Consider the following 57671-nt stretch of genomic DNA (forward strand, 5'->3'; position numbering starts at 1 on the left):
GTTGTCGTTTCTGTAAATCTACAAAGAAAAGGTATATCAACTCTTCAGCTTTAAGGCGGAGGTAAAAATTTAATAATGCTGCAGGTGCGTGGGGAGTGATAATGTGTGCAGCTACATTTTGAATTTCAGGGGAAATGATTTCTTCATAGAGGTAGGAGGGTTGTTGTAAGAGAGAATGATTATTGAGCAAATCCTTCAGTAATTCCCCTTCGATAGTGATCATGATGGTAGTGATGAGGGTATTGGCGGGAAAAATGACTTCCATGGGAAGGTTGGGAGATGGTAGTTGAACGGCGGGAAGGAGGCGGATGTCTCCTTTGCGGGGTTGGGTGTTATGGAAGTTGAGGGTGAGGGTATCGGGTGATTCTCCCATACGGCTTCTTCTATAAATCAGTTCTTCTTTGAGTTCGTAATGATGGAGCATCATGCGGAGGTTGGGGCCGAAGTCAAAGCCTTTCATATAACCATTGCCCAGGGAAGGAGGGAGCAAGATATGGCCTTTGGCTATGATAGTGCTGCCGGTAGCTTTCACAAAGGCGCGCATGGCGCCAATGCGCTCGGGAGAATTGAATTCGAAGATCATTATTGACTGATTAGGACTATTTTTTGGCTAAAAGTAGCTATTTTATGCGGATAGCGTTACGGAACTTTGTTTGATCAAAAACGAAATTCTATGAAGAAAATAGCCATTGTAGGTGGAGGCCCTGGAGGATTGACGCTAGCGCGTCTATTGCAGGTAAAGGGTGTCTCGTCAGTAAAAGTATATGAGAGAGATATCAATAAGGATGCGAGGGTGCAGGGTGCGACTTTAGACTTGCATGAAGAGTCTGGTCTGGCGGCATTGCGTGAGGCTGGGTTAATACCGGCGTTTATGGAGAATTATCGCCCGGGGGCTGATAAGATCAGGATATTGGATAAGGATGCGAATATCATAGTGGACGAGCATGCAGGGCAGAAAGTGGAATACAGGCCGGAGATAGACAGGGGGCCGTTGAGAAAGATCCTCCTCGAATCATTGGCTGATGATACAGTGGTATGGGATAGTCAGTTTGCAGATATGGAGAGAAGTGGTGAAGGGTGGTTACTGCAATTTAAGAATGGTACGACGGCGTATGCGGATATTGTGGTGGGTGCTGACGGAGCGAATTCTAAAATAAGGCCGTTTTTAACCCCGATAAAGCCGTTTTTCGTTGGGATGACAGCCGTAGAAGGAAGTGTGTATGATGCCTCTGAAAAAGTGCCTGAAATGGTTGAATTGGTGAAGGGAGGGAAGTTGTTCATCTTTGGAGATAGTAAAACGTTGATAGTAAGTGCGAAGGGAGATGGGACGTTGTCTTTTTATGCAGGGTTTCAATCTGCGGCGGATTGGGAGATACAAGGTAGTGTGTTGGATTGGTTTAAGTCTGCGTTCAAAGGATGGGCGCCTATATATGAAAGTTTGATCGCGAATGTGTCAGGCGGAGTGATTCCAAGGCCGCAATATTGTATGCCATTGGATCAGGATTGGGAGGCGCAGGCTAATTTGACAATGTTGGGAGATGCGGCGCATTTGATGCCTCCTTATGCAGGGGAGGGGGTGAATATGGCGATGCTGGATGCGTTGGAGTTAAGTCGTTGTTTGACGGAAGGTGAGGATATGCTTGCGGCGATTGCAAAGTATGAGAGAGAGATGAGGGAGCGGGCATCGGCTACAGCAGCGATGACGTTGGAGCAGACGGAGGTGTTGCATGGGCCGGATGCGATGCAGCATATGTTGGGGTTAGTGTCATAAGAATGTTGGCGATATTAGTGTCATAAATTGATTTTTAGAAGAAGATTGGAGATTCGCTGACTGTAGTGTCCAAAATTGGTTCTAAAGATTAGGTTAGAAATGTGCATTCAATCGATCATAATTTTATCCGTTTCAATACAAGCCCCCAGAAGCTTTCGGGATTTTCGATAGCACTTGCTAGGAAGTGGCTTGACGGAGGCTAGAAGTTTCTTGACTGAGTTAAAAAGTGCAAATGATCGGTTTTATGTAACAATAAGCGACACCGAAAAATCAGAGGTGATCAACAATGCTTTCAGAGTATACCAGGGGATAATTGATGATTGGCAGGTTGATAATGATTTCGAAATCGTGTCATCTTTTTTAGAAAATACTGATTATAAAATAGTAGCTGAAAAATTAAACAAAAACAGATCACTTATGTGGAAACGTGAGAAGAGCTTGAGGTATAAAGAATACGTTTCCTTAAAACAAGTGATATATTATTTAGGTCATAATCATCATGTGTAAATTTAATTTTGTTAACAGCAGGTTTCGCAATTTCAGAAGTCATACTCGCATTTGCATTCGCAGCCATCGCCCAGATTTATTACAAGGAAATAAAAGGGTTTGAGTTCAAGTCTATACTTAAAGGCACTTTTGAAAGACTTTTTATCGCCATAGCCCTAATCCACGACCTTCTACATGCACTGACATTATTTAGTGCGCTGAAACTTGCCAACAGGTTAAAGCATAGTGAACCAGATTCAGCCCACAACAATAAGTTCAAAGACTACTATTTAATGGGAAATCTTGCTTCTGTAATTGTAGCAATATTCTATACCCATGCATTTAAAGAATTTGATGCGATCCCTTTATTTAATACGATCTGCCCTTAGCCACCATCACGCCAATCCCCGTCATCATCACCACGCCCGCACTAAATAACCAATACACCACTGTCGGCGTACCACTCCCCCAAAAGTAAGCCATCACACACTGTGTCATCAATATCACTTCATTCGCAATCACTCCCGTAATAAATATCATCAACCCTCCCTTATTCCCCTTCACCAACTTATTCAATATCAAAAAACCTAAAATCAAAAAGCTCACAAACCCTAACACCACCAAATGCAAATACCCTATCACCACCGGTCTGAATCCGTAGGCAAACCTGCCCAATGCTGTTACCAACGTCAACACCTGCAATACAATCTTAATAATAAACGCCAGTGAAGCCAATACCCACAGCGGATGTAAATTCTTTATCACCGGCACCGCCAGTATTAAAAACACCAATGCCGCTAACTGTATCATCCCTGCCGCTCCTGCGATTGTATATATCCACCCTGCCGGATGAGACCATAACATAGACAAACAATACGCCGGGATACAGGCAATCGCCATCAAAATAACAAACACCTTACTGAAATTAGGTGCCAGGTAAATGTGAAATCGAGGTGCCGCCCAAAAGAACAATGCCATCACCGCAAAGGTGAACCAACCATTGTATTGAAAATGCAGGTAGAAGTAAATAGCATTGTTATAATAGACCATATCCCCCTTGCCAAACGCCAGCATGAACGGCCCCGCGCTGGAAATTAATAAAAATGCAATCGCCAGCCGTAAACAAGACTTTACCAAAGGAGGAAAACTGATATCTGCAATATCATTCAAATATGCAATAGCAAACCAAAAACTAAACACCACCGACAATGCTGAAAACGCAATTGACACAGGTCCATATCCCTGTATCGTAAAACTGATCAGCATACCGAAACTGGCTACCTGGTTCAGCCAGAACTGGTAAGTATATGTTTTCCTATAAGGAATCAAATAAACAAAACAGGTAAATAATATCGTCGTCACCCATCCTGAAAAGGCGAAATGAGAATGTGCGTGCAAGAGGCATTTGTAATCCAGCACTGGCAGAGGAAAAGCGGCTTTATATCTTAGTATCACTCCAAGAATGGATACTATCAGTAAATTTACTAAGGACAAATATGCCCATTTCTTAATGGTTTCAGACATACACGTTTCCTTTATTAACGAATAGATCGCATTGCTGAAAAAATCACTTCATAGATACATCACTTACGCCTCACACATATACCTTCCCCTTATTCACCAGCAAATCTCCCTTCTTATACATCCCCCTGATCGTCCTTATCACCGTCTCCACCCTCAACCCTGTCATATCCGCAATCTGCTGCCTCGTCAACGTTACCCGTAACTTTCCCTGCAATAATTCCGGTACCGTATACCGCTTCAACACGCCTCTTATCAACACGGCCGGCTCACTACATGTCATCTCTCTTGATAAAATAGACTTCTGTCTCAACCGCATCGCCAGCAAAGTAGTAAATGCATAATGTATCTCCGGATTCTCTTTCAGCAACTGAATAAACGTGGGCTTCGGCAATCGTAAAATAACACTATCACTATCAGCTACAGCCGCTGCCGGATAACCCATACCCGTAAATAGCGGCGGCTCTCCAAACGAGTCTCCTGCTACAAATATCCCCTGTATAAACTCCTTCCCATTCATGCCCGTGTTCACCATCCTGACTTCCCCGGATTCAATCTGGTAGTAAAAATGTGCTTCTTCCCCCTCGGTAAAGATAACCCGGCCTTTTTCCGCTGTTAACCGGATAGCACCCCATTTCCTCAGCAGGTCGGTGTGGATAATCATTGTGAATGATTTATTAACTATACCAAAGCTAGCCCTACCCGTCATCCGGATAAATGATTGAAAACAGTTTTCCTGATGATTAGTATCAAGACCGTTTTTATGATCTGGATCATATCCTCGCACTTTTAAGTAGCGTAATGTTGTACTCAGGTATTGTCAGAACACAATCTTTAATAAATGAAAAAGTACGTTTACATAGCAGTGCTCCTGGGGCTGACCTGGGCCTGCTCAAATAACAGCCAACCTCCCAAAGAGGAATCCCCGGCACCTGTAGTTGAAGACAATAGTCTTGCAAGTTCCAATTCTGCATCAGCATACGATTCCATCAAAGGGGCAGGGAAATTTACTAATGTAGCCCTTAGCGCCACATTAGATCAGAAAATGATTGCCGCAGGCAAAACCGTGTACGAAGTAAAATGTGCCGCCTGCCATAAGCTAACCGACGAAAAGCTGGTGGGACCCGGCTGGAAAGGTGTTACGAAGAAAAAATCCGCTGAATGGATTATGAACTTTGTCACCAACACTGATGAGATGATCGACAAAGATCCTCATGCTCAGGCTATGCTGGCAGTTTGTATGGTTCGCATGCCAAACCAGCACCTGACTGATGAGGAAACAAGAGACGTATTTGAATTTATGCGTAACAATGATTCATCTAAATAGTTATTCTATGCGGTTATGTTCAATAGCGGTGCTTATCATAGCACTCGCATCCTGTAAACCACGTAATGAAGCCGGCGCCATCAATGCAGGTGCTGCTGAAAAAGTTTACGTTGCACCGGGTAAATACGACGAGTTCTACAACTTCGTTTCCGGTGGTTTTAATGGTCAGGTGTCTGTTTATGGTATTCCTTCTGGCCGTTTGCTCAAAATTATCCCTGTATTCTCTGTAATGCCTGAAAATGGCTATGGATATAGCGAAGAAACTAAACCTATGCTGGAAACCTCTCACGGTTCTCTGCCATGGGATGACCAACACCACCTGGAACTGTCTCAGAAAGATGGTACCCCAGATGGTCGCTGGCTCTTCGCTAATGCCAACAACACTCCAAGGGTAGCACGTATCAACCTCGCTACTTTCAGAACAGAAGAGATCATCGAACTGCCTAACAGCGCCGGTAACCACTCTTCTCCTTTCTGTACTGAAAACACAGAATATGTAGTAGCGGGTACCCGCTTCAGCGTTCCTGTTGGTGACAATCAGGACGTACCTATCGCTGATTACAAGAAGTCTTTCAACGGTACCGTGAGCTTTATCAAAATTGATTCCAGCAATGGTCGCATGTCTCTGGCTTTCCAGTTGCTGACCCCTGCTATCAACTTTGACCTGAGCCATGCCGGTAAAGGACCAAGCCACGACTGGTTCTTCTTTTCCTGCTACAATGTAGAACAGGCACATACCCTGCTTGAAGTAAACGCTTCTCAGCGTGATAAAGACTTCATCATGGCGGTGAACTGGAAGAAAGCGGAAGAATTTATCCGTAATAACAAAGGTACATTGAAGAACTCCCGTTATGCACACAACGTGTATAATGAAACGACTCACAGCGCTACTTCTGCTATCGAAACCAAAGTGCTGACACTGGATCCATCTCAACTGAAAGATTTCGTGTACTTCATTCCCTGTCCTAAATCTCCACATGGTGTTGATATCGACCCAAGCGGTGAATATATCGTAGGTAGTGGTAAACTGGCGGCACTCATTCCTGTATTCTCTTTTACCAAACTGATGACGGCAATTGAGAAGAAAGATTTTGATGGCGACTACCAGGGTATCCCTGTTGTTAAATACGAATCAGCCCTGTACGGTGAAGTACAGAAACCAGGCCTTGGTCCATTGCACACTGAGTTCGACGGAAAGGGCAATGCGTATACTTCCTTCTTCGTTTCTTCCGAAGTAGTGAAATGGAGCATCAAAGACCTGAAAGTACTCGACAGAAAACCTACTTATTATTCCGTAGGGCACCTGTGTATTCCAGGCGGCGATACCAAACATCCTTTTGGCAAATACCTGATTGCATATAACAAGATCACAAAAGACCGCTATCTGCCTACAGGTCCTGAGCTGGCTCAAAGTGCACAGCTGTACGACATCTCAGGTGATAAGATGGAACTGTTGCTGGACTTCCCTACTGTAGGTGAACCTCACTATGCACAGGCACTGCCTGCTGACCTGATTAAGAATAACTCTGTGAAGTATTTCAAGATCGAGGAAAACAAACATCCTTATGTAACAAAGGGTGAAAAAGAAGCGAAGGTAGTTCGTGAAGGTAACAAAGTACATGTGTATATCACTTCTATACGTTCCCACTTTACACCTGATAACATCGAAGGTGTATGTGTTGGCGATGAAGTATATTTCCATGTTACTAACCTGGAACAGGATTGGGATATTCCACACGGCTTTGCTGTGAAAGGTGCTGCCAATGCAGAGATCCTGATCATGCCTGGCGAAACCTGTACACTGAAGTGGGTACCAGATGCAGAAGGTGTTTATCCAATATACTGTACTGACTTCTGTAGCGCGTTGCACCAGGAAATGCAGGGTTATGTAAGAGTATCTAAAGCTGGTGCAAACACACCACTCAAGTACGGTACTAACCTACCTGATAGTGCAGTAGCGAAAAACTAAACTGATCATAATGCAAAGAAAATTGTCAACCCGTTTTCGGGCAATCATTTTCATGCTTTCATTGGCGATGGTGGCAGTGCTCTATTTTCCTATCTGGAAAATAGAGCTGGCCGCTCCCCAATACCCGGAAGGCCTGACGTTGAAAATTGCTGCTAACGGATTACGCGGGGATGTGGATATCGTGAATGGATTGAACCATTACATTGGTATGCAAACATTGCACACCGAAGATTTTATAGAGTTTAAGATCTTACCTTTTATACTGGGGGGATTGGCTGTGCTTGGGTTTGTTGTATGTGCACTGAATAACAGAAAGGTATATTATGGGTGGGTGGTATTGTTCCTGCTGGTAGCGGTTGTTGCGATGGTTGATTTTTACAGATGGGAATATAACTATGGTCATCACCTGAATCCCGAAGCGCCAATCAGGGTACCGGGCATGGCATATCAGCCACCATTACTGGGTTATAAACAGTTGTTGAATTTCGGGGCGTATTCTATACCCGATGTAGGTGGATGGATCTTTATTGGAGTAGGAGCGTTGTTGGTGTTGCTCTCATTTAAATTTAAGAAAGGTTTTTTTGTAGTGGCAGGGTTGACGTTGGGATTACAGAGTTGTAGTTCAGGTCCTGCACCTATCAGGTATGGACAGGATGCTTGTGACTTCTGTAAAATGGGCTTTACAGACAAGCGTTTTGGTGCAGAGATCGTAACAAAGAAGGGGAAGGTTTTTAAGTATGACGATGTGCATTGTTTGCTGGCGGCATTAAAAGCTGGCGGACAGGAAGTAGGCGGGATCTGGTTTCTGGACTTTACTGATGGACAATGGATCAAAGCGGAAGATAGCAGGTTATTGCACAATACTGCATTTCATTCTCCAATGGGTAGTGACATTGCTGCGTTTGCAGACAGTGTGCATATGAAAGAATTTAACGGAGAATCACTCACATGGAAAGGGCTATATCGGTAATAATTTTATGGCTGTTGTCTTTGCAGGCATGGGCCGGGGTATTGACGGTGAAAGGGTCTATAAAAGAAACCTTGCAGCGGGCAGTGGCAGGTGATACTGTTGTAGTACCCGCAGGTGTTTACTACGAAAAAGGCCTGGTGATTGATAAAGCTATTTATCTGAAAGGGATCAACAAGCCGGTTCTGGATGGAGAGAATAAATATGAAGTGATATTGATACTGTCCAGTCATGTGACGGTGGATGGATTTGTGATCAGGCATTCCGGTTTTTCTGACTGGAAAGATCTGGCAGGAATCAAACTGGGCAATGTGCGGCATGTGACGATTCAAAACAATGTACTGGAAGAAACGTTCTTTGGCATTTACTGTCAGCAGTCTGATAGCTGCACCATACAAAACAATACATTGCGTTCCAATGCCAGTCAGCGTATTCAATCCGGAAATGGTATTCATTGCTGGCACTGTGATGGCATGCAACTGATAGGGAATACGGTCACGCAGCACAGAGATGGTATCTACTTTGAGTTTGTAACGAATTCACTGATCAAAGGGAATCATAGTTTTAAAAATGTGCGGTATGGTTTGCACTTTATGTTTTCGCACAATGACCACTATGAGGATAATATTTTTGATCACAACGAGGCGGGCGTATCTGTGATGTTTTCACATGGTGTGGATATGAAGCGGAATACATTCGCTGGCAATCAGGGTGGTGGTGCGTATGGAATATTGCTGAAAGAGATTACAGACAGCAAAATGGAGAAGAGCCACTTTGAAGACAATACGGTTGGGATTTATATGGAAGGTACCACGAGAGTGCAGGTGATGGACAATGTGTTTAAGGCAAATGGCTGGGCCATGAAGGTGCAGGCAAGTTGTTCTGAGAACAGAATCACCCGCAATAACTTTGTCGGCAACACATTTGATGTAGCGACGAATGGCTCACTGGTACTGAACAATTTTGATAATAATTACTGGGACAAATATGAAGGGTATGATCTGAACAGAGATGGAAAAGGAGACGTGCCTTATCACCCGGTGAGTTTGTATGCAATGGTGGCAGATAAGAACCCGGCTGTGATGATGTTGTTTCACAGTTTCATGGTGAGTTTGCTGGACCGGACGGAAAAAGTAATGCCGGGTATCACACCTGTGAACCTGGTGGATCGTGCACCGAGTATGAAACCCCTTTCATTATGATTCGTTTTACAAATATATACAAACGATTTGGCCGGCTACAGGCATTGGATAATATCAATCTCTTTTTTGAAGAAGGAAAGAGTATTGCTTTGATTGGACCAAATGGTAGTGGGAAGACCACTTTGATCAAGGGTCTGTTGGGAATGGTGGTGCCTGATAAGGGGGATATCGCTTTTAAAGGAGTTTCCGTATTAGGTAGTTGCGAATACAGGGGCAATATTGGTTATATGCCGCAGATAAGCAGTTATCCTGAGAATATGACTATTGCACAGGTGATAGAGATGATGAAGGATATCAGGCAGTATACAACGTTGGATGAAGACCTGGTACATGCCTTTAAATTGCCACAGCTGGCCAATAAGCGCATGCGGACATTATCTGGTGGTACAAGGCAGAAGGTGAGTGCTTGTCTGGCGTTTTTATTCAATCCTGAAGTGTTGGTGCTGGATGAACCTACTGCGGGATTGGACCCGGTAGCATCAGGGATTTTGCAGGACAAGATCCTGCAGGAGACAAAGAATGGTAAGCTGGTGCTAATCACCTCACATATCTTGTCGGAACTGGATGATCTGGTAGATGAGGTGGCGTATCTGCAGGATGGTAAAGTACAGTTTCATAAGCAGGTGGCAGAGTTGCAGGCGGAGACAGGGGAGCAAAAGTTAGTACGCGCAATAGCACGTATCATGGAAAATGGAGGACTATAAAAAAGGGTAATAAGCACACAGTGCATGTAATAGCACGTGTCATGGAAAATGGAGGACTATAAAAAAGGGTAATAAGCACACAGTGCATGTAATAGCATGTGTCATGGAAAATGGAGGACTATGAAAAAGATTATTAAATACGTATTACTAGACATCTTACGTAACAGGATATTGGTAAGTTATACAGTACTGCTATTGGTCGTGTCAATGTTATTACTCTGTCTTACAGACAACAGCACAAAAGCGTTACTGAGCTTATTAAATATCGTGCTGATTGTATTACCACTGGTGAGTATTATTTTTTCAACGATCTATTATTATAATGCATCGGCGTTTATAGAGTTGCTGGTTTGTCAGCCGTTGCGAAGAACGAAGATATTATTAAGTGTCTATACCGGATTGGGGTTGTCATTGCTGATTGCATTTGTAGTAGGAGTGGGGGTACCGTTAATGATCTTTGACGGGAGTATGACGGCGGTGTTGTTGATATTGGTAGGCATGGCGCTGACAGTGATCTTTTCAGCGCTGGCCATTTTAGGATCTGTGATTATGCGTGACAAGGCGAGAGGCATTGGGGTAGCGATATTGGCGTGGTTTTATTTCTCCTTGTTGTATGATGGGTTGGTGCTGTTTCTCTTGTTTCAGTTCAGCGACTATCCGTTGGAGAAACCGGCAGTCGTGATGGGAGCATTGAACCCGATAGATCTGGGTAGAATCATAGTTTTATTAAGATTGGATAGTTCTGCGATGATGGGGTATACAGGCGCGGTGTTTGCCTCATTTTTCGGAAGCGTGGGTGGTATGCTCACGGGTTTTACACTCTTGTTATTATGGATGGGGTGGCCGTTATGCTGCGCGCTGCGGCGATTTAATAGAAAAGACTTGTAATCAAATTTAACAATTTCAACATGGTAAGAAATAATGTAATCACAGTCGGAGAAATGGCTGGAAAGGACTATCGCATGGCTGATGTTTTCAGAGGTTTTGGTATCGATTTTTGTTGTGGTGGCGGTCAGACCATTGCGCAGGCTGCAACACAGGGTGGTATTACAGAAGAAGAGCTGTGGACAGCACTGGAAACGGCAGCGTTAAAGGCGAAACAGCCAGCGAGCGACTTCAGTGTATTAGCACCTCAGTTACTGGCAGAACACATTCTGAGTACACACCATAAATATGTGAAAGAAGCATTGCCAGTGATCTGGGAGTTTGCACAGAAGGTAGCAGGACATCATGGGGATACGCATCCAGAGCTGATTGATCTGAGAGCTGCTGTGCTGCGTGAAGCAGAAGATCTGCTGGATCATCTGGAAAAAGAAGAACAGATCCTGTTCCCGGCTATCAAACAAATGGCTGCTGGCGAAACAGGGCTGCCATATGTAAAAGGTGCGGTAGAAAGTATGATGAAAGAACACAGTTCATCAGGAGAATCACTGGAAGAATGGCGTAGGTTGACGAATAATTACCAGGTGCCGGAAGGTGCGTGCAATTCATACAGATTCCTCTTTGAGAAATTGCAGGAGTTCGATACAGACTTAAGACAACATATTCATTTAGAGAATAACATTTTATTTCCCAAGGCTTTGGCAATGTTGCAGGAAGCTTAAATGAGCGTTTTTTCGTTAAAGAGCTAAAGAGCTAATGAGTGACCGGGGGCTTTCCAGCCTTCGGTTTTTAATTTACATCTTTACCATTCATTTCAATCCCTTTATCCAGGTTACCATCGTAGATACATACCCATTCCTTTCATTCCATGATCTGCAAAAGGTAACTTTTGGCAATATCACTTCCAGAGAAAGGAGGCCTTACCTCCGGGTTCTGTTTCATGAGAACCTTTGGCTGTTAGTAACATGATCGGAATATGCCTCTTAAGTGCTTTAGTTTTTAAAGGTTCATTGATGTATGTATTCATAATACGTGGTGGTAAATTATGGGCATAAAGTAAGCCCATATAGGCAGAATAGTCTATAAAATGTAAGAGAAATTGGTGAAAAATTGTAGACTTTAGTATTGATTTTCAATACTTTTCCTAACAGCGTCTTCTGCTTCCTGCAAAACTACCTCTGCAGAGCGACCTGCAGGTTCGATAGGAGTGAGTACGGACCAACTCATTTTTTCGAATGTGCCCAGTGGGAAATTTCCATACCTGAAAAACTTCCAGCTACCATTAATGGCGACAGGAACGATGAGTGCCTGAGGAACTTTTTTAAGCAGGATGCTGACGCCCCCGGTCATGAAAGGCTTCATTTCGCCCTTCCGGCTACGGGTACCTTCGGGGAAGATAACGGCAGACCAGTTCTTTTCCTGCATACGGGTACCTAGCTTGAGCAGTTCACCCATAGATTGCTTTTTGTCTTTGCGGTCGATGTTGGCCGCACCACCATATTTAAGGTTAAAACTGATGCTTGGGATGCCACTGGCCAGTTCAATTTTGGAAACGAACTTGGCGTGGTACTTCCGGAGGTGCCAGATCAGTGGTGGAATATCGTACATGCTCTGGTGGTTCGCCACGAAAATAATAGGACGGTCGTTGGGCAAGGTCTGGTGATTGACAAAGCGGGCACGACAGCCCAGGATCATATAGGTACTGGATAGCAATCCGTTCAGAATATCAACAGAGGTCTTATGGGCTTTGTAGCCTCCTAATTTGAGACAGAGCCACTGGATGGGGTGGAAAATCAGCAGAAATCCACCAAAGAATAAATAATGGATGGGGGATAAGATATATCCGGGCAGTTTCTTCATTATATCAATACTTTTTTCAATAATCCGGGGACAAATTTAGGGAGAATAAGGCTAATTGCGTCTGATAATGATCAGAGATGCATTTAGATTTTTATATGTTTACCTATATTACCTATGCTTACCCAGTACGAATTGGAAGGCAATGTACAATATGCAGCGTACTTTAACAAGGATAGCAAAATTCATGCTATGCTCCGCTCGATTTAAAAGGAATAAATGAAGCGGGTATCCAAAAGATCTTATGGGCGGGCGAAAGTTTTTTTATACCTCTATAAATGTAGGTGTGTGTTTTGTATGTTGGAGAAAGTCATTGAGTATCCATTCCCTGCTTATTTTCATATAGCCTTTGGGTGTACCATCGCTGCAACCGTACCATTCTTCATTGAGTACGTCTTTGTCTATCAGTACCTGTACCTTATTTTCCTTGTCCAGCAGGGTGCCGAAAATGGTGGCGCCGCCTACCGGTGTGCCTAAGAGATTGTTCAATAATTCTACAGAAGCAAATGATACGCGGGGAATACCTACGGCGCTGCTGAAATCTTTGGTCACGAAAGGCTTGTCTGCTGTTGTGACAAAAAGATAGAAGTTCGTTTGCTGGCGGTTGCAGAGGAAGAGTGTCTTTACAATCTGCACATTGAGTTTTTCATTGATCAGTATACAGTCTTCCATGGTGATGGCTTCGTCTGTATCAACGCGTTCAAAAGGTACCTGCAGGTGTTGTAAGGTAGTATACACCAGTTCCTGTAGGGGTGTTTTGAATGCGGCCGGTGGGGCGGTCTGTATTTCGCTGATATAGAACATTGATGACTTTGTATTGATGGATCTGTCGGTTTTATTTATTCCATTTGATCAACGTATCCTTCGGCACATCGTATTCATACAACTGTCGGTTCACGGTATCAATATACACCCACTGTGCCGAAACGAACCTCGCCCCGCCTGCATCTACCACATCTTTCCCAATATTACAAATGTAATAGGTAGTCGTCTTGTTCGTCACCATCCGATCCCATATCCAGGACACACTATCTTTCCCAATGGATTTTAACAGTGCATTGTCAGAATGCTGTACATACCTTTCTACCAGCGCATCTTTCCACGGAAGGGTATCAGTGGCAACCGAAGGCGCCACAACTGCCGTAGAATCTGAACCATTAGCACCAGGCGCCGGGTCACAACCTGCAAAACCCATAGCTACTACCAGGATGTAGAAATATTTCATTGTATAGTTTGATTAATCTGATCCATTTTAACAATATCCTCGGCTAACTGAAACATCACTTTACAACTTTCATAGTTAAAAGGATACACCCCATAGATCAGGCATTTATGATCCTTTACCTCTACATTCAGGTCCTGAACACTCATGATCTTATTAAAAAACTCAATACCGATCGTTTGTTCTATCGTACCAGCGTCAGCAGCTTCAAGTATGTATTTGTGATTAAATGCCGGTACTGCCTTTACCTTGACAGAATTGGGGAGGTATAAATTGAGGAATTTATCATTTTCTGTGTTGGCTGTGATTTTAAACTCAGGCAGTAAGTGCATCAGGTCTATGCAGACGCCTGCATACCTGGATTTATCCTTTATGGCCGTGTTCCGATATTTTACAAAACTTACTTGTTGTAAAGAATTAGCGAGTTTCCAGGCGTAAGTAATTTTGAAATTATCACCGTTGCGGAAAGAAGAGAAATGAGCCAGATTGATTTCCTTCGATGACTCTTTCGTCATTGGGTAATCTTTCTTTAATTCGGCGAGTATTTCTTTTTCCAGCTTTGCTTCTTCAGCCATGTTGAGTTTTTAGTTGTTTAACCAGGTCAAATGCATAGGTAAATGGAACTTTCTAATCTTTCGATCTATATAGATGCTGAAGAATTGAAATATGGTTTCCAGATAATGTTGTGGTCTGCACCTGCATTTTCATAGTATAGATTCAGTTACAAATATAATAACTCTTACAGATTAGTGCAATTGGGGAGGTGTTTTTATTGATAATCAATAATTTATATTGATAAAGGCCCGCTTTTTAAGGACTGAGCGCTGATAATTACTGCTAATAATTCTGTATTATTTAATTGGCTGGGGAGTATATTTTTATAGGAAACCCAAACCTATAAAGCCGCATTTATGAAGTTCAAACTTTACTTTTTGTTCCTTTTATTGCCCTGTATTGTTACTGATGTATGCGCACAGTATGTAGATCTGACCTTTACCGTTAAGAACACAAGCAGTGATGGCGATGGCTCCACAGCTGTAATTGGCCAGACACTAACATATACAATTACAATGAAAAATCTCTCTACTACTACCAGCATTACTGGCGTCCGGCTAATCGCCGACATTCCTTACGGAACGAATTATAAACCTGGCACCACAAAGCAAGGTGCCGCAGTGCTGGCAGATGTAATTGGAAACTGACTTGCCAAAAGGTATATATATTGTAGAAGTACTGGCAGGTAATAAGCGCATTTACAAGCAGAAACTGGAAAAGTTATAGGTTGGCTGCATATTACCGAATCGTAGGTTCTTGTTAGCAATCTTAATTTCTTAATACCAACTCTATACAATTACTCCTGGAAACCTTATCAGGGTCAATTCTATTTCTTGTATTGGCAAGGTTGCCAAGAGTAATTGTGTCATTTATAAAATGCTGGATAAAAAACTTGCCTACATACCCTTTATCAGCCAATACATCCACCATCTCCTGAATATCCGCTTCATGCAGTAATGAAGTATGCACCGTCGTCCTCACTTCAAAAGGAATCGCTCCATTCATCAACAACTGTAACGTCGCTTCAAAGTGCTCATATAATGAAGACTTTGTGATCGCCTCATATTTATAAACAGGTGCTTTGTAATCCAGCGCAACATAATCGATCAATCCATTTTTCATCAAATCAGCCATTAAAGAAGGATTAGACCCATTCGTATCGACCTTCACCAAAAAACCCTCTTCTTTCACCTGTTCACAAAACGTCACCAACTCCTTATGCAACGTACATTCCCCACCACTCAATACCACTCCATCCAACAACCCCTTCCGCTTACGCAAAAACCGCAGCGCATCTTCATAGCTAAGCTTCCCTTTCCCAAGCACAATCCCCGGATTATAACAATACACACATCTCATATTACAGCCTGCAAACCAAAGTATGCAGGCTGTCTTATCCGGATAATCCAGTAATGTAAAAGGCGTAATACTATGAATAGGCTTATTCACAATGGATCATTTCCGTAAAATGCACTCTTTGTTTATGTTCCCCTTTTTTACCGATATTGAAACTCTCCACCGGTCTGTGATAACCCATCACACGTGTATACACCAGGCATTTCTGGCTTTCATCTTCACATATCGGACAATGCTCATGCTCACCTGAAAGGTACCCATGTTCAGGACAAATACTGAACACCGGTGTTACCGTGATGTAAGGCAGCCTAAACTGTGATAATACTTTTTTTACCAGGTTGCGACATGCTTCAGGCGTACTGATCTTCTCTCTCATGTACAAATGCAGCACGGTGCCTCCTGTATATTTACATTGCAGTTCATCCTGCAATAGCAGTGCTTCAAACGGATCGTCTGTATAGTCCACCGGGATCTGTGAACTGTTGGTATAATAGATATTACTATCCATCCCCGCCTGTATAATATCCGGGAAGCGTTTTTTATCTTCTTTCGCAAACCGGTATGTAGTACCCTCTGCTGGCGTGGCTTCCAGGTTGTATAGGTTGCCTGTTTCAGTTTGGTACTGCGTCATCTTTTTACGGATGTGTTCCAGTACATCAGCAGCCATTTCACGACCAGTTTCAGAAATAATATCATCCTGATCATTGGTGAAGTTCCTGATCATTTCATTGATACCATTCACTCCAATGGTAGAAAAGTGATTCCGAAAATGTGTGAGGTAGCGTTTTGTATACGGGAATAATCCCCTGTCGTACATATCCTGTATAAACACTCTTTTCTTTTCCAGCGTTGATTTAGCAAGGTCCAGTAAGAAATCTAATCGCTTGTACATCGCATGGTGATCCCCTTTGTACAGGTATCCCAGTCGCGCCATATTGATGGTCACTACCCCAATACTTCCTGTCATTTCTGCACTACCAAACAGCCCATTACCGCGTTTTAATAATTCACGCAGATCCAGCTGTAAGCGGCAGCACATGCTTCTCACCGCATTGGGTTTATAAGCATTCGGATTTTCTACCCGATTGCCATTGTCATCAAAGATGTATTGACTACCGATAAAATTCTGGAAGTAAGAAGACCCGATACGTGCTGTGTTTTCAAACAGCAGGTCTGTATTCTCACCATACCAGTCAAAGTCTTCCGTGATATTCACAGTAGGGATCGGGAAAGTAAACGGTTGCCCATTGGCATCGCCTTCTGTCATCACAGTATAATACGCTTTGTTGATCAGGTTCATCTCAGGTTGGAAATGAATGTAGGTCAGTTCGCTGAGTTGATCCACCCCTCTGTCTTTGGCTTTCTGTAAAATAACCGGATCAGTGATGCCATCAAAAAGATGTATATCTTTTTTGGTCGGGAACTGTAATTTCAAATCTTCCGGCACCGTCCAGTCGATAGTAATATTTGTAAACGGAGATTGTCCCCAGCGGGCAGGTACATTCAGGTTGTATACAAAGCTCCTGACTGCTTTCAGGATATCTTCATAGCGAAGATCATCTTTAAAAACATACGGGGCAAGGTAGGTGTCGAAAGAGCTGAAAGCCTGTGCGCCGGCCCATTCGCTTTGGAGAATACCGAGGAAGTTCGCCATCTGGCCCAGTGCTTCGCGAAAGTGATTCGGAGGGCGGCTTTCCACACGTCCTCTTACACCATTGAAACCCTCATTCAGTAATGCACGCAAGCTCCATCCGGCACAGTATCCTGTAAGGCAGTCGATATCATGGATGTGAACATCACCATTGCGATGTGCATAACCTTCTTCCTGGGAATATACCTTATCCAGCCAGTAGTTGGCAATGATCTTACCCGCTACATTGTTCACCAGTCCTGCGTTGGAATAAGAAGTATTCGCATTGGCATTGATGCGCCAGTCAGTCTGAGTGATGTATTCTTCAATCGTTTGTGTGGTATCCACCAGCGTAGTAGATGGCGTAAGGCCATGTACATGTTCCCGTTGTAATTTACGGGTGTGTCTGTATAGCATAAATGCCCGCATCACTTCAAAGTGACTGTGTGCAAACAATTCTTTTTCGATGATATCCTGGATCTCTTCTACTGACCACACTTCTTTGTGCAGCAGTTGAGCCGTGACCTGTTGGCAGATTGTTTCATCAGGTTTTTTATTCACACCGATGAACCCCTTTTCTATCGCATCTTTTATCTTAAACGCTTTAAAAGGTTCAAACTCACCATTTCTTTTGATAACGTAATTCATGGCTTTTAATGGGTTATTTCGGGTGCAAAATACCTGTTCGGTAGAAGAAGCGTTTTAAAACTTGTCAACAGAGGGTGCGAAAATAAATGGCATTCAACCGCCATTTTTGAGCCGGTATCTGATGAAATAACAGCCGGAGAATTAAGACAGGCAAGGTTCAATTATTAAACCATGATGGTGATCAGGGTTTTCTAACTAATTAGAATAGAGATATATAGATATCTTCAATCATTATGTTTTATTACGGAGTCATTAATTTGTTATATTAGGGAATGGCCCAACAATTGTTTATTTCATTATTTCTCTAAATGAGGCGCTGGCCGGAAAGAGGTCCGGCGTTATTGGGTATATTGTGCTATTAGCATGTTTTCAAAAATAAAATAACGTCATGAGAATCGTTTAAAACGATACATGGCTCCGTCAGGTACCCAAATAAAAAAGAGCCTGTATCTTTTCTTTTAAGTACCCCTAAAAGTGTCTGAAATTGTGGGTGCACTTCTTCTTATGATACAGGCTCTTTTAAATATTATTCTACTTCCATTTTTACACTCGTCTTCGCATTACAATCCATATCCATCTTCATTCCATTTATCTCCATATCAATCTTATACTTCGTATCTGCATCAGACTTATCCATCATCTTCTTGTCTATATCAAAAATCATCACACCTGTTCCACTACCAGTACCTGTGATCTTGTAAGGCGTATCTGTCATACTCATATCCATAGCAATATCCTGCTTCAGATCAAATATCGCTTTACTCCCTTTGATCTCCTTCAGCGTATACTTCGCATGCACTTTCATCTTCACCTGCATCTGTGCAATAGGCATTACCAGCGGTGTCTCCTGGTCAAAAGAATCTCCGATCTTCAATTCATTTTCAGGAAATTTGATTGCCGCCTGTATATTGTTGACGATGGTTTTCAAATTGGCTCTCATACCTTCATCCAGATTACCAATGATCGTATCTACCTTGATTTTGCCATCCCCTTCGGTTGTACCTTTTATCACTGCATCTGAAAACGGGTTGGTTTCCTGTGTATTTTCCTGTCCGCCAATATTGGTGGTAACGCTCATTTTATCATAGGTGATCGTCACAGGGATCTTCTTATCTGCCTGCGTGGCACCGGTTTTGGTGGTCATAAACATACCCTGGTTCATCGTCATGGTCATTGGGCTTTTCATGCCGCTGGCACTTAATTGTTCCATCATCGCTGAATCTCCGCTCATGTTCATGACCATGTTCATCTGGTTATTCATTTCGGTTTTGTAAACCTTATTAGGCGACAGTGAACCATTTAGCAAAACCTTTTTCTGAGCATTGGTACATTGCGTAAATGCGCTCAGCAGGAGTAACATGTACAATCGATAGTGTCTCATTTCTCAATTAGCTTTTTAATATTTATAGGGATGTCTATAAAGGTGCTGATAACAGGACTCGAACCTGTGTCCACCCGAATAAGGGCCGGGCGCTCTGCCGCTGAGCTATACCAACTAATTTTTCAATATTTTTCCCGAAAACCATTTCCTGCCAGCATGGGCTACATCTTCGGGGCGTAGTCTTAGTAGTAAGGAGTTGTACATAAAATCAATATCGGGCATCCTCAAAAATAATAAAAAAGAAGATGTATCAATAAAAAAATAGCCCCCAAAAAGCATATAGCTTTTTGGGGGCATATTACCTTTTGAAGATATTATTGTTTAATGATCTTCGTCGTACTCACTTCTTTTGTTCCATTCTTCACTCTTATTATATACACACCTGGAGTTAATGTAGAAATATCCAGCTGTAAATTTGCCGCATTCACTTCACGACGCATTACCTGACGGCCGTTTATATCAAACAGGCTTACTTCTGATTTCCCTTTCACACCAGCAAGGTTAATGTTCACCACACTATTGGCAGGATTTGGATATACCTGCACCTTGTCCTGATCGCTGGTAAGGTCAACGGAACGGGTGGCAGTACCCAATGCTACCCGCAGGGTGTAACAGGTAGTTGCGCTATTCGCACCATTGTAACCATATACCTGTACATAGTAAGTACCTGCACTGACTGTACGACTGATGCTTTCACTCGTCGTACCGGATGCCTGTGAAACATTCAGCTGTGTACCTGAGCTGTTATACAGTTTCAGGTCATAATCACCAGGCAATGTACCCAAAGTAATGGTAATTGTACCACTGGTAGTGATCACGAATTTATAATAATCCACGTCTCCACTTGGGCTGATCAGACCAGTGACATCTGTATTAAATGGAATGGTAGCAGCACCTGAGGTCGTGCCATTGGTAGAATTATCCAATGTATTAGCACAACCTGAAGCTGTGAGGGTCGTAAATTGTGCTGCAATATATGAACCGCTGCCACTTGTACAATTGGTTCTTACTCTCCAGTCATACAGGGAAGCCGCTGTTAAGCCACTTAAGGTAACAGAAGTAGCAGTAGTGGCAGTCGCCGCACTTGTCCAGGTAGAAGACGAATTCAGTTTATAGTCTACGCTATAACTTGTTGCACCACTTGCAGCCGTCCAGCTTACAGTAGCTCCGGTAGATGTAACAGAAGCACTTGTCAGCGCGGTAGGCACATTACAGCTATCAGTAGAGATGGTGGTAAACTGTGCAGCAGTATACGTACTGGTATCGCTGGTGCAGGTGGTTCTTACTCTGTAGTCATAAGTAGTACCCTGGGTCAAACCGGTCAGGCTTACAGAAGTAGCAGTTGTAGCAGTCGCTGCACTGATCCATGTACTGGATGAGGTAGCTTTGTAATCTACTTTGTAAGATGCCGCACCGCTTACAGCTGTCCATCCTACGGTAGCGGATGTAGTTGTCACGGAAGAGGAAGTTAACCCTGTTGGTGCAGCGCAACCCGTACCGGCAGTGATAGTGAAGTTGGTATTAGAAATATCAAAGAAGATATTGCCAACAGCTTCTACCTTTATTCTGGCAGTAGTGGTGGGGGTATTGGGAATCGTTACCACCTCACTACCATCGTTCGGCGTACTTGCAACCAGTGTGCTGAAGGTCGTACCACCATCGGTAGAGAGGGAGATCTTTACATTGGCTGTGCTCACTGGTGATGCGGTGGTGCTGGCTACATTCCAGGTGATGGTCTGGGATGAATTGCCTGCCCATGATACAGCGGTATTAGGCGCCGTTACTGCAAACGGACCTGATGTATTCGAAACGGTTACCGTTACATCCGCATAATTCGTTTGACCGACAGACACCGGTGAAGTCGAACTATAAGGTGCATTATCCCTTACAGTTAACCGGAAATGCAAAGTCCTTGACACAGAACTCAGTGCTTCCGTATTCGCACTTGCATCGCCACCGGTCAATGGTCCGGATACTAAACTACCTGCCAGGATAGTGGCCAGTTTTGGGAAGTACCTGGTAGGAGTAGTAGTGGGTGCAAAGGATATCCAGTTAGGACCAGATGCTTTACTCGCACTGGCTACGCTGCTGCTGCCTGTTTGTGAAGACGAGGCATTGTCAGTCTGTTCCCAGCAATAAGTGAGCACATCGCTGGCATTGGCATCGGTAGCAGAACCCGTCAGTGCAAATGGGGTACTGATTGGGATGGTATAACTACTACCTCCACTTACTACAGGAGTTGCGTTATTGGCAGAGATACTGGTAGTGGTTGGACAGGTCTTACTGCTAAGATTTGTCTGAATTTGTCCAATAGAAACGGCATGGAAGATATCAATTGAGTGTGGTGCCAGGTCATAGCTGGTAATACCAGCATAACCCATAATAGTAATACCGGAACCGGGTTCCACATTGACGCCGGTGCCTTCATTACCATAAGAGAAAGTATGGTTGGCACCCAGCTGGTGGCCTACTTCATGTGCTACATAATCGATATCGAAGTTATCGCCCTGTGGAATAGCGTCGGCAGGAGAGGTGAAGCCACTCCCTTTTGAAGCATCGACACAGATACAACCAATACAACCGGCATTACCACCACCACCGGATGCACCAAACAGGTGACCGATGTCATAATTGGCAGCGCCGATTACAGAGGTGAGGGTACTTTGTAACTCACTGTTCCAGGATCCGGAGGCGCCTGTGCTGGCGTTGGAATACGGATCGGTAGAGGAGTTGTAATAAAATACATTGGTCGTGGTCGAGACCAGGTTCAGGTGGAGCGCGAGGTCTTTTTCATACACGCCATTACAACGTGTCAGTGTGGCATTGACAGCGGCGAGCACCAATGCAACCTGGCTGGAACTGGTAGCACCGAAATAATTGGAGTATTCAGCGGTCACGGATTGAGCCAGGCGTAATGTTTTCAGGTCACCGGTAGAGCGGGCGGCAACGTTATTACTCAGGTCAGTAACCAGTTTTTGCTCAGGCGTTCCGCATTTCCAGGGTAATGCCTTTGGTTGCTTTTTAAACACGGAGTAGACAGTGTGATCGGAAGAATAGGGTTCGATAAATTCAGTTTCTTTTTCCACACGGAATACAGTCGTTTGTATTCCCTGTGGGGAGATGCTCAGCTTTAAGATAGCGGATTTGTCGGTGATACCTTTTCCTGAAAATGCCCTGATATCAGGAAATTTCGCTTGCAGGGCAGGTTCGAAATTGGAAGCTTCAACGATTTCGAATTGTTCAATCTGGCCGTCTGCATTGGGCAGGGAGATGATGGTTCCATGGGTGGCAGTATTGCCGACAGCTCTGAATGCCTCGGTTCGTAGGGGTGTCAGATCCAGGTCGAATAGTTTGTATTCGGCTGGAAATGCGAGGCGGGATACGGATTTGTCGGGGGTAATTCTGGCACCGTCGGTGTGGGGTCTCCAGTAGTTTTGGGCAAAAGATAGGGTACTGCATAGTAATGCAGTGACGAATAGTAGAACTTGTCTCATGCGTAGGGTTTTTTGGTCAATAATTTGCTCTATATATGAATGTAGTGCAATTCGCTGCAGCCTCGGGTGTATTGGCGGTTTGAATATGGCTGTTTTTTGAGGGGGAATTTTATTTTGGTGTATGGAGTTTTTTGTGGGGGCGGTTTTGCGGAGAGAGGTGGGTGTGGTTGGTGAGTTTTGCGAAGGAAGTTTTACGAGGTTTGCGCAGAGAGTTTTACGGATTTAGCGCAGCTCATTTTGCGAAAGGTGAGTATAAATTGCGAAGGAGGATGTATGAATTGATATTATTTGCAAAGAAAGGAGCATTCATAGCAAAGGAAGATGAATTAATTATTTCACCTTCCCACTTTTCAGCGCATCTTTATAAAACTCTTCCACCTTTGTTCTTGCCCACGGTGTTTTGCGAAGAAACCTGAGAGAAGATTGAACCGAAGGATTACTAATAAAGCAGTTGATCCTGATCTGGTACCCCAACTCATCCCACCCATAAGCATCTACCAGTTGGGTAAGCAATTTCTCAAGCGTAATGCCGTGTAGAGGATCTTTTGATTCCATTTCATATTGTTTGTGCCGCAAATATACAGCACATTATTTTTTATATCTTTGCATCATATCTAATTTTATCGCTATGGCCAACCCATATATCTCCCTGCTGCGCACTGCCTGGCATTACGCACGAAAGGAGAGGAGGAGATATGTACTGGTGTATGCCATGTTTACAGTTTCTGCTATTATTTACGCATTATACCCAATGCTGCTGGGATGGTTTATCAATAAGATCCAACAGGATACTCAGCAGGTATTACACTTCGCTTTCCTTTACGCCGCCAGTTATTTCGGCCTAAAAGTACTGGAATGGTGCTTCCACGGCCCTGCCCGTGTAATGGAACGGGACCTTGCTTTTAACCTGAGCCGTAACTTCCTCCATACCCGATATCACCAGGTACTGCACCTGCCCGTAAAATGGCACCAGGATCACCATAGTGGCGCCACCATCAATCGTATCCGTAAGGCATACGAAGCCCTGAAGACCTTCTTCGATCATGGCTTTATGTATTTAAGAGCTATTGGGAAACTGATCTTTTCTGTCATTGCCATCGTTTATTTCTCGCCATTATTTGGTACCATCGGTGTTGTGCTCGGTGCCATCACCATCTGGGTGATCTTTAAATTTGACAAGCCTTTTATTCGTACACTGGATGAGGTGAATGAAAGAGAGCATGTGGTCTCTTCGACCCTGTTCGATAGTCTTTCCAATATCATGACAGTAATTACCCTGCGTTTGGAAAAGAGCATGGAAACTGGCTTATTATCAAAAGTAGCCCTGATACTACCTCCATTTAAAAAGAACGTCCGGATCAATGAATGGAAATGGTTTGTAGCTGATATGTTGATCACCCTTATTTATTGTGTAATAGCGGTAGGATACATATTGCAAAACTGGAAACAGGGAACGGTATTTTATGTAGCTGGCCTCGTTACGCTACTGGGATATGTGAACCAATTCACCAGCGTGTTCTACGATTTTGCCTGGCAGTATACAGATATTACACAGTACAATACCTCTGTACAAACGGCCGCCAATATTGATAGCGCATTCAAACAACAACACCGCCCTGATGCACATACAGACCTGCCGCACACCTGGCAGGAGATTCAGATAAGAGACCTGAGCTTTTCTCACAGAGAAAAATACGATGCCGAACATGGACCACAAAGTCTGCATGGCCTGAACCTCCGTATACCCCGTGGTAAACGGATAGCACTGATAGGAGAAAGTGGCAGTGGTAAAAGTACGCTCTTATCCTTATTGAGAGGACTATATGAGCCGCGCCCGGGTATGCAACTGACAGTAGATGGAATGGCATACGACATGGATACGCTCAATGAAACAGTGACCCTCTTTCCACAGGAGCCTGAGATCTTTGAGAATACCATTGCTTACAATGTGACCCTGGGGCTGCCTTTCAGCGAAGCTGATATACATGCAGTATGTGAAAACGCACATTTTACAGATGTGATCAGCCAGCTGCCTATGGGCCTGGAATCGGATATCCGTGAAAAAGGGGTGAACCTATCCGGTGGACAAAAACAACGACTGGCGCTGGCCAGAGGTATACTCGCGGCACGTGAAAGTGAAGTGGTATTGCTGGATGAACCTACCAGTAGTGTAGATCCTAAGACGGAAGTCATGATTTACAATAAGCTGTTTGCGGCATTTGCAGATAAGGCTGTGATCTCTTCTATTCATCGCCTGCACCTGCTGCCACAATTTGACTATGTGTATGTGTTGCACCAGGGGCGTATTGTGGATGAAGGGACATTTGAACATCTTCGGAATAATAGTCCGATCTTTCAGGAGTTATGGAAACACCAGAAGGATACGATGGGGAAGCATTTTCAGTAAATTGAAAGAATGGTCTGCTATTGGTGCTTCGTTCCGTTGTGAGGAGTAGTAAGTTCTTTGAGTCTTCAATGGTAACATGCGGGAAGTCTTCACTTATTTTATTGCAAGCGTCTGGCTACTAAAGGGTCTGCTATGTAAAGTACTGAACCTTGTGGCTGGGTATGAAAAAATTTGGGTTCTTACTTTTTTTCTCCTTCTCCTTTTTTCTCTTCTTTTTCTTTATCTGAGTCTTCCTGGGGAGGATGTAAAATATCCAGCAGGTTAAATACATCTTCTGATTTAAGGCCAAGATTTATCATTTCCCCTATCATCTGACGCTTTACAATTGCAAGGCTTTTGGGATCTTCACTAAGTCCATCTTTTGTGTTTTCCAGTAAAGTAAAGAAGTAAGCAAGGTTCGTAGTATCCTTGTGTTCAGCATCCTCTCCTTCTTCCAAAAGGTCTAACAGCGGAACTATTTTTTCCTGTTCCAGCTTTTCGCTTTTTGTTTCCTGTTTATCGATGATTTGTTGTTGTATCCTAACCCATTCGTACAATTCAATCATTAGCGCGACGTGCAATTCCCATTCATGAGCAAAAGTGACATTCATTTGCGGTAAACTTTGTTCCAGATTTTCAGTTTTTTCGTCCTCATCTTTACTTATAATCTTCATAAATGGATATTTGTTAACGCGTAAACTAATATCCATTGAGATCATTTTTAGATAATCACCATTTTCTCTGGCGGTTTTTAATAGATTGGGAGCATCTCCAATGTTGTCTAGATAATAAGCGTTATGTTTACCTCCTTCTACATAGATGGCACCTCTTGTACTCCCCAGTACATTCAGTGATTTTTCATCTTTCTGGCTATCGTCCAGAATTATCTTGCAGGTGATTACTTCAAACGATTGCTGACCCGCATTTACCGTTGGTAGGAATGGTGCAGGGTTTACTCATTGAATAAATTTAGGATTGGGAGTAAATATATTGTAATAATTGTATTGGCATGCTGAAAATATAACTATTATGTGAGCAGGAACTTCTTCATGGAAGACAGATTCAGCCATTCATAGATGATTTAATCTTAAGGCAATATTACTTCGAAAATCTAATGAATTGCCTTCAATCATTCGGAATGCTCCCAATACAACATTCAGCTATTTGCCATAATTATAAAGCATTGCTTGAGATGGACGATACCGTTGCACTGGAAGCACTAAAACTGGCCAACAATATACTGGGCGATCCGGAAATAAAGCCCGGCTATGATCTTGCATTACAAGATCATCTGAATTTGATACGGTCATCGCTGAATTATTATGCTATTCTTAATATTCCTGATTTTACCGAAGTGCAGGATGAAATTTATGATGGACGCTTTTATGAAGTGATGCGATTTCAGCCACCGGAGGATCATGTAGAGGCATTGGCATATGTGGCAGCGGCGTATGAGGTACTGTCAGATCTGGAAAAAAAGGAAAAGTATGATGCTGAATTAAGAATAAGAGTGGGTTATCATTAATAAATGAAAATCCGGATCTATCCGGTAGCCGAATGAAGAGCGTGTATCTTATTTGATACACGCTCTTATTGTTATACATTACCTATAAATGGTGCAGTCCTGTAGTATGTTTGATCATCCAGCTGTCTCACCAGAAAGTTTCCCAGGCTGGTCGCACTGATCTTACCGGAGGGACAATCAGTGAGACTAACGGTCACGCCGGTATTATCATCAGTCAGTTCAATTAACGGCAGCCGGACCATTGTCCAGTTCAGCTGACTATTTTGCAATAATTCGTATTCAGTTTGTTTATCGCTGGTGGTGGCGGGGTAATGTTGATACATCCAATCTGTAGCCTGTGTTACCCATGGACTTTTTTCATCATTTGGGGTATTTACACTTAATCCGGTAGTCACAATATAACGTTGAATATGTGTCTGCATCACATTAGCAGTGGCTGCGCTGAATATGGGCAGGTCATTGCCCCGTTGTCCGATGGTGCTGATAAGGGCATCGGCTCCTGCTACGAGTGTTTTGACTGCTGTTAGATCTCTGGCATCTCCCTGAATTAATGTGATTCGCGGGTCGTTTATAGCGTGGTTGCGGACTAGCAATCGCACGGCGAAGTTTTGTTGAAGGAGAGCTTTTACGAGGTATTGGCCGGATTTACCGGTACCACCGATAACGGCGATAGTGGTATGTGGTTGCATGTTGATTTTTTGATAAAGGAATGTCAGCCTACTGGAGCAGTAAGCAAAAATGGCCGGAGCGGCCCAGATGGAATATGATCAACAGATGCGTTTAATAAGGTGAAGGTAAGGGGAAATACAATATAACATAACTATACTTCCATAAGGTCACTATAAGGGCATTAAAAGGGCACCTCAATATCGATTTGATATTGAAGTGACCTTTTAATGATATATTAGTATTGATATAGTGATAAAGATTCACTATATTAGCATAACTATATTTATTATTGATTTTATAACCTCAAAACTGTTTGTTATGGCTCTTGTAAAAGACAACATACTCCTCCAATGCATCCGAGGCTCCCTCGGTGATCAACTCACGATTTACGAAAGGAACGGGCAGATTATTATTGCCAAAAAGCGCGGTCCGTCGAAGAATAAGCCGACAATAAAGCAGCTGGAAGCCAGGTATAAGATGAAGATAGCGGCGGCTTATGCCCTGGCGATCCTGGAAGATCCCGACCTGAAGGCTTATTATAAGTCGCTGGCAGGGCCTGGGCAGAATGCTTATAATATGGCGGTGAAGGATGCTTATAAGTCTCCGGAAGTGCAGAATATCCGGTTTGAAGAAGAGACTGTGGTAGTGACTGCGAAGGATGAATTTAGGGTAGCAGCGGTGGAAATACGGGTGGTGGATGCTGATGGTGTGATAGTGGATAGAGGAGCCGCTGTTTTAGGCAGGAATGGCGTGGATTGGTATTATAAGGTAGCGAGTCAGCCACCGGGTGGTAAGATAATAGTGGTGGCGGTGGATTTGCCGGGGAATGAAACGGTCAGGGAAGTGAGATTGGAGTAAATGAGGGAAACATTTGTCCCTGTAATCTTAGAAAACAGAAACAAATGTTTGTGGAGGCTATCTACGTGAATGCTTATGTTGAATTAGACAGTGCTGTCTGAGTGAATGCTTGTGCATTTGACAGTTGTCTGAGTGAATATTTGTGTCGAATCAGAAAGTCATCTTCGTTAACTCTTTACCGCCGCTGCCGTCCCTTCCGGAGCTGCTTCCAGATTCGTGACCAGATTCACATGTTGTATATTTTTCTCCTTAAAAGTATCCAGTACTCTCCTTACTACCGGATAAGGTGTTTCATTATCCGCCTTGATACAATATTTCAATTGCTTGATATTACTGGTCTGAGCGGCCCTGCCGTATTCAATCCAGGTTACTAATTCATTATTGGTTGAATCAGTTGGAATCCCTTTTTCAAGCGGTGATTTTTTCCTGTCATTAGATTTTAAAGAAAGGTATTCTTTCAGATGGTTAAGATCTGTTCCTACTGATGCCCCCATTGTAAAGTTAATGATCTGCGCATCTGATAATCCCAGTTTAAACTGATCATTGATATCCTGAATTAACTTTTGCCGTTGGCCCTGACCCTGCATGTCGAAAAATACACGTCCGTTTTTATCGATACTAATTAAAATGACATCCGCATCAGGTAAGAGTGATGTATTTATAGAAGAAGGTGTAACGATTGCAACAGGTTCATCCGGTTTAAAGGTGGTCGTCATAATAAAGAAATTCAGGAGAAGGAACACCACGTCACACATCGCTGTCATATCAACTGATGTAGACTTCCTTGCTAATTTAGCTCTGGCCATAACATTGCTTTTTTCTACTGCAAGTTGCAATTTGCAGTGGTGTTAACAAATGGCCATATTGCTCCAGTATATGTCTATTTCACTCCTTGGAAGAATTAATCAGACACCAGGTTTCTATATTCACTGGGACTGATGCCGGTGGTTCTTTTAAAGAATTTACTAAAGAAGAACTGGTCACTGAATGCTAACCTTTCTGCGATTTTACTGATGGGGTCAGAGAGGTCGCTTAACATAAATTTGGCTTCTACAATGACCATTTGTGTAATGACTTCGCTGGTTGATTTACCAAAAATCTCTTTCACACATTTAGTGAGATATTTGGGAGTGACGTTTAATCTTTCAGCATAGAATTCAACATTCCTTCTTTTTTTAAAGTTAGATGTCAGCTCTGCATAGAATTTCTTTACCAGTACTTCTTTACTGTTTAACTGAATTTGTTGGGCAGCTATTTTATCATGCAATACTGAGGCAACTTCGAAAAATAATACTCTGAATAGATTAAGGAGCAGTTCACTGATAAAAGGGTGTTCTTTGGGCAATTTATTTTTGATGGCGAGAAGGTCCATAATGGCTTTAATACTGCGGACTTCCATCTGGCTGAGACCGTGTACGGGTATATGTTGTCTTGTGTAAATACCAAATCCATCCATGTATTTTTTATTCAACGCAGTTTCTGCCAAAAGCGTTGCGCTAAAATCAGCGGCTATGAAAGTGCATTTGCGCATGTCGCTTAAGAACTCAAAAATCATATTGGGGTTGCAGATGATGAGGGAATTAGCAGGAATGTCGTATTCAACAAGATTTAAGCGCATTTTCAATTTTCCACTTGTGACAAGGATAATTGTATAATGGTCTAAAAGAAATGGAATGGATATTTCCGGCTCTATTACAAGTTCGCCGTTGTTGAAAATATTGAATTCTTTGCCATGTTTAGTGCCGGCAGCAACCATGATTTCCTGTATGGTGAGTAGCCTTACTGATGTGCTTTTTTTCATGTTGCGTTAATTCCAATTGTTTGATGTCTCCATATGGCAATTAAGAGAAATCAGTTCTGTTAGATGTGATAATTTAGTCCACTTAATATAGGTGTCCCATGTATCTCCATTCCACGGGCCGAATCTGCCGCTTGCAGTATAGTATATCGTCATGTTCCTATCAGTTCAATATCTTCCTGAAATCCCAATGCCAAAAAGATAACTAAATGACTATTTGGAAGATAGTAGTGTATTCCTTAAGTGATTTTGCCATTGTGATAAGGGATGTGAAGCGTAATATTAAGCATTTTCTCTTTTAATCTATATGAGCAAGGATATTTACAAGCTTCTCAAAAGGGGCACGTACGTAAAAGCGGCGTACGCCCCATAGTTCATTCACGATTCCATATTTAATGACCAAACCAGCTTCCTGCATTTTTGTATAAGCTTCATCTACGATATCTACTCCTATTGATAAATCAGCTACAGCCGTGTTTGAACCTCCCTGTGCGGCTATGCTTAATTGGAGTTTCATTTCTGTAGGGGTACCGTATGTGACGATCCAGCCCATATCCATTATTACATCCGGGCTGGAAATGTCATGGTAGAAGTGTGTAGCGGCCGGGACATTATATAAGGGATTTTACTTCGGAATATTATTATTTGGATGGGAATGTCAGCAAGAAGCAGCATATAGGACGAATGTAAGGTTTACATTGAATGAGGCCGCAGCTGTAGGGGGGATTTTTTGGATGTGAATAATTCATTGACTTACCGTTTTTTGTTTGAATATATAGTGAAGAAGGGGTAAGTTGAGATAAAGAGTAAAGCAGGAGGGCTTTTGCTTGGCGCTAGGTGCGCGAACTAAATATTTAGTAAATAAGGTTGGTCATTCGAGGTGTAATCGTTTTTTCTAAAAAATTGCATAAAGTAATCATTTTACTGTAAATTTAGCCAAATATAATCGTTTTACCGTAAAAGATGCTTAAAATAATCGTTTTACAGTGCTAAGTATTCTTTTACCATAAACATAACTATATGGTCTCAAGCCCTGCCGGCAATCAATGGTTGAAGGAAAAGTTTAATATATCTGGGTATATATTGACCCATTGTTCCTACATTGGAAATAATGATTCAATAGAAATTACCAATAAAGGAAATATTGAGCAGGTGTATAACCGAAAGTATGCTCCCCATGAAGACACTCCAATGTCTCATTTGGAATTTTCATTAAAATATGATGATTTGAATCTTCCTTTTTTGAGAAAGGTGTTTGATAATATTGTCATAGAAGATATAGAAAGGTTTATTGAGTTATCTCCATCGAGCAAATATTCCAAAAGAATAGGTTTCTTATTTGAATTTTTAACTGGTAAACAATTAGCGATCAGGAAACCCATTAGTGGGAATTATGTGGATTTATTAGAGGATGATAGATATGTCACCGGAAATATAGTAAAGAATACGCGGTGGCGGATTAATAATAATCTTTTAGGAACGACTTCTTATTGCCCTATAATAAGAAAAACTAATAAGCTAAAGGAGTTATTGACGCAAGACATCAATGCAAAGATTGAACAGTTAAAAATTGATTTCTCGCCATCAGTTTTTCACAGAGCTATTAATTACTTATATAATAAGGAAACAAGATCTTCTTATGAAATAGAAAAGGAGCAACCAACTCCCGATAGAATGGAAAAGTTTGTGGCCTTACTAACACAAGCCGGAACAGAGGATACCGAAGTAATGCTTGATGAGCGCAGATTGACACAGCTGCAGAACGCTATTATTGATAATAGATTTGCAGCCGAAGGATTTAGAGATTTTCAGAACTATATCGGACAGTCCTTACCGGGATACCTGGATTTGATCCACTACATATGTCCACCACCAATTTTTGTTCAGTCTCTGATGGCAGGGCTTATGGATGTTTCTAACAAGACTAGTGGAATATCATCTGAAATCAGGGCTGCTGTCATTTCATTTGGTTTTGTTTTTATTCATCCATTTGAAGATGGGAATGGAAGGATACATCGATTTTTAATTCATGATGTATTAGTGCATGATAACGTTGTTCCTAAGGGACTCATTATACCAGTGTCAGCTCATATGTTAAATAATATAAGAGGTTATGATGGTATACTTGAGCGTTATTCTAAACCATTAATGCAGATTATTAAATACACTAAAACCCAGGAAGGCGGGATTAAAGTCCTGAATTCAGAAGACGTGGAAGCTTACTACCGGTTCCCCGATTTAACAGAACAGAGCATTTATTTGGCAGAAACAATTCATGCGACTTTGAAAGAAGATATGCCCGAAGAATTATTGTTTATACAACGGTATGATGAAGTAAAGCGGGCACTTCAGGATATTGTAGATATGCCAGATCGGAATATAAACATGATGATTTTGTTTTTACATCAGAACAAAGGAATATTCCCGAAGCGTAGGAGGGAACAATTTTCTAAATTGACTGATCAGGAAATAGAAAAGATGGAAATTGAATATCGTAAGATATTTGAGTTAGAATAGCTTCTTCAAAATTAATATTTACTGGTTGCGACCTATCAAACAAAATGTAAAAGTTAATAATTTTATAAGCCTACCCTATATCAAGTGACTAAAAAATTGCTTAGCCAGCGGCACCCAATATTCTATCTGTCTGGACAAAACGTATCAAAAGACAGCTGACCAGGTACCCAGATAAATGTCTGGAAGGGGAATTGAGGATTGATGAAGAGTCGGATTATGCGTATCATGTTGAAGAAAAAGAACACCAGTTCCTAAAGATAGATGCACAGTTTTATAGGAAGAATGAAATATGGCGGCATAAGATATTGAAATTTCAGAGTGGGAAGGTAGTGGAGACGGAATTGGTGACGAAGAATTTTGCGAGGGTGACTTATACGTCGGAGAGTTATGCGGAGGGGTGAATGATGGGATTCAGATTGTTAGAATAACCTCATAAGGCAAAGCTGGAATCTAAATTTAACTTGTTGAAAAGTTACTAATTATAAACCCTGCTCGATTAGTAGGGTTCGTTTTTTATTCACTTCCCCAAATTATAATGTTTATAATATTAAACAAAAACGCTAATTTTGTCAATAATATTAAACATTATGAAGGAATCCTCCCCCTTGTTACCACGAGCTCGCCGAGTGATGGAGCAAATGGGACAGAACATTCATCTGGCACGAAGAAGGCGAAAAATAAGCGCTCAACAAGTAGCTGATAGGGCCGGACTGAGCCGGGCTACTCTATGGCAAATTGAAAAAGGATCACCTTCTGTAACGATCGGCAATTACTTTATGGTTTTGTTCGTATTAGGCTTAGAGAACGATTTCCTTAAACTTGCTGAAGATGATCAGCTTGGCAGGAAGTTACAGGATGCCGGGTTGGTAACTCCCCAAAGAGCTCCTAAACGAAATACAAAGTAAACAGGAGATAATGCAAAATGAAAAGACAATATATGTATACGCAGATTGGGAAGGGCTGAATGGAGCGCCATTACTTATGGGCACTTTAAATAGTGTACATAATAAGGGTAAAGAAATTTTTTCTTTCGAATATGAACAAAAATGGCTTGCATCTGGCAATGGTCAGGTGTTAGACCCCGATCTTCAATTTTATGCAGGACGTCAGTATGGTGGTGGCGAGAAACTAAATTTCGGTTTATTTCTCGATTCTTCACCAGACAGATGGGGCCGGGTATTAATGAAAAGACGTGAAGCTATCATAGCAAGGAAAGAGAATCGTAAGCAAGCAACTTTGTTCGAATCCGACTATTTATTAGGTGTATACGATGAACATCGCATAGGTGCATTACGGTTTAAATTAAACCCTGATGGTGGTTTTGTTAGTGGGGAACAAGAATTAGCGGCACCGCCCTGGACGTCATTGCGAGAACTTGAAAAAGCTAGTCTTCAATTAGAACAAGATGACTTTGATGATGACGAAGCATTAAAATGGTTGAATATGCTGATGGCGCCAGGATCCTCACTGGGAGGTGCACGCCCTAAAGCAAGTGTAAAAGATCCTAATGGCCAATTATGGATTGCTAAATTTCCAAGTGGTGGTGATATAGTTGACATTGGTGGGTGGGAAGCTGTCGCAATGGAAATAGCTATGAATGCAGGGATAAAAGTGGCACCATGTAAAGCTCAGAAATTTTCCAATAAGTATCATACTTTTTTAAGTCAACGCTTTGATCGCAATCCGAATGGTGAAAGAATTCATTTTGCATCAGCTATGACCATGCTTGGTTATACTGATGGTGCGGACTATACTACTGGTGTAAGTTATCTGGAATTGGCAGAGTTTCTTATAAGAAATGGCGCAAATGTAAACGAAGATCTTGAAGAGCTTTGGCGTAGAATTGTATTGAATGTTTGTATGAAAAATACAGATGATCATTTGCGCAATCATGGCTTCCTCCTAACGAAACAAGGGTGGATTCTTTCTCCGGTATATGACGTGAACCCATTTCCGGATGGAACTGGCCTGACGCTGAATATTTCAGATGACGATAATTCTTTGGACCTGGATTTAGTACGATCAGTGATTACATATTTTCGGGTATCCAATCATAAGGCTGAAGCAATAATTGAGCAGGTATTAAATGCAGTTTGTAATTGGCGAAGAATTGCGGTGAAAATAGGGTTGCCTAAGCGGGAACAGGATTTGATGGAAAGAGCATTTACTGACCAGTTTTAAATCCAATTTCTAATCCTTAGGCATTCATTATACGCCGTCTGCTTAAAAAATAATAGTTCTGAAATAGCCCCCACGAGCTGGCACAGGAGCGTAAGCTTTAATACTGTAAAGCCCCCGAAAATTCCGGAAGCTTTACAATACTTTTTTATTTTGATGGTGGTCTCACCTGTGTGCCCCATGTAGAAGGTTGATCTCCCATTTCCAGTACCAGTTCTCCTCCATTTACAATATCCTGGTGCTCTATCCATGATTTGTCATAACCCTGCCCATTCAGTTTTACCGACCTGATATAGCTATTCTTTTTTGAAAGATGATGTGCGATGATGGCAAAATCCTTTCCATTTTCCTGATGAATTACCGTCTTACTAAAATACGGTGCATTGATCAGATAATAAGACTGTCCTGCATTTGGGAAGAGCCCCATCATATGGAAATCCAGCCAGGAAGACATCGCGCCGGAATCATCATTACCGGGTAAACCAGCAGCAGATGTATTATAACTGCTGTCTATAATGTGATGTATTCTTATAGAGCTCAGATCCGGTCTGCCTATCCAGTGATATAGATTGGGGGTGAGGAAGGAGGGTTCATTGGATACGTTGTAGTACTTGTTGTTAAAGAAGATATCCAGTCTTTTTCTGAATGCTTCTTCTCCGCCACTTTTGCTGATCAGCGTTTTCACATCGTGTGGTACATACAAAGAATATTCCCATGAGCTGGCCTCATAAAAAAATGCACACCACCAACATACACACAGCGGATAATCTACTGCCAGCGGATTGTATTCCATCTTTTTGACAGGCGCATTCAGTACATTACAGTCAATGGTGTCTACCCATCTTCCATCGGAATTTCGGGGGAGTATAAACCCGGTAGCACCATTGTTCTCATAAGGTCTCCATAAGTTCTGCCAGTTATCAGATTGTTTCAGAAAACGGTTGTACAGTCTATCCTGTTGCAGCCCTTTTGCCACGGTGGCGATACAATAGTCGTTGTATGCATATTCCACTGTACGTGTGCCTGCTCTTACAAAGCGTGTAGATACATAGCCCAGGGTATTATAATCCGTCAGTCCACCACGTCCTTCTTTTTCTTCAATTCCTCCCGGGGGTACGTCGGCGTTTTTCAGCATTGCCTGCAGTCCCTGGTTGTAGTCAATGCCCTGAAGTCCTTTTACATAAGCATCGGCTATCAGCACATCGGCATTGGAACCTCCCTGTGTACGGCCATTGTAATTGCCACTGCGTGCGTCAGGCATATAGCCATCACGATGGTAGATGTTGAGGAGGGAATTGACAATGCTGACTTCCCGTGAAGGCGTAATGAGGGTGAGTAATGGATTGGAAGAACGGAAGGTGTCCCATATGGCATAGAAATCGTCATAATAAGGCTCATTAGAGATCCATAAAGGATTTTCTCCGGTTCTGTCCACAGGCATCAGCATGGTATGATACAGGCCGGTATAAAACATAATGCGCTGTTCCTGTGTAGCGGTTTGATCGATCTCTACTTTGTTGAGTAGTTTCTCCCATTTTTGCTGGTTGGCTGCCAGTACTTTGTTAAACTGCCAGTCAGGAATTTCCTGATCCAGGTTATAGCGTGCTTTCTCTGTGCTGATGTAAGAGATACCAATCTTTACCTGTATCGTATCTCCGGCTGTGCCATCAAAATAGGCGATAGCGCCGGTCTTTTCGCCGGAGTCAAACTGGGTGTTTTTCCCGGGATATAATTGTTTGTTTTTCCAGGTGGAGAAGGTATTGAAAGGATGGTCGAATATCAGGGCAAAATAAACTGTATAGGCAGTACCATTATTCCATCCTCCCCTGATGCGGGTGTAGCCCCTTATCTCGTTATTGCCCGTTACTGTCACTTCAGCGCCTACGAACTGCTGTGCTTCGCGTGCATCGGGATTGGGGGTAGACGGTTCACCGAGGAAAAAACCGGCATCCAGTTTTATGGCTTTCTTTCCTTTTTTGTTGAATACAAAACGATAGAAGGACGCTCTGTCGGCGGTGGTCAGTTCTGCTTTGATCTTCCACTTTTCCAGTAGTATGCTGTAATAGCCTGCTTGGGCGATCTCTTCACCCCTGGGGGATTCCTGATAGATGGAATCAAAATCGCCGGAGAAAGGCATAATCTGAATGTTCCCGTATTTTGGTCCGCCACCGGTACCGCTTACATGGGTCTGGCTAAAGCCTAAGAGGGGGGCTTTCTTATCCGCAATATATCCGCTGTTGCTATGGCCTTTACAATCCGGGCCTGGTTTTACCATGCCAAAAGGGGTAGATGGGCCTACAAAGATATGCCCATCTCCACCGGAGCCGATGAAAGGATCTACGGAGGTATATAAGGGGGATTGTGCTGCTGTATATTGAAAAAATACAGAGACCACTGCCAATGATAGAATAATCCGTTTCATAACGTATTTGTTTTGTCTGACGACCAATGTCGTTTACAAGATAGGACGGTCTTTTGTTTTTTTCATCAGGGAGGGGGATAAATTTGCCAGCTTGCTCCAGGTATTGGTATCAATTTCCCGGATTAACCATATAAACGTTACAATTAAATCCCGCAATTTCCCTTTCCTACCAAAATCCACTCCCGGACTGACGAGAAACATAGTTATTGCCAATAATTACCCTTACGTTAGTGACTAACTAACATTAAAGAACTATGAAATTATTCTATTATTTCGCCCTCTCCACGTTATGTTTTACTGCCTGCACAAGCACTCAGAGTAAGAAACTTGTTAATAAAGAGGGACTTGTCATCACAGACAAGCTTTTAGGGACTACTTCCTTATGTAGTATCAGCGAAGTAATTAAAACACTAGCTCCTGCGAAGGTAGATACTACCAATACGGATTATGAGAAGGGGAAATGGTATTATGTAAAGGCTATATTGAAAGATAGCTCTTACCTGCTGATGGAAACTTCAGATATCAATGGAGGTAAGGTGCAGCGGTTGTCAACAAATTCAGCTAAAGTGACTACAGCATCAGGATATGGCGCTGGTACCACGATAGGGGAGCTGTTTGACAAGAATGAGGATGTGGCTGTGACAAAAGAGTGGAGTAAGATATTTTTCAAGATCAAGAAGGATAATGTGTCTTTGCAGGCAGATGAAAGGTTTTTCCAGGATTTACCTGCTGAACTGAATTTTGATGTGTTTAAGAAATATCGGCAGGTACCGTTGACATTGTTGGTGGTAACGCCGGTGTGTCAGTAAGGGCTTTGAGTATAAAGGGATATTAACAGTATTAAACAATAACGCCGGAGATTCAATCTCCGGCGTTGGTATAGCTTGCCTGTTCCCTTGTACTCTTTGATATGCAGGCGTTTTTTTGCCTGATCTAGCTCCCATACAAAAGGTCTTTTATCTTCGTCGTGAGTTCCAGTGTGTCAGCAGCGCCAAAAACATTATTGAGATATTTAGCTGCAAAATCAGATGTGTTGCGCACAACATCTGAGCTAAATTCTGACATTGGTGTAGGTCCAATTTTTCCGCTCTTCCTGAATCCGTATCCGTTCAGTAAGTATAAACCCACAGTGATCAGTATGGGTATTATTATCAAATCCTTTGTAAGCTTAAGGAGGTTTCTTTTATTGAGGCGCTCATGAATTGAAGAAAATTCTAATCTACCTCACTTTTTCTTATTCGCCCTCGTTACAAGATTTTGTTCAATATATTGCTTGTATATATTCTCTTTCAAATTCCGTGCAATAGGGATTTTATATGAACCCACTTCCAGCTGGTTGCCCTCTATCGCTTCAATATATGCTATATTGACAATGTATGACCGGTGTATTGATACAAACTGTCCCTGCGGTAAGTTATCTTCCATCATCCTTAATGTGCAGTACACTATTTCTTTAGAATTGTGGGTATATATCATTATATAATTCTCCTTACCTTCTATAAACAGTATATCTTTCAGCAATACTTTTTTTGTTTTTTTATCCGTTTTGATAAAGATATGATCAGTTGCCGTCTGCGTCTTTACAAGTTGATCATGTAGTCTGTTCACGGATTTGAGGAAGCGGTTGAAGGAAACTGGTTTTAATAAGTAATCAAATACTTCAAGTTCATACCCTTGCAATGCGTATTGTTCATAAGCAGATACAATGATGATTTTAGGAGGATGGGTTATAGTTGAAAGATATTCTATGCCGGAAAGCTCTGGCATTTCAATATCTAAAAAAACAACATCTGGTTGATTGTTTTTGAGAATAGTATTCAGCTCAAAAGGTGATTCGCACTCTGCCTGTAAAGAGAGGAAAGGTACTTTCTCTATATAGCTTTTCAAACCCTTGCGTGCTACTGGTTCATCGTCTGTAATGATACATTTTATTTCCATGTCTCTATAATTTGAAGGTGAGTGAAGCTGTATAGAAACTATCAGCTTTCCGGGTATGCAGACTGTGTTTGCCCGGATAGAGCAGTTCCAGTCTGCGTCTCAGATTTTCTAATCCGATACCGTTTCCTTTTTTATTTACCGTTGCTATCCGCTCAGAAATAGAATTGTGAATGATACAGTTTACCTGGTTATCGATTAGTTTCAGGGAAACGTCTATACTATAAGCGCCGGATACATACTTGAACGCGTTTTCAATCAGGGGTTGGAACAATAGCGGCTGTACCTGCTGCTCCTGTAAGGATGGGTCAATATCCAGGTTTACAGATAATTTATTCGTTTTGCGGATCTGTTCAAAAGATATGTATGCCCGGATATAATCAATTTCCTGTTTGAATACCGTGCGATGATTAATGTAGTACAGCTGATATCGCAATAATCCTGATAGTTGTTCAATGGTTTCTCTTGCTTCCTCATTGCTTTCATCCACCTGAAAATAAATGGTATTAAGGGCATTGAAAAGAAAATGAGGATGGTACTGTGCCTTCAGGAAGTTGAGTTCTGCTTCTTTTTTTTCAAGTTTCAGTTTTTCCAATGTCAGCAAATTTGTGTGGATGTTCCTGCTGATAATGTTATTGCGTATTAAGGTATAGAAGATTAATAGCAGCGGTAGATAGGTGGCGTTGATTAACATATAATCGATCCAGCCGGCACCCATAAATAAAACGCCGGTCAACTGGCCTATCAATAATAGTATATTCAGCGAAACAAATAGTTCTAATGAAGTATAGAGATAGTCCCTGGCAAATGAATGACTTCCGTCGGCAGTGCATAAGCGGCGTTCCCATAGATGATTGTAGCCGTAGCAGAAAAGTATAGAAAAGAACAGGCCCACTATATGTAGCAGCAGGTTGCCATCCCAGAAAGGACCGTTGTGAGATAAGTCGGTGATCGCTCTAAGAACGTTGTACATCATTACTCCCCATAAGGTGGGATATATGCGATTCAAAGATATTTTTTTGTATGCAGTCATTGTTTACGTGGATTCAAGTTATTAATTCATTCTTTTACTTTCTTCCCAGTTAGATTTTTTATCAGTTATTTTAGTCAGGTTACCCGCATTCAGGTGCCAGGATAAAGTGATGCCTGCCATACGGCTGTCACGTCGTTCTCTATATGCGCCCGACAGTACGCTGTTATTTAATTGGATATGCTGCCCGGTTGTCAGGAAGATATCATTGGCATAAAGATATATCGACAGTTTATTTTCCAGCAAATTTTTCCTGAGACCTAAAGACAGGGCCCCCATTTCTCCGATAATAGCCTGTCCCTCCGCCATTTTTCCATTGAAATAGCCCGTGGCTTCTATCATCCACTGGTGGGAAAGGGTAAATTGATTGCTGACCTGTGCTGTGGGTGTAAATAAATAATTGTTGTAGGGTGTGTTAAATTCCGACCAGTAAAATGTTCTGTAGGCAAGGCTCACGTTCAGGTGGGTGGTCCACCAGGTGGAGGGTTTCAGGTTATTCATGCCTGCCTTGATACTTATGGCATGGCTACGTCCCAGGTTGAGTGGCATTACAATGGTGGTTTGGCTGCCTGTTTCGGTAAGGTAGCTTTTGGTGATGGGATTATCCTGTATCGTATAAAGGATGCTAAATACATATTGTGATCGCAGGAGCCATGATAATTCCATATTGTTGATGAGTGTTGGTTGTAGACGGGTGTTACCTTTTTCCTGGAGATAGCGGTCGTTTACTTCTGTGAATGGATTCAGATCCCGATAGTTAGGTCTTGCGATTCTTCTGCTGTATAAGCATGCTAATACTTGATCGTCATTGATTTGATATTTTGCTGAAAGGGTTGGAAATAATTGGGCGTAAGAGCGGCGGAAGAGAGTGGGTGATGCGGTGTTGGTATATTCAAAACGTAAGCCGGCCGCTGTGGAGAATCGGGGAGTCCATTTTTTATCTGTCTGCATGTAGCCGGCATATACATTTTCCTGGTAATGGAAACTACTACTCAACTTTTCATCCTGTCCTGATTGAGGTGAGTTGTATTGAGCATTGCTTTTGATATTGATGGCAGTCGTTTTAATGCCTGACTGTATGGTAAGATCATCGGAGACGATAATATACATATCTGATTGAAAGGTGTAAATATTGATATTATTAGTCATGATCCCTTTTAATACATCGGTATTGCCATGGCTCATTTTACTGTTTTGGTCCGATTGATCGTCTTGTAAGAAATGAAGGATGTTGAAGGTGTTTTCCCATTTAATTTTTGAGTTGAATTTGTATGCGAAGTTCGCACCTGCGGATAAATTTGTTTGTTGGGTGTGTTGTTGATTGACAGTGTGAAGCGTAGAGTCACTGGCAGGCAGGCCATGGTAGAAATCAGATATTGCCAGTTCGTTCTTGTTGCGTTTAAACCAATTCGTGGATAGATAGGTGTTGATGCTCAGCCGATCTGAGCATTGGTAGTCAATACCTGATTTAAAATATTGGGAGCTGTTGGCAAATTTTCGTTGGGCCTGCATGTTCAGGTTAAGATCCGTTTTAGCGTACTGGCGGGAAGAGCTGACTAACATGAAGTCCGTGCCTTTATAGAATGAATAGTCGGTGTAAATAGTGAAGTGTTTATGTTGGAACCGGGCAGAGAAGCTTTGGTTTTGACGGGTATAAATACCTGCTTCGATATTTGAAGCTATATTCAGCTGCAGGCCGTTTTTTGTTTTTTGTTTTTGTTGGATGTTGATAAATCCGGATGTACCAGCGGCATCGTAGGCGGCAGAAGGGTGTGATATCAGGTCTATTTTATCAACGGAATTTGCGGGGATGGAGCGTAGCAGGTTAACAAGATTTTCTCCGGTGAGGTAAGTTGGTTTACCGTTTATCATTACGTTAGCGCCTGTCTGGCCATTGAGTAGGATGGTGCCATTGTTGAGGATGAGTACACCGGGGATTTTGCCAAGTGTGTTTAAGAGCGTGCCATCAGATCCTGTAGATGCGGCAGAAAGATCGACGGTGGTGATACCGGGTTTGATATTATATGGTGAACGTTTACCTGTGATAGTAATGGCATCCATGGTAAATGATGTAGGTGTCAGGATTATTGTTTGCAACGATGTAGAGGTCTTTACAGAATACATTTTGTTTGCATAGCCCATTAGAGAAAAATGTAAGAGGACGCTGTCGTAATTTTTGTGCTGGAATGTATAAATGCCGAGCGAGTCCGTTTGGGCGTTTGTAATATAGTTAGTGTCTGTAGTTAAGATGGTTATGTTTACGTCTGCTAAAGGTATATTTCCATCAGTCACTTTCCCTGTCACCCTGCCCTGGGCAAAGAGATATATTGGCAATAACAGCAGCATACAGGTATGTGTAAATTTATCTGGACTCATCATTGTTTTGTGATTATGAGCCCTAAACTAGTTTGGTGTGCAATGAAGTAGAAACTTTCTTGACGAGTAGTTAATTTGCCTTTATGAAATGTAAGTTTATGGTGCCGCAGGCTAAAGACTGTATTGTTAAATTATTGGCGCTGTTATTAAATAATTCCTGCCGGTTATCAGCAAAAAGCGGCCAGTTAAGCGAATAATTGTTTAGTATTTAGGCAGATACTATTTTTTTACTATTTTTAATTTTACTAAACTGGAAACTCAGGGTGAAGCACCTGAATTTTATGATTAGTATTATCGAAACTATTTGTTACTCTAAAAAAGAAAAACAAACCTGGATTTGGTTGTGGTAGCCTCAGAAAAGTAAGCACTTACTGTAGCAGTACTATGTACTGTTTATTGTCTTGTAATATCCTTTAGTGAGAGATTTTTATGAGATAGTATAAATAATACCCCGGATTATTTTCTCTGGCAAATGATCACGTAAACTACTATTTAGCTCGCAAAGCTAAGTGCAGGATTGTTATTACTCCAAACGAATACAATTCAACTTCAATCAAAAAATAAAACACACTTAGCATGAAGCGGTTATTACATGTAATTATGTTTATTTCTTTTATGATCCTGGTATGGGCAGGTTGTAAAAAAGGAGATCAGGGCCCGGTTGGACCACAAGGGGAAACAGGTGCTACAGGGGCACAGGGGGTGGCTGGTCCTGCCGGCAGTAAGATTTATAGCGGGAGTAGTACACCGGAAACCACCATTGGTGATATTGGTGATTTTTATCTGAATCTTTCCACTTCAGAATTTTATGGTCCTAAGACAGCCAATGGTTGGGGAACACCTATTATTTTGAAGGGCGCAACAGGGGCAACGGGAGCTACCGGCGCAACGGGTGCCGCCGGCAGCAGGATACTCAGTGGTACAGGTGCTCCTGCCAATAGTGTAGGGAATAACGGCGATTATTACCTGGATAAATCTACCTATAATTTATATGGTCCTAAAGCAGCCGGAGCATGGGGTTCTGCCTTATCATTGCAAGGCCCCGCAGGCCCACAGGGTCCTGCAGGGCCGGCAGGTACTGCTAATGTGATCTATTCCACCTGGAAATATGCTACTAACTTCAATGATTCAACAATTGATAATTCTTCATTGAAAGTGGGATACGTAGCAGCACCCAGCTTGTCCACTACCATTCTTAACTCAGGAACGGTAATCGTATATTTTACCTATGGTGGAGGCACCTTCGTCTTGCCTTATACCAGTAACGCTGGTGGAAAACCTAATACAATTTCATATACGCCCATGTTAAATAAAATACTTGTTACGCGTTTTACACATGATAATAGTAACAGTATTGCGTTGAGTACATTGTTGCAGTATCGGTATGTGATTATACCTGGCGGTGTTTCCGGAGGCAAGGAGGCCGCTCATCCTGATTATAACGATTATACTGCTGTATGTAAATATTATCATATTCCAGAATAGTTTGGTATTGATAGTGTAATGAAAAGAGGTTGTAAATAGAACATCTTAGAATCGCATAAATGAAAACCTGGCTCCATTAGGTATCCGAATAAAAAGAGCGTGTATCTTTCTTTTGATACACGCTCTTTTTATTATACTTGTTTCCCGTTTAGCGCTCAATTCTCTTTATAAATTCCTCCTTATAATTACTCCCTATCGGCAATTGTACATCTTCAAGTTCAATCGTGTTGCCATGTATTGCCGTGATTGCCTGCATAGATACAATATAAGATTTATGCACACGTGTAAATGAAAGGGGTGGCAGTATTTCTTCCATTCCCTTCATTGTATGTGGGATCAGGTAAGGCTATCCAGGAGTTTTTTATCGGGTAAACTGGATGTGAAGGTAGGAGTGAATGATATTTTTCATGATGCGGGGTATAGACTATCAATGAATGCAAATGTGTTAAAATCGTATGGGTATAGCAGATATGATAGCAGGAGAGGGGTCGTAAGTGTGTATTATAAATTCGGGAAGAAGGTGATGCCGGCGAGGGAAAGGAGTGGAGCGACGGAGACGGAGCAAGGGCGGTTGAATTTGTAGAGGGGAAAGCCGGAGTGGTGATGTCCGGCTTTCGGTAACGGTTCGGATAGGTCTATGGTCCATTATGGTTATTTTATTTTTCATCAGTACTCTTTACCATTGGGTAAATTCTGCTATATCAAATAATCTGCAATTTTTAACTTCCTCCTGTGTAATGTTTATTTTCACTTTGGAGTCATTCCATTGTACCTCCTGAATATTACTGACAGGCAACAACACTTTTTTTCCGGGGAAAAAATTATGTGTATCCACTACAAAGAATATTACTTTCCAGGTGTGATCCTCTATTATAAAATCTTTTACATGACCGATATCGCCATCTGTTGCATGAATATTATACCCTGCAACCACTTTTGTACTGTGTAAGTGTGTATTGCTATCTGCTGATAGAAGAGGATGGTCTGTATCTGTCTCATGGATAATATTTGTTGAAGAAGTAGGGGCGAGTATCCCCCAAACACCACTTGAAGAAAATCCACCCTCCCAGTAATTTGGCCAGGGGTAATGGTTGAATAATTCGGCTTCCTGCTGCTGCGATACAGGTTTCTCTGTATCAATAGCCGGGCTGTTGCTTACCTGGGATTTTGTAAGATTTACCGTAAATGAACCGGTTTTGCCGGACTCTTTAAGGATGGCGTCGGGTGATATCAGTACTTTCCGGCCAGACAACCAGTTGCCGGTTTCAACAACCAGATAACGAATCGTCCAGGTGACATCATCGAAATAAAACGCTGTTACTTTTCCCATTTCACCATCTGTGGCTTCCAGGTGATAGCCTATCAGGCTACTTATATTGATTTGCATGATTGTCATTTTTTTGATATCAGTATACAGCCTCCTTACAATTTTGATTGTTGGAGCGTTCCATTTTCGCTACTCCCTTTATTCAGTTTATCCTGTCCGATACCCATTGTTAACGCAGTTAAGCCTGCCATACTTCCTAATTGCATCGTATCTATTGCTGAACTGGGCACAATAACGATGGTTGAATTTTGTTTCAATCCTTCATATAGCATATTCATCGCTCTTAAATGTAATGCTACCGGGTTATTGGCATAGGTCAGCGCAGCTTCTCCAAATTTCTCGGCCACCTGTCTTTCAGAATCCCCGAGTATTACTCTTGCCTGTCTTTCCCTTTCTGCCTGTGCCTGCATAGACATTGCATTTTCCAATGCTGATGGAATTAAAACATCTTTTACTTCTACCGAATTCACATGGATTCCCCAGGGTTCAGTTCGTTCATCAATAATTTTCTGAAGTATGTTGCTAATTTTGTCCCTTCCTTCCAGCATATCTGAAAGCATCGTTTTTCCGATCACATCACGCAACGCGGTTTGGGCAGCCCAATTGATAGCGAGCATGTAATCTGCTACTTCCAGCGCAGCTTTCTGTGGGTCCAATACTTTCCAGAATAGTACTGCATCCACGTCTACCGGCACGGTATCTTTTGTAAGTGTTTTTTCTGCTTTAAATGAGGTGGTGATCACACGTGTATCAACCCAGTAAGGGATAGTATCTAATATTGGAATAATAAAAAATAAGCCGGGACCTTTGAGCGAACGAAATTGGCCGAGTCTTAATACGACAGCTTTATCCCATGGATCTGCAATCTTAATGGCGGAAGAAACAGCCAGGCCAATGATGAATGCAGCTATAGCAATCCCTTCACTTTCTACTATACCCAACTGGGGGTTCATAGCGTAAGCGATTGCCACACCAGTTCCAAAAATTACAACGAAAATTAACATTGAAAAAAAATTCTTGCTTTTCATTGTATGCTTATTTTATTTCTTTGTGAAAACAAATGTATGGTGTAGTAAAGGTCGCGAAATTGTGTCCCTTAATAATTATACTATTATAGAATTAACTTGTATAATTCACATGTCCGGGTCTCATTCCTGAAGTTTGTTTATTCTGCATTTATGTCTGGAAAAGCTTTTTATAAATTTTCGAGCAGGTTAAGCTTTTTGTTTTTCAGTGTTTTAAAATAGGTAGGGGTTAAGCCTGTTATTTTTTTAAACTGATGGGATAGGTGTGAGACACTGCTATAATGGAGTTTGTAAGCTATTTCAGAGAGGTTAAGTTCGTCGTAAATAATCAATTCTTTTACTCTCTCTATTTTATGCATTATTATGAAATGCTCTATAGTAGTCCCCTGGGTTTCAGAGAAAATATTTGCCAGATAGGTATAGTTATAGTCTAACTTTTTACTTAAATAATCAGAGAAGTTTGTTTTAGGCAAGTCGTCAGCATAGTGAACCATTTCAATAATTACATTCTTTATACTTTCAATCAGAATAGCTCTTTTGTCGTCTATCAGTTCGAGCTTTGATCTTAACAGAATTACCCTTAGTTTATCCCTTTGCTTTGGAGTGATTTCTTCCAATACATTCACTTCTCCTAAGTTAACAGTTACATAGTGAAGACCTAATTCTTTAAATGCTTCTTTAACAACCATCTTACAACGGATGCTAACCATGTATTTGATGTATAGTCTCAATGTGTATAAGTTATGTTGGCTTATTGACACTTATAAATCACAAATGACAGGCCAAATTCTTGTGAGAATACCCACCTACGGTAACCTGATGTTTGAATTTTAAAGCATACTTGCGGCGAACACGGGTTTAGTCTTCATAACCGCTTTTAATAATTGTCGAAATCATTTTAAACTGTTCATCAGCATTAAAGCAATGTGTGGAGTGCGCGGGGATAATAATTCCCTGTCCCTGGGTTAATTTGTATAGTTTATTATCAATGGTAATTGCAGCAGCACCGTCTATTATTTGAATATAGTTATCAAAAGGAAGCGTTTTTTCTACCAGTTCTTCTCCTGCTGCAAAGGCAGAGACTGTTATATTGCCAGTATTCTTCTTTATAATAATTTTGTTTAGAACCGAGTTGGGCATATACTCAATGATTTCTACAATGAAATGAATTTCCCCTTTATTCATTTCTCTGGCATCAGGAATATTTTTGTGTTTATGCATTTATTTGACAATTTGTTATTAGGCATATGACCCGTTATTTAACAATATTTGTACAGTGAAATAATCCTGGCAGTGCCGGTCATGATATGGTTGTAAACAGGGGTTGCTAATTTATATTGAATAACTTTTCAGGACAACTTTGAAGAATCATTTTCCAGTATTTTCTTCTTTTCCTGATATTCATCATTATTAATTTGACCAAGTGCAAACCGCCTTTTTAAAATATCGAGTGGCGCCTCTCTCTTCATTCGCTGTCCGGGAATATTGTAAGGAATAGCGAATATCCAGAAGATAAAAATCATCCACACCAACCACCATACCAGGTGCATTCCCCAAAAATGATAACCGTCGTAAAACATAGTATTTATTTAGAAAGGTGAATATGATAACTGTAATATTAATTTATGGCAACAACCGGTTTCTTACTGGTTTTTATTTTCTTTTTAGTTTTACTTACAATCTGATTGATGGATTTTTCAACGGCTTTTGTAATTTCACTAATAAGAGAAACATTATAAGCTATTAATACTTTCTTTACAGCATTAGTCAGCTTTTCCTTTAAAATGCGCTTTTTTTTACCCATGATCTGGTAGATTTAATTTGATATATTTTATTAGAAGAAATTAACACTACAGGTCGTAGCACAATAATAATTGTCCAGAAGGCCTATAGCCTGAGCCTGGGTAACATCTTTCGTGGATTATCCTGAACCCATATAAAGGTCAATGAATATTTAATTGAAAGTGTTACGTAATAATATAAAATCGTTGTATCATTCACACATTCATCAGCAAGGCTAACCAATTACACCGCATTACCAGCTTAACTTCCATTTACGATCGTAGATTATGTAAGAAATAACAAGACTACAAATGGGATATTAAGCGGCATGATAAGAAATGGTACCTTGGCTTAAGAATTTGCCTGGGGGCCTGGTGAATTTGTCAGAGACAACAACCCGGGTTGACTGATAATTGCATCCCCTGGTTAATACCTAAGATGGTCAGCGGAAGCGCATCCTGACATCGACGGACGCACTAATCTTGCTGAAATATGGGGCTGGAACGGTGGAAACATTCAGGAATTTTAAAGGGGAAGGTAAAACCATTGAAATTTTAACAAAAATAAATAGCGATTTCACCACCTTTAAAAGGAAAGGTAATTTGGCATATTTTATTATACTTTTGCGAATAATTGACCATGTATGATCCATTTTTTTTCAAATAGTTTTAATACAATTTTTGCGGTTCAGAAAGCGCAGGAGCTAACACCCTCGGATATTTCAAAGCTGTGTTGGCTGTTCGGAAATGCACAATTACACCAGGAAAAAGTACTGAAAGATTATTATGTGGGGCCCCGTGCGGCTATGGTTACACCCTGGAGTACAAATGCGGTGGAAATCACCCAGAATATGGAAATTCATGGGATTGCACGTATTGAAACTTACAGTAAGGTAAATCCTGACTTTAACGATTTTGACCCTATGCTGTCTCAAAAATATGCTGAATTGAATCAGGATATCTTCTCCATCAGCATTGTACCCGAACCAATTATCGAAATTGAGGATATTGCCGACTATAACCGAAAGGAAGGCTTATCATTAAGTGAGGAAGAAGTTGATTATTTAAATAATCTGTCCCTGAAAATGGGGCGTAAACTGACGGATTCAGAAGTATTTGGTTTTTCACAGGTAAATTCTGAGCACTGCCGGCATAAAATATTTAATGGAAAATTTGTGATTGATGGGCAGGAACAACCATTATCCCTGTTTAAACTTATTCGTAAAACATCCGAAACCAATCCAAACAGTATCGTATCTGCATATAAGGACAATGTGGCTTTTGTAAAAGGCCCTATGGTGCAGCAATTTGCACCAAAACGTCCGGATGTGCCTGATTTCTATGAAGTTAAAGAATTCGAATCGGTTATTTCATTAAAAGCCGAAACACATAACTTCCCAACTACCGTAGAACCTTTTAATGGGGCGGCCACAGGTGCTGGCGGTGAGATCAGAGACAGGCTGGCAGGTGGTCAGGGGTCTATTCCGTTGGCAGGAACGGCAGTGTACATGACGGCGCTTTCCCGTCTTACTTCAGGCAGAGATTGGGAAAATCAGGTAGCGGAACGTAAATGGCTGTACCAGACCCCTGTTGATATCCTGATCAAGGCGTCAAACGGGGCATCTGATTTTGGAAATAAGTTCGGACAGCCCCTAATCACTGGTTCTCTGCTCACCTTTGAACACGAAGAGAATGGGATTACCCTTGGCTACGATAAAGTTATAATGCAGGCAGGTGGTATTGGCTATGCCAAGGCCAGTCAGGCTACTAAACTGAAGCCATCCGTCGATGACAAGGTGGTGATCCTGGGTGGTGACAATTACCGTATTGGTATGGGCGGTGCTGCCGTCTCATCGGCAGATACCGGTGCATTTGATTCAGCAATAGAGTTAAATGCCGTACAGCGTTCTAACCCGGAAATGCAGAAGCGTGTAGCGAATGTAGTGCGTGGCCTGGTAGAAAGTGATCATAATACAATTATATCTATACACGACCATGGTGCGGGAGGACACCTGAACTGTCTGTCAGAACTGGTGGAAGAAACTGGTGGTTTGATCAACCTCGATAAACTGCCTGTGGGTGATCCGACCCTCTCTGCCAGGGAAATTATTGGCAACGAATCACAGGAGCGTATGGGTATCGTGATCGGCCAGGAGAATATTGAAACCATGCAGCGTATCGCGGCACGTGAACGTTCTCCTATGTATGTAGTAGGAGCTGTCACCGGCGACCATCGTTTTACATTTAAGTCTGCCACTACAGGAGCCACGCCATTAGACCTGAACCTGGCTGACATGTTTGGCAGTTCTCCGAAAATATACATGCGGGATAAAACCATTACCCGCAGCTACCAGCCGCTAACCTACGATGTAAAAAAATTACAGCAATACCTGGAACAGGTCCTGCAACTGGAAGCAGTAGCCAGTAAAGACTGGTTAGTGAATAAAGTGGACCGTTGTGTAAGTGGCCGTGTGGCTAAACAGCAATGTGCCGGCCCGCTACAGTTACCATTGAACAACTGTGGGGTAATGGCCCTGGATTTTCAGGGACAGCACGGTATTGCTACTTCAATTGGGCATGCCCCGCTGTCAGCACTGATCAATCCCGCTGCAGGCAGTCGTAATGCAATTGCAGAAGCGTTGTCCAACATCGTTTGGGCACCTTTGAAGGATGGCATTACCAGTGTATCATTATCGGCCAACTGGATGTGGCCATGTAAGAACGAAGGTGAAGATGCAAGATTATACGAGGCGGTAAAAGCTTGTTCCGACTTCGCTATCGCATTAGGCATCAACATCCCTACAGGGAAGGATTCATTATCCATGAAGCAGAAATACCCTGATAAGGAAGTGATTGCACCTGGAACTGTGATTATATCAGCTACCGGCCATTGCGATGATATTAAGGCTGTCGTTGAGCCTGTATTAACCAAAAGTGGTGGCAGTATCTATTACATCAATCTTTCAGGAGATAACTATAAATTAGGTGGGTCCTCTTTTGCGCAGATCGTAAACAAGATTGGAGACCAGACACCTGATGTGGTGAATGCCGCTACTTTTAAGCAGGCATTTGACACCCTGCAACAGCTGATCAAAGCTGGAAGTATACAGGCAGGTCATGACATTGGCAGTGGCGGCCTGATTGTGACGCTGCTGGAGCTTTGCTTTGCAGACCGTGACCTGGGTGCCAATATTGATTTGAGCGGATTGGGCGAGGAGGATATCATTAAGCTCTTATTTGCTGAGAATAATGGAGTGGTTTTCCAGGCAGATGCTTCGGTAGAAACATTACTGGAAGAAGCTGGTATTGCTTGTCATAAGATAGGGGAAGTGACTACAACAGCTGCATTAACGGTGAAGCATGTAACGGGCGACTGGCAATTTGACATCAATCACCTGCGGGATGTATGGTCTACGACTTCGTACCTGTTGGACCAAAAGCAATGTGGTACGGTAAAAGCAAAAGAGCGTTTTGAAAATTATAAGAACCAACCGCTGAAATTTACATTCCCAGCTGGATTTAGTGGAAAGAAACCTGTCATTGACAGTACAAAACCTCGTATCAAGGCAGCAGTATTGCGTGAAAAGGGGAGTAACTCTGAGCGGGAGATGGCGAATGCGATGTACATGGCAGGGTTTGATGTAAAGGATGTGCATATGACCGACCTTATATCAGGGCGTGAAACGCTGGAAGATATTCAGTTTTTAGGAGCTGTAGGTGGTTTCTCCAATTCTGATGTGTTGGGTTCTGCTAAAGGTTGGGCGGGAGCATTCCTCTATAACCCGAAGGCAAAGGAGGCAATCGAAAAATTCTTTAATCGTAAAGATACCCTTTCATTGGGGATCTGTAACGGTTGTCAGTTGTTTGTAGAACTGGGTTTAATCAACCTGGATCATGGAGAAAAACCACGTATGTTGCATAATGACAGCCATAAACATGAGAGCATCTTTACATCGGTGACTATCCAGGAGAATAAATCGGTATTGTTGTCAAATCTTGCGGGTAGTACTTTAGGCGTGTGGGTTTCACATGGAGAGGGGAAATTTGATTTCCCATATGAAGAAGATAAATACAACATCGTCGGTAAATATGGTTATGAAGGTTATCCGGCTAATCCAAATGGATCTGGTTTTAACGCGGCTATGCTGTGTGATGTAACTGGCAGGCACCTGGTAATGATGCCGCATATAGAACGTTCAATATTTCAGTGGAACTGGGCACATTATCCTGATGGACGTAAGGATGAAGTATCACCTTGGTTGACAGCATTTATAAATGCAAGGGAATGGCTGGAGAAGTAAGCATCTGACTACGTTTGTCTATTTTATTATAAGAACAGTATGTATCAAAAATAGATGAACCTCCTTAGAACTGCATAAATGGAAACCTGTCTCCATCAGGTATTGGAATTAAAAGAGCGTGTATCTTACTTTTGATACACGCTCTTCGTTATTTGAGTACCAGGTGGTGTAAGGTCTTTGTTTATTCCCGACCAACCTAATAAGGGAATAATCATTGAAGAACGTTTTTCCCGGATTCCCATCAAGGGGGTATGATAATATTATCCGCTCAGGCACTTTGTCTCAAAAGGTTCTTTTACGCAACTCTTCTCTCATGATCTTTCTTACCAGTTTATCTGCATCAATATTATAATTGATATTCATACCCTGTTTCTGATGCGCTTTTACTTTGGTAAAAATCAATTGAATCTGTGCCCCCAGGCGATAGAGTTCCTGCACCATGTCTGCATTACGTATAATAGTTCCCTTACTGGTAATGAAGTTTGCATGGCTAAGTTTATATTGTCGCTCCATCAATCCCGTTACATACTGGCTATCAGCGTAAATGTGCAGGTGTTGGATGTCTTTAAAATTGTTTTGAGCATATTTTATTCCTTCTATTACTGCGGATAGTTCCATCCTGTTATGTGTAGTGTCTTGTACGCTGCCAGATAAGACCACTTTCCCCCCGTCTGTCAATATGATGGCAACCCATGCTCCCTGGCCACTTTGGGGGTGACAACTTCCATCTGTATATATAGCCGCTGTATTGATCATATCTACAAATGTAAGGTGAATTCCGTCTAACCATTGTTATTCTGCCTGACATGTGCTGGTCAATGTTAGTGCATCAATGCTTGCTCAAATGGGGTGGCCCGGGATCACACCAAAATGGATATTGGGCGATGAAAGGCGCGGATATGGAAGCGGTTGTTTTCGGGGAATAATAGAAAATAAGGCAAGGAGCCGATGATCCGGCATTGATGCAGGTAGCGCTTTTGGAAGAGGTTCGGTGTCAACTAAATATCACCATTCTATCAGAACAAACCGATTGTGCAGACCGATAATTAAAACCTGGAATTTGGAACCCGATCTGGCAAGGGAGTTTGTAAACTACCCGGGAGTTGGTATTTTTACAACTTAGGGGATTAAATGCTTGTCAACAGTAAAACACCAGACGCTACTATTGGGTCTGCCTGTACAGCACTTATTTAATTCCTTTTTAACTAAATCTTATGAAAATGTACAAACTATTATGTGGGTTCCTGTTGCTTTTCTGCCTGCAAAGCAAAGCACAATCCAAAGATTCATTGAATGTAAAGCTGGCTGAAGCCAAACGTGAGATATTGGCGAATGTCGTTATTAACGACAACGCGAATAAGGCGTTTGATGGTTTAACGCAGAAAGCAACAGAGGCTTACCAGCATGATGGATCTAGTAAAAATCTGGCTAAGATCCTTGAACGCTACCGGACATTGTTAACAGAAATCAAAGGTGCACAGACGCCTAAAGTCAACAATACCGAAGAGTTTGAAGTTAGCTACGAATCTGTAAAAAAAGCTAAGTTGAAACTCTGCCCGCTTTATCCTTTTTGCGATTAAGTTGTAATAGCTCCGAATTGCGTCGCCAATCAGTTCATATAATAGTTATGAAAAATAAATTGGCTTACTGACCATTGAGCGAACCGATTTGGATTGGAAAATGAGAAGCTTACAATAAAGTAAAATAGCTAAAAAAAGAGGGTGTATCATGAGTTAGATACACCCTCTTTTAATTCGGATACCTGATGGAGCCAGATTCCATTTTATGCGTTTCTCAGGAGTTCCATTTATTTATGATACACTCTCATTTTTTGTGCCCGGTAGGGTAAGTTTTCGAACCAGGCTATGAAATCAAGGACCTAATACCTGGCTGAGTTTTACCGGGGAGTGAGATCATAAACAAATGCGATGATTTAAGATCCAGGAGAAGAATGGGGTGATTTTCTCACCTGTACAATATCAATATAAAATTATTTGTTTCTTAAATACCAATATGGCTGTGTTTAATGAAAGTTAAAAATCATTAAACATATCATGGGCTTTGCAAATTATTCCTCCGAAATATTCAGCAATGTCAGCAGGTCTTTTTTAAACAAGGCGTTATCTGGTAAATGTTTATTGACATTTTCCGGAATAGGTCCTGTAAAATAAACTTTTGAGCCTGGAACGGCCAGGCACACAGTCCTGCAATATTTCATAAAATCATCCTCTGATAAAGGGGTCGTTAAATTTGTGACAATAAATGCGAAATCACATGCTGTAACAATACGGTCAAGACTTTCATAAGGAACAGATTGCCCAAGATATATGGTCTTAAATCCCCGTGATCTCAGTATATAATTAAAAAATAGTAGTCCGATCTCATGCAACTCATTTTCTGGCAGGAATAATAACGCGGTGCCAAGATCCTGGTTTACTACACGGGTAATTCGTTCGGTGGCAACTATGATCTTGTTCCGGATGAGATTGGAGATAAAATGCTCCTGGGCAGGATTAATCGTACCAATCTGCCACATAATACCAATACGGCGGAAAAATGGGAAAATGTGTTTAATGATGGTATTTTCAAAGCCTTCAGTCATCACTATATCCAGAAATGTTTTATTAAATAGTTGTTCATCCAGATTGATGAGGCTTAAAAGTAAACTATCGCTATATGTATCTTGCTGGTTTACAATTTTAAGTCCTGATATTTTGTTTGCAATCTCCTCATCGCTCATTTCACTGATGGCTGAAATTTTAAAGCCATATTGTGACAACATGCTGATATTCAGTAGTTTTTTGAGGTCTTCATTGGTATAGAAACGGATATTCGTATCTGTTCTACCTGGCTGTACAATTTTATATCTCTTCTCCCAGATTCTAATAGTATGTGCCTTAATGCCCGATAGGTTTTCGAGATCCTTAATTGAATACATTTCAGATGACATTATTACAAATTTGAACTGTCAAGGTCGGTATTTATAAATATCTCCCTTTCCGTAAAACGATTATTCCTGGACAAAATTAAATCTTTTGTTTATCCTTTGTTTTGAAAGTTTAAACACTATCTTTGTTTAACATTTTTAATAAAAGATGAAACAAGAACCAGGTGAAAAGGTTTTGGTAATTGGTGCGGGGTATGCAGGTTTAACTGCTGCCATTACTATGGCCAGCTATGGATACCAGGTAGCTGTAGTAGAAAAGCATGAGACTACCGGTGGGAGGGGGAGGGCATTCAGTGAGAGTGGCTTTACATTTGACATGGGACCTAGTTGGTATTGGATGCCAGAAGTGGCTGAGGGCTTTTTTAATCGTCATGGACGTCGTATAGGAGACTATTTGTCTCTTGTACGATTAGACCCTTCTTACCAGGTAGTTTTTGGAAAGAATGATGTTGTTCAGCTCCCGGCATCTTTTAGTGGTATTTGTTCTTTATTTGAAAGTATAGAAAAAGGTGCCGGCAGTAAGCTGAAAATATTTATGCGTGAGGCTGAATATAAGTACCAGACAGCTATGAAGACTTATATAAATAAGCCAGGCCTTCATATAAGTGAGTTATGCAATGCAGAGGTAATACAATCTGTTCTGAAAATGGACATGTTACAATCTTTCAGGAGTCATGCCAGCAAATTTTTTAAGGATGAAAGGCTTTTAAGGATTATTGAGTTTCCTATATTATTTCTGGGAGCTACTGCTGATAAAATTCCAGCGATGTATAGTATGATGAACTATGCAGATATGAAATTAGGTACGTGGTATCCTATGGGAGGAATGGTAAAGTTATCGGAGGCGTTGACAACGCTGGCACGGGAAAAGGGGGTACATTTTTTAAATGGTACAGAAGTAACAAGTCTGGTAGTGATTAATGATAAAGTGTCGGGAGTAGATACCAATAAAGGGTTCATTTCAGCTGATATTGTAATTTCCGGTGCAGATTATCATCATACGGATAGGGAATTGTTACCTGTGCAAAAAAGTAATTACTCTGAAGAGTATTGGCAGAAGCGGGTAATGGCACCTTCGTGCCTCATTTATTATATAGGCGTTAACCGTAAATTGCCTGGCCTGCTACATCACAATCTTTTCTTTGAACATGATCTGCAACAGCATGCTACTGCTATCTATAAGACCTCCACATGGCCAAGTCATCCCTTATTCTATTTATGTTGTCCTTCTAAGACGGATATTAGTGTTGCACCTGAAGGCATGGAAAATCTGTTTTATTTAATTCCAACTGCTCCCGGGTTGGCGGATACGCCAGAGATAAGAGAAAGGTATTTAAAAATGTTGTTATCAGAAACGGAATTGTTTTGTGGAGAGAGTTTCGAAAAGGATATTATCTATTCCAGATCCTATGCCTACAGTAATTTTATTGAGGATTATCATGCATTTAAGGGGAATGCTTATGGATTAGCTAATACGCTGGGGCAAACATCATTTCTAAAGCCTTCTATTCGTCATAAGAAGATCAAAAATTTGTTTTTTACTGGCCAGCTGACTGTTCCTGGTCCGGGTGTGCCTCCTGCTATCCTTTCGGGGGAAATGGTTGCTCATCACATTTTAAAACAAAAATCTGTCAAACATGAAATCTTTATTTGATAAAGTAAGTGCAGGTTGTAGTAAGTTAACAACGGAAGAATATAGTACATCATTTTCTCTGGGTATCAAATTGCTGGATAAAAAATTTCATGGGCCAATTTATGCCATATATGGATTTGTACGCTTTGCAGACGAAATAGTTGACTCATTTCACGAATATGATAAGGCTGCATTGCTTCGGCATTTCAGAGAAGAAACTTATAAAGCTATTACTGATAAAATAAGTCTGAATCCTATATTGAATAGTTTTCAAAGTGTTTATCATACTTTTAATATAGAACAGGAGCTGGTGGATACATTTCTGGATAGTATGGAAATGGACCTCCACCAGCATTTTTACACCCGTAGTATTTATGAGCAATATATACTGGGTAGCGCGGAAGTAGTAGGTCTGATGTGTCTGAAGGTTTTTACGGAAGGAAACGATGCTATTTATAACCAGCTACGCACACCGGCCATGAAGTTAGGCGCAGCATTTCAGAAGG

At 41.7% G+C, this 57671-nt stretch carries 55 protein-coding genes and 1 tRNA gene (2 of these 56 running past the window's edge); 24 read left to right on the forward strand and 32 right to left on the reverse strand.

The window, feature by feature from the left end; all coding sequences use genetic code 11:
• Positions 1 to 583 carry the 5' portion of a helix-turn-helix transcriptional regulator gene (locus QQL36_RS17280; RefSeq protein ID WP_321570422.1) on the reverse strand. It extends 347 nt beyond the left edge of the window, so the window shows 583 of its 930 coding nt (coding positions 1-583); its start codon is at positions 581 to 583; its stop codon lies beyond the left edge, outside the window.
• Between the two features lie 90 nt (positions 584 to 673).
• Between QQL36_RS17280 and QQL36_RS17285 the strand changes: the two genes are divergently transcribed.
• Both QQL36_RS17285 and QQL36_RS17290 read left to right on the forward strand, forming a co-directional pair.
• Complete coding sequence (locus QQL36_RS17285; protein WP_321570423.1) at positions 674 to 1771, forward strand: NAD(P)/FAD-dependent oxidoreductase; 1098 nt, start codon at positions 674 to 676, stop codon at positions 1769 to 1771.
• A 515-nt stretch (positions 1772 to 2286) separates the two neighbouring features.
• Positions 2287 to 2646 (forward strand): hypothetical protein, encoded by a 360-nt coding sequence (locus QQL36_RS17290; RefSeq protein ID WP_321570424.1) that lies wholly within the window; start codon positions 2287 to 2289, stop codon positions 2644 to 2646.
• On the opposite strand, the gene QQL36_RS17295 is transcribed toward QQL36_RS17290, so the two are convergent.
• Complete coding sequence (locus QQL36_RS17295) at positions 2627 to 3781, reverse strand: hypothetical protein (RefSeq protein WP_321570425.1); 1155 nt, start codon at positions 3779 to 3781, stop codon at positions 2627 to 2629. The two genes, QQL36_RS17290 and QQL36_RS17295, sit on opposite strands and share 20 nt — an antisense overlap.
• Before the next feature lie 70 nt (positions 3782 to 3851).
• Entirely contained in the window at positions 3852 to 4442 is a 591-nt protein-coding gene (locus QQL36_RS17300; RefSeq protein ID WP_321570426.1) for a Crp/Fnr family transcriptional regulator, read from the reverse strand.
• Positions 4443 to 4619: 177 nt separating this feature from the next.
• Between QQL36_RS17300 and QQL36_RS17305 the strand changes: the two genes are divergently transcribed.
• From QQL36_RS17305 to ric, 7 genes are all read left to right on the forward strand, one after another.
• Entirely contained in the window at positions 4620 to 5105 is a 486-nt protein-coding gene (locus tag QQL36_RS17305) for a c-type cytochrome (RefSeq protein WP_083726513.1), read from the forward strand.
• A 7-nt stretch (positions 5106 to 5112) separates the two neighbouring features.
• Positions 5113 to 7074 carry a Sec-dependent nitrous-oxide reductase gene (gene nosZ, locus QQL36_RS17310; RefSeq protein ID WP_321570427.1) on the forward strand — a complete coding sequence of 654 codons (1962 nt, stop codon included), beginning with the start codon at positions 5113 to 5115 and terminating at the stop codon, positions 7072 to 7074.
• Between the two features lie 10 nt (positions 7075 to 7084).
• Complete coding sequence (locus QQL36_RS17315; protein ID WP_321570428.1) at positions 7085 to 8044, forward strand: nitrous oxide reductase accessory protein NosL; 960 nt, start codon at positions 7085 to 7087, stop codon at positions 8042 to 8044.
• Complete coding sequence (locus tag QQL36_RS17320; RefSeq protein ID WP_321570429.1) at positions 8023 to 9243, forward strand: nitrous oxide reductase family maturation protein NosD; 1221 nt, start codon at positions 8023 to 8025, stop codon at positions 9241 to 9243. Before QQL36_RS17315 ends, QQL36_RS17320 begins: the two co-directional genes overlap by 22 nt.
• The gene (locus QQL36_RS17325; RefSeq protein WP_321570430.1) at positions 9240 to 9947 is read left to right on the forward strand and encodes an ABC transporter ATP-binding protein; all 708 of its coding nucleotides are present in this window, start codon (positions 9240 to 9242) and stop codon (positions 9945 to 9947) included. The genes QQL36_RS17320 and QQL36_RS17325 overlap by 4 nt, the downstream gene beginning before the upstream one ends.
• Positions 9948 to 10067: 120 nt before the next feature.
• Positions 10068 to 10835, forward strand: a complete 768-nt coding sequence (locus QQL36_RS17330; protein ID WP_321570431.1) for an ABC transporter permease subunit — start codon at positions 10068 to 10070, stop codon at positions 10833 to 10835.
• Positions 10836 to 10855: 20 nt separating this feature from the next.
• Positions 10856 to 11551 carry an iron-sulfur cluster repair di-iron protein gene (ric, locus tag QQL36_RS17335; protein ID WP_321570432.1) on the forward strand — a complete coding sequence of 232 codons (696 nt, stop codon included), beginning with the start codon at positions 10856 to 10858 and terminating at the stop codon, positions 11549 to 11551.
• A 397-nt stretch (positions 11552 to 11948) separates the two neighbouring features.
• Here the strand turns inward: ric and QQL36_RS17340 are convergent, their stop codons facing one another.
• The 4 genes from QQL36_RS17340 to QQL36_RS17355 all read right to left on the reverse strand — a co-directional run bounded on the left by QQL36_RS17340 (position 11949) and on the right by QQL36_RS17355 (position 14483).
• Positions 11949 to 12689: a lysophospholipid acyltransferase family protein gene (locus tag QQL36_RS17340; RefSeq protein WP_321570433.1), complete on the reverse strand. Its 741-nt coding sequence runs from the start codon at positions 12687 to 12689 to the stop codon at positions 11949 to 11951.
• Between the two features lie 261 nt (positions 12690 to 12950).
• Entirely contained in the window at positions 12951 to 13490 is a 540-nt protein-coding gene (locus tag QQL36_RS17345) for a prolyl-tRNA synthetase associated domain-containing protein (RefSeq protein WP_083726531.1), read from the reverse strand.
• Positions 13491 to 13521: 31 nt separating this feature from the next.
• Positions 13522 to 13911: a hypothetical protein gene (locus tag QQL36_RS17350; RefSeq protein ID WP_321570434.1), complete on the reverse strand. Its 390-nt coding sequence runs from the start codon at positions 13909 to 13911 to the stop codon at positions 13522 to 13524.
• Positions 13908 to 14483: a hypothetical protein gene (locus QQL36_RS17355; protein WP_321570435.1), complete on the reverse strand. Its 576-nt coding sequence runs from the start codon at positions 14481 to 14483 to the stop codon at positions 13908 to 13910. The genes QQL36_RS17350 and QQL36_RS17355 overlap by 4 nt, the downstream gene beginning before the upstream one ends.
• Positions 14484 to 14819: 336 nt before the next feature.
• On the opposite strand from QQL36_RS17355, the gene QQL36_RS17360 reads away from it, so the two are divergent.
• Positions 14820 to 15110, forward strand: coding sequence for a hypothetical protein (locus QQL36_RS17360; RefSeq protein WP_321570436.1), 291 nt, complete (start codon positions 14820 to 14822; stop codon positions 15108 to 15110).
• Positions 15111 to 15231: 121 nt separating this feature from the next.
• Here the strand turns inward: QQL36_RS17360 and QQL36_RS17365 are convergent, their stop codons facing one another.
• From QQL36_RS17365 to QQL36_RS17390, 6 genes are all read right to left on the reverse strand, one after another.
• On the reverse strand, positions 15232 to 15912 hold the full coding sequence (locus QQL36_RS17365) for an anaerobic ribonucleoside-triphosphate reductase activating protein (RefSeq protein ID WP_321570437.1): 681 nt from the start codon (positions 15910 to 15912) through the stop codon (positions 15232 to 15234).
• Complete coding sequence (locus QQL36_RS17370; RefSeq protein WP_321570438.1) at positions 15905 to 18097, reverse strand: ribonucleoside triphosphate reductase; 2193 nt, start codon at positions 18095 to 18097, stop codon at positions 15905 to 15907. The genes QQL36_RS17365 and QQL36_RS17370 overlap by 8 nt, the downstream gene beginning before the upstream one ends.
• A 526-nt stretch (positions 18098 to 18623) precedes the next feature.
• Positions 18624 to 19478 carry a hypothetical protein gene (locus tag QQL36_RS17375; RefSeq protein ID WP_321570439.1) on the reverse strand — a complete coding sequence of 285 codons (855 nt, stop codon included), beginning with the start codon at positions 19476 to 19478 and terminating at the stop codon, positions 18624 to 18626.
• Positions 19479 to 19521: 43 nt separating this feature from the next.
• Positions 19522 to 19593: transfer RNA gene (locus tag QQL36_RS17380), tRNA-Lys, on the reverse strand.
• Positions 19594 to 19792: 199 nt separating this feature from the next.
• A complete protein-coding gene (locus tag QQL36_RS17385; RefSeq protein ID WP_321570440.1) occupies positions 19793 to 22972 on the reverse strand; it encodes a reprolysin-like metallopeptidase in 3180 nt (1059 codons plus the stop codon).
• Positions 22973 to 23302: 330 nt separating this feature from the next.
• The gene (locus tag QQL36_RS17390; protein ID WP_083726547.1) at positions 23303 to 23527 is read right to left on the reverse strand and encodes a VF530 family DNA-binding protein; all 225 of its coding nucleotides are present in this window, start codon (positions 23525 to 23527) and stop codon (positions 23303 to 23305) included.
• 73 nt (positions 23528 to 23600) lie between these two features.
• Here QQL36_RS17390 and QQL36_RS17395 point away from each other — a divergent pair, with 73 nt between their 5' ends.
• On the forward strand, positions 23601 to 25379 hold the full coding sequence (locus tag QQL36_RS17395) for an ABC transporter ATP-binding protein (RefSeq protein WP_321570441.1): 1779 nt from the start codon (positions 23601 to 23603) through the stop codon (positions 25377 to 25379).
• Between the two features lie 179 nt (positions 25380 to 25558).
• On the opposite strand, the gene QQL36_RS17400 is transcribed toward QQL36_RS17395, so the two are convergent.
• Positions 25559 to 26068, reverse strand: coding sequence for a hypothetical protein (locus QQL36_RS17400; protein WP_321570442.1), 510 nt, complete (start codon positions 26066 to 26068; stop codon positions 25559 to 25561).
• Positions 26069 to 26496: 428 nt separating this feature from the next.
• On the opposite strand from QQL36_RS17400, the gene QQL36_RS17405 reads away from it, so the two are divergent.
• Positions 26497 to 26883: a hypothetical protein gene (locus tag QQL36_RS17405; RefSeq protein WP_321570443.1), complete on the forward strand. Its 387-nt coding sequence runs from the start codon at positions 26497 to 26499 to the stop codon at positions 26881 to 26883.
• A gap of 71 nt (positions 26884 to 26954) precedes the next feature.
• On the opposite strand, the gene QQL36_RS17410 is transcribed toward QQL36_RS17405, so the two are convergent.
• Positions 26955 to 27572 (reverse strand): NAD(P)-dependent oxidoreductase, encoded by a 618-nt coding sequence (locus QQL36_RS17410; protein ID WP_321570444.1) that lies wholly within the window; start codon positions 27570 to 27572, stop codon positions 26955 to 26957.
• A gap of 298 nt (positions 27573 to 27870) precedes the next feature.
• Between QQL36_RS17410 and QQL36_RS17415 the strand changes: the two genes are divergently transcribed.
• Complete coding sequence (locus tag QQL36_RS17415) at positions 27871 to 28410, forward strand: hypothetical protein (RefSeq protein ID WP_083726565.1); 540 nt, start codon at positions 27871 to 27873, stop codon at positions 28408 to 28410.
• A gap of 167 nt (positions 28411 to 28577) precedes the next feature.
• Here the strand turns inward: QQL36_RS17415 and QQL36_RS17420 are convergent, their stop codons facing one another.
• The 3 genes from QQL36_RS17420 to QQL36_RS17430 all read right to left on the reverse strand — a co-directional run bounded on the left by QQL36_RS17420 (position 28578) and on the right by QQL36_RS17430 (position 30725).
• Positions 28578 to 29216, reverse strand: coding sequence for an ExbD/TolR family protein (locus QQL36_RS17420; RefSeq protein WP_083726608.1), 639 nt, complete (start codon positions 29214 to 29216; stop codon positions 28578 to 28580).
• 95 nt (positions 29217 to 29311) lie between these two features.
• On the reverse strand, positions 29312 to 30211 hold the full coding sequence (locus tag QQL36_RS17425) for a helix-turn-helix transcriptional regulator (protein WP_321570445.1): 900 nt from the start codon (positions 30209 to 30211) through the stop codon (positions 29312 to 29314).
• 295 nt (positions 30212 to 30506) lie between these two features.
• Positions 30507 to 30725 carry a hypothetical protein gene (locus tag QQL36_RS17430; RefSeq protein ID WP_321570446.1) on the reverse strand — a complete coding sequence of 73 codons (219 nt, stop codon included), beginning with the start codon at positions 30723 to 30725 and terminating at the stop codon, positions 30507 to 30509.
• 503 nt (positions 30726 to 31228) lie between these two features.
• On the opposite strand from QQL36_RS17430, the gene QQL36_RS17435 reads away from it, so the two are divergent.
• The 4 genes from QQL36_RS17435 to QQL36_RS17450 all read left to right on the forward strand — a co-directional run bounded on the left by QQL36_RS17435 (position 31229) and on the right by QQL36_RS17450 (position 34906).
• Positions 31229 to 32725 carry a Fic family protein gene (locus QQL36_RS17435; protein ID WP_321570447.1) on the forward strand — a complete coding sequence of 499 codons (1497 nt, stop codon included), beginning with the start codon at positions 31229 to 31231 and terminating at the stop codon, positions 32723 to 32725.
• 191 nt (positions 32726 to 32916) lie between these two features.
• Positions 32917 to 33126, forward strand: coding sequence for a hypothetical protein (locus QQL36_RS17440; RefSeq protein ID WP_321570448.1), 210 nt, complete (start codon positions 32917 to 32919; stop codon positions 33124 to 33126).
• Between the two features lie 186 nt (positions 33127 to 33312).
• A complete protein-coding gene (locus QQL36_RS17445; protein ID WP_083726571.1) occupies positions 33313 to 33630 on the forward strand; it encodes a helix-turn-helix domain-containing protein in 318 nt (105 codons plus the stop codon).
• A 10-nt stretch (positions 33631 to 33640) separates the two neighbouring features.
• The gene (locus QQL36_RS17450; protein ID WP_083726573.1) at positions 33641 to 34906 is read left to right on the forward strand and encodes a type II toxin-antitoxin system HipA family toxin; all 1266 of its coding nucleotides are present in this window, start codon (positions 33641 to 33643) and stop codon (positions 34904 to 34906) included.
• Positions 34907 to 35051: 145 nt separating this feature from the next.
• Here QQL36_RS17450 and QQL36_RS17455 read toward each other — a convergent pair whose 3' ends face one another.
• Positions 35052 to 37325, reverse strand: a complete 2274-nt coding sequence (locus QQL36_RS17455; RefSeq protein ID WP_321570449.1) for a GH92 family glycosyl hydrolase — start codon at positions 37323 to 37325, stop codon at positions 35052 to 35054.
• A gap of 254 nt (positions 37326 to 37579) precedes the next feature.
• Here QQL36_RS17455 and QQL36_RS17460 point away from each other — a divergent pair, with 254 nt between their 5' ends.
• Positions 37580 to 38134 (forward strand): hypothetical protein, encoded by a 555-nt coding sequence (locus tag QQL36_RS17460; RefSeq protein WP_083726576.1) that lies wholly within the window; start codon positions 37580 to 37582, stop codon positions 38132 to 38134.
• Between the two features lie 124 nt (positions 38135 to 38258).
• Here the strand turns inward: QQL36_RS17460 and QQL36_RS17465 are convergent, their stop codons facing one another.
• From QQL36_RS17465 to QQL36_RS17480, 4 genes are all read right to left on the reverse strand, one after another.
• A complete protein-coding gene (locus QQL36_RS17465; RefSeq protein WP_321570450.1) occupies positions 38259 to 38390 on the reverse strand; it encodes a hypothetical protein in 132 nt (43 codons plus the stop codon).
• Between the two features lie 159 nt (positions 38391 to 38549).
• The gene (locus QQL36_RS17470) at positions 38550 to 39263 is read right to left on the reverse strand and encodes a LytTR family DNA-binding domain-containing protein (protein WP_321570451.1); all 714 of its coding nucleotides are present in this window, start codon (positions 39261 to 39263) and stop codon (positions 38550 to 38552) included.
• Positions 39264 to 39267: 4 nt separating this feature from the next.
• Positions 39268 to 40269, reverse strand: coding sequence for a sensor histidine kinase (locus QQL36_RS17475; protein ID WP_321570452.1), 1002 nt, complete (start codon positions 40267 to 40269; stop codon positions 39268 to 39270).
• A 45-nt stretch (positions 40270 to 40314) separates the two neighbouring features.
• Positions 40315 to 42669 (reverse strand): TonB-dependent receptor domain-containing protein, encoded by a 2355-nt coding sequence (locus QQL36_RS17480; RefSeq protein ID WP_321570453.1) that lies wholly within the window; start codon positions 42667 to 42669, stop codon positions 40315 to 40317.
• Between the two features lie 573 nt (positions 42670 to 43242).
• On the opposite strand from QQL36_RS17480, the gene QQL36_RS17485 reads away from it, so the two are divergent.
• Positions 43243 to 44151: a collagen-like protein gene (locus QQL36_RS17485; RefSeq protein ID WP_083726588.1), complete on the forward strand. Its 909-nt coding sequence runs from the start codon at positions 43243 to 43245 to the stop codon at positions 44149 to 44151.
• 148 nt (positions 44152 to 44299) lie between these two features.
• Here QQL36_RS17485 and QQL36_RS17490 read toward each other — a convergent pair whose 3' ends face one another.
• Positions 44300 to 44467, reverse strand: coding sequence for a LytTR family transcriptional regulator DNA-binding domain-containing protein (locus tag QQL36_RS17490; RefSeq protein ID WP_321570454.1), 168 nt, complete (start codon positions 44465 to 44467; stop codon positions 44300 to 44302).
• A gap of 12 nt (positions 44468 to 44479) precedes the next feature.
• Between QQL36_RS17490 and QQL36_RS17495 the strand changes: the two genes are divergently transcribed.
• The gene (locus tag QQL36_RS17495) at positions 44480 to 44734 is read left to right on the forward strand and encodes a hypothetical protein (RefSeq protein ID WP_083726592.1); all 255 of its coding nucleotides are present in this window, start codon (positions 44480 to 44482) and stop codon (positions 44732 to 44734) included.
• A gap of 93 nt (positions 44735 to 44827) precedes the next feature.
• Here the strand turns inward: QQL36_RS17495 and QQL36_RS17500 are convergent, their stop codons facing one another.
• The 6 genes from QQL36_RS17500 to QQL36_RS17525 form a co-directional block, all read right to left on the reverse strand.
• Positions 44828 to 45538, reverse strand: a complete 711-nt coding sequence (locus tag QQL36_RS17500; protein ID WP_179091239.1) for a PRC-barrel domain-containing protein — start codon at positions 45536 to 45538, stop codon at positions 44828 to 44830.
• A gap of 35 nt (positions 45539 to 45573) precedes the next feature.
• Entirely contained in the window at positions 45574 to 46506 is a 933-nt protein-coding gene (locus tag QQL36_RS17505; RefSeq protein WP_321570455.1) for a slipin family protein, read from the reverse strand.
• Between the two features lie 167 nt (positions 46507 to 46673).
• On the reverse strand, positions 46674 to 47192 hold the full coding sequence (locus QQL36_RS17510; RefSeq protein ID WP_235643933.1) for a helix-turn-helix domain-containing protein: 519 nt from the start codon (positions 47190 to 47192) through the stop codon (positions 46674 to 46676).
• Positions 47193 to 47361: 169 nt separating this feature from the next.
• Entirely contained in the window at positions 47362 to 47724 is a 363-nt protein-coding gene (locus tag QQL36_RS17515) for a cupin domain-containing protein (RefSeq protein WP_083726598.1), read from the reverse strand.
• Positions 47725 to 47852: 128 nt separating this feature from the next.
• Positions 47853 to 48083, reverse strand: a complete 231-nt coding sequence (locus tag QQL36_RS17520) for an SHOCT domain-containing protein (RefSeq protein ID WP_083726600.1) — start codon at positions 48081 to 48083, stop codon at positions 47853 to 47855.
• Between the two features lie 38 nt (positions 48084 to 48121).
• Positions 48122 to 48307 carry a hypothetical protein gene (locus tag QQL36_RS17525; protein ID WP_083726602.1) on the reverse strand — a complete coding sequence of 62 codons (186 nt, stop codon included), beginning with the start codon at positions 48305 to 48307 and terminating at the stop codon, positions 48122 to 48124.
• Between the two features lie 621 nt (positions 48308 to 48928).
• Here QQL36_RS17525 and purL point away from each other — a divergent pair.
• Positions 48929 to 52585 carry a phosphoribosylformylglycinamidine synthase gene (purL, locus tag QQL36_RS17530; protein ID WP_321570456.1) on the forward strand — a complete coding sequence of 1219 codons (3657 nt, stop codon included), beginning with the start codon at positions 48929 to 48931 and terminating at the stop codon, positions 52583 to 52585.
• 282 nt (positions 52586 to 52867) lie between these two features.
• On the opposite strand, the gene QQL36_RS17535 is transcribed toward purL, so the two are convergent.
• The gene (locus tag QQL36_RS17535) at positions 52868 to 53341 is read right to left on the reverse strand and encodes a ribonuclease H (protein WP_321570457.1); all 474 of its coding nucleotides are present in this window, start codon (positions 53339 to 53341) and stop codon (positions 52868 to 52870) included.
• A 464-nt stretch (positions 53342 to 53805) separates the two neighbouring features.
• Here QQL36_RS17535 and QQL36_RS17540 point away from each other — a divergent pair, with 464 nt between their 5' ends.
• Complete coding sequence (locus QQL36_RS17540; RefSeq protein WP_321570458.1) at positions 53806 to 54165, forward strand: hypothetical protein; 360 nt, start codon at positions 53806 to 53808, stop codon at positions 54163 to 54165.
• Positions 54166 to 54653: 488 nt separating this feature from the next.
• Here QQL36_RS17540 and QQL36_RS17545 read toward each other — a convergent pair whose 3' ends face one another.
• Positions 54654 to 55535 (reverse strand): MerR family transcriptional regulator, encoded by an 882-nt coding sequence (locus tag QQL36_RS17545; protein ID WP_321570459.1) that lies wholly within the window; start codon positions 55533 to 55535, stop codon positions 54654 to 54656.
• A 145-nt stretch (positions 55536 to 55680) separates the two neighbouring features.
• On the opposite strand from QQL36_RS17545, the gene QQL36_RS17550 reads away from it, so the two are divergent.
• Positions 55681 to 57186 (forward strand): phytoene desaturase family protein, encoded by a 1506-nt coding sequence (locus QQL36_RS17550; protein WP_321570460.1) that lies wholly within the window; start codon positions 55681 to 55683, stop codon positions 57184 to 57186.
• On the forward strand, positions 57170 to 57671 hold the 5' portion of the coding sequence (locus QQL36_RS17555) for a phytoene/squalene synthase family protein (protein ID WP_321570461.1). 338 nt of this gene lie beyond the right edge of the window; only the first 502 of its 840 coding nucleotides appear in the window; its start codon is at positions 57170 to 57172; its stop codon lies off the right edge, out of view. The genes QQL36_RS17550 and QQL36_RS17555 overlap by 17 nt, the downstream gene beginning before the upstream one ends.

The sequence above is a fragment of the Chitinophaga sp. LS1 genome (genome assembly GCF_034274695.1).
In the GTDB taxonomy this organism is placed as follows: Bacteria; Bacteroidota; Bacteroidia; order Chitinophagales; family Chitinophagaceae; genus Chitinophaga.

Bases quoted from the DNA above. Each gene is read 5' to 3' on its own strand.
- QQL36_RS17550 (WP_321570460.1), top strand. From the start codon at position 55,681: ATGAAACAAGAACCAGGTGAAAAGGTTTTGGTAATTGGTGCGGGGTAT.
- nosZ (WP_321570427.1), top strand. From the start codon at position 5,113: ATGCGGTTATGTTCAATAGCGGTGCTTATCATAGCACTCGCATCCTGT.
- QQL36_RS17370 (WP_321570438.1), bottom strand. From the start codon at position 18,097: ATGAATTACGTTATCAAAAGAAATGGTGAGTTTGAACCTTTTAAAGCG.
- QQL36_RS17435 (WP_321570447.1), top strand. From the start codon at position 31,229: ATGGTCTCAAGCCCTGCCGGCAATCAATGGTTGAAGGAAAAGTTTAAT.
- purL (WP_321570456.1), top strand. From the start codon at position 48,929: ATGATCCATTTTTTTTCAAATAGTTTTAATACAATTTTTGCGGTTCAG.
- QQL36_RS17415 (WP_083726565.1), top strand. From the start codon at position 27,871: ATGGCTCTTGTAAAAGACAACATACTCCTCCAATGCATCCGAGGCTCC.
- QQL36_RS17390 (WP_083726547.1), bottom strand. From the start codon at position 23,527: ATGGAATCAAAAGATCCTCTACACGGCATTACGCTTGAGAAATTGCTT.
- QQL36_RS17405 (WP_321570443.1), top strand. From the start codon at position 26,497: ATGCTCCCAATACAACATTCAGCTATTTGCCATAATTATAAAGCATTG.
- QQL36_RS17460 (WP_083726576.1), top strand. From the start codon at position 37,580: ATGAAATTATTCTATTATTTCGCCCTCTCCACGTTATGTTTTACTGCC.
- QQL36_RS17450 (WP_083726573.1), top strand. From the start codon at position 33,641: ATGCAAAATGAAAAGACAATATATGTATACGCAGATTGGGAAGGGCTG.
- QQL36_RS17320 (WP_321570429.1), top strand. From the start codon at position 8,023: ATGGAAAGGGCTATATCGGTAATAATTTTATGGCTGTTGTCTTTGCAG.
- QQL36_RS17515 (WP_083726598.1), bottom strand. From the start codon at position 47,724: ATGCATAAACACAAAAATATTCCTGATGCCAGAGAAATGAATAAAGGG.
- QQL36_RS17395 (WP_321570441.1), top strand. From the start codon at position 23,601: ATGGCCAACCCATATATCTCCCTGCTGCGCACTGCCTGGCATTACGCA.
- QQL36_RS17360 (WP_321570436.1), top strand. From the start codon at position 14,820: ATGAAGTTCAAACTTTACTTTTTGTTCCTTTTATTGCCCTGTATTGTT.
- QQL36_RS17510 (WP_235643933.1), bottom strand. From the start codon at position 47,192: ATGGTTGTTAAAGAAGCATTTAAAGAATTAGGTCTTCACTATGTAACT.
- QQL36_RS17430 (WP_321570446.1), bottom strand. From the start codon at position 30,725: ATGAAACTCCAATTAAGCATAGCCGCACAGGGAGGTTCAAACACGGCT.
- QQL36_RS17305 (WP_083726513.1), top strand. From the start codon at position 4,620: ATGAAAAAGTACGTTTACATAGCAGTGCTCCTGGGGCTGACCTGGGCC.
- QQL36_RS17295 (WP_321570425.1), bottom strand. From the start codon at position 3,781: ATGTCTGAAACCATTAAGAAATGGGCATATTTGTCCTTAGTAAATTTA.
- QQL36_RS17545 (WP_321570459.1), bottom strand. From the start codon at position 55,535: ATGTCATCTGAAATGTATTCAATTAAGGATCTCGAAAACCTATCGGGC.
- QQL36_RS17315 (WP_321570428.1), top strand. From the start codon at position 7,085: ATGCAAAGAAAATTGTCAACCCGTTTTCGGGCAATCATTTTCATGCTT.
- QQL36_RS17490 (WP_321570454.1), bottom strand. From the start codon at position 44,467: ATGGAAGAAATACTGCCACCCCTTTCATTTACACGTGTGCATAAATCT.
- QQL36_RS17480 (WP_321570453.1), bottom strand. From the start codon at position 42,669: ATGATGAGTCCAGATAAATTTACACATACCTGTATGCTGCTGTTATTG.
- QQL36_RS17540 (WP_321570458.1), top strand. From the start codon at position 53,806: ATGTACAAACTATTATGTGGGTTCCTGTTGCTTTTCTGCCTGCAAAGC.
- QQL36_RS17500 (WP_179091239.1), bottom strand. From the start codon at position 45,538: ATGCAAATCAATATAAGTAGCCTGATAGGCTATCACCTGGAAGCCACA.
- QQL36_RS17455 (WP_321570449.1), bottom strand. From the start codon at position 37,325: ATGAAACGGATTATTCTATCATTGGCAGTGGTCTCTGTATTTTTTCAA.
- QQL36_RS17535 (WP_321570457.1), bottom strand. From the start codon at position 53,341: ATGATCAATACAGCGGCTATATATACAGATGGAAGTTGTCACCCCCAA.
- QQL36_RS17485 (WP_083726588.1), top strand. From the start codon at position 43,243: ATGAAGCGGTTATTACATGTAATTATGTTTATTTCTTTTATGATCCTG.
- QQL36_RS17425 (WP_321570445.1), bottom strand. From the start codon at position 30,211: ATGAAAAAAAGCACATCAGTAAGGCTACTCACCATACAGGAAATCATG.
- QQL36_RS17355 (WP_321570435.1), bottom strand. From the start codon at position 14,483: ATGGCTGAAGAAGCAAAGCTGGAAAAAGAAATACTCGCCGAATTAAAG.
- QQL36_RS17350 (WP_321570434.1), bottom strand. From the start codon at position 13,911: ATGAAATATTTCTACATCCTGGTAGTAGCTATGGGTTTTGCAGGTTGT.
- QQL36_RS17300 (WP_321570426.1), bottom strand. From the start codon at position 4,442: ATGATTATCCACACCGACCTGCTGAGGAAATGGGGTGCTATCCGGTTA.
- QQL36_RS17400 (WP_321570442.1), bottom strand. From the start codon at position 26,068: ATGGATATTAGTTTACGCGTTAACAAATATCCATTTATGAAGATTATA.
- QQL36_RS17470 (WP_321570451.1), bottom strand. From the start codon at position 39,263: ATGGAAATAAAATGTATCATTACAGACGATGAACCAGTAGCACGCAAG.
- QQL36_RS17420 (WP_083726608.1), bottom strand. From the start codon at position 29,216: ATGGCCAGAGCTAAATTAGCAAGGAAGTCTACATCAGTTGATATGACA.
- QQL36_RS17445 (WP_083726571.1), top strand. From the start codon at position 33,313: ATGAAGGAATCCTCCCCCTTGTTACCACGAGCTCGCCGAGTGATGGAG.
- QQL36_RS17385 (WP_321570440.1), bottom strand. From the start codon at position 22,972: ATGAGACAAGTTCTACTATTCGTCACTGCATTACTATGCAGTACCCTA.
- QQL36_RS17495 (WP_083726592.1), top strand. From the start codon at position 44,480: ATGTGGGATCAGGTAAGGCTATCCAGGAGTTTTTTATCGGGTAAACTG.
- QQL36_RS17285 (WP_321570423.1), top strand. From the start codon at position 674: ATGAAGAAAATAGCCATTGTAGGTGGAGGCCCTGGAGGATTGACGCTA.
- QQL36_RS17345 (WP_083726531.1), bottom strand. From the start codon at position 13,490: ATGTTCTATATCAGCGAAATACAGACCGCCCCACCGGCCGCATTCAAA.
- QQL36_RS17525 (WP_083726602.1), bottom strand. From the start codon at position 48,307: ATGGGTAAAAAAAAGCGCATTTTAAAGGAAAAGCTGACTAATGCTGTA.
- QQL36_RS17330 (WP_321570431.1), top strand. From the start codon at position 10,068: ATGAAAAAGATTATTAAATACGTATTACTAGACATCTTACGTAACAGG.
- QQL36_RS17465 (WP_321570450.1), bottom strand. From the start codon at position 38,390: ATGTCAGAATTTAGCTCAGATGTTGTGCGCAACACATCTGATTTTGCA.
- QQL36_RS17325 (WP_321570430.1), top strand. From the start codon at position 9,240: ATGATTCGTTTTACAAATATATACAAACGATTTGGCCGGCTACAGGCA.
- QQL36_RS17375 (WP_321570439.1), bottom strand. From the start codon at position 19,478: ATGAGACACTATCGATTGTACATGTTACTCCTGCTGAGCGCATTTACG.
- QQL36_RS17520 (WP_083726600.1), bottom strand. From the start codon at position 48,083: ATGTTTTACGACGGTTATCATTTTTGGGGAATGCACCTGGTATGGTGG.
- ric (WP_321570432.1), top strand. From the start codon at position 10,856: ATGGTAAGAAATAATGTAATCACAGTCGGAGAAATGGCTGGAAAGGAC.
- QQL36_RS17340 (WP_321570433.1), bottom strand. From the start codon at position 12,689: ATGAAGAAACTGCCCGGATATATCTTATCCCCCATCCATTATTTATTC.
- QQL36_RS17410 (WP_321570444.1), bottom strand. From the start codon at position 27,572: ATGCAACCACATACCACTATCGCCGTTATCGGTGGTACCGGTAAATCC.
- QQL36_RS17505 (WP_321570455.1), bottom strand. From the start codon at position 46,506: ATGAAAAGCAAGAATTTTTTTTCAATGTTAATTTTCGTTGTAATTTTT.